Origin of the sequence: Parabacteroides distasonis ATCC 8503, assembly GCF_000012845.1 — a bacterium.
GTDB classification, from domain to species: domain Bacteria; phylum Bacteroidota; class Bacteroidia; order Bacteroidales; family Tannerellaceae; genus Parabacteroides; species Parabacteroides distasonis.
This window is the reverse complement of record NC_009615.1, coordinates 3412501-3470171: the sequence shown is the minus strand read 5'-3', so window position 1 is coordinate 3470171 and position 57671 is coordinate 3412501. Positions and strand designations below refer to the sequence as shown.

Sequence of the window (57671 nt, the reverse complement as noted above, 5' to 3'; positions counted from 1 at the left end):
TCATCGCCACGGCCGGAACGTCTACCGCCACGGTCTCCACGGTCGCTTTCCCGACGGCTATCTCTGCCTTTTCTACCGCTATCCCGTCGGTCTCTGAAACCGTTTCCGCTACGGCTACCTCCACGGCTACCACGACTGCCTTTACCACCTTCGCCTTTCGCTTGCGCCGGTTCTACGGAGATACGTCGTCCGTCTACCTCGAAGCCGTTCATCGAGTCCATGACACGGTTGGCTTCTCCCTCTTCTACCTCGAAGAATGAGAAATTATCACGTAAGTCGATACGACCGATACGAACCTTACCCGGTACACACTTATTAACCAACTCTATAAGTTGAGGAGGTGTAAGCTCGTCTGTCTTTCCAAAGTTGATAAAGAAACGGGTGTAGCCTTCTTCCGCTTCGCCTCTACCACCACGTTTGCCTCTTTCTCTTGGGGCGCTCTCGTCTACAACCTCGATATCATCGTTATCTTTATAATAGTCGATCATCCGGTTGAACTCCAAGGATACGACACGCTTGATGATATCTTCCTTATCCAGCCATTCCAATTTACGGTAGATAGAAGGCATCAAACTAGCGATTTCCTCCTCGTTCACTTTCACTTTCTCGATCTGGTCCACCAAGTTGAACAATTGCTTCTCACAGATTTGCTCACCGGTAGGCATCTTGCCTTTATCGAATTTCTTGTTAATGATTCGTTCGATCTCGCGGATCTTGCCTTTTTCCCTTACGTGGCAGATAGAGATAGCGATACCCGTTTTTCCCGCACGGCCCGTACGTCCGCGGCGGTGGGTATAAGATTCTACCTCATCCGGCAGACCGTAATTGATTACATGGGTTAAGTCATCCACGTCCAAACCACGTGCGGCTACGTCCGTAGCGACCAATAACTGGATATTCTTGATACGGAACTTCTGCATCACGTAATCACGTTGCGCTTGGCTCAGCTCGCCGTGCAAGGAGTCGGCGTTATAGCCGTCTTGAATCAATTTATCGGCGATCTCCTGTGTCTCCTTACGGGTACGGCAGAAGATGATACCGTAGATGTTCGGGTAATAATCGGCTAGACGTTTCAACGCGAGATATTTATCCTGCGCACGAACCATGTAATAGATATCGCGGATATTCTTGTTTCCCTCGTTCTTCCTGCCAATGACGATCTCTTTCGGGTCCTTCATGTATTTCTTGGTGATAGAGGCAATCTCTTTCGGCATGGTAGCGGAGAAGAGCAGCATATTGCGGTTTTCCGGTATAGCCGCCAAGATCTCGTTGATACTGTCGGTGAAACCCATGTTCAACATCTCGTCCGCCTCATCAAGAATGACGTTCTTTACGTTGCTTAAGTCAACCGTCTTGCGGTTCATCAAGTCGATCAAACGTCCCGGGGTAGCCACTACCACGTGTACGCCTCTCTTCAGTGTCTTGATCTGGCTCTCTATACTGGAACCTCCGTATACAGGGAGAACCTTCAGGTTATCGATGTATTTAGAATAATCGTTCAAATCGTCCGCTATCTGTAGGCAAAGCTCGCGTGTCGGACAAAGGATAAGCGCTTGAGGCTGATATTGAGAGACATTGATCTTTTGCAGGATCGGCAGGCCGTAAGCGGCTGTCTTGCCGGTTCCTGTTTGTGCCAATGCGATTACGTCGTTATCTTCTCCCAGTAAGAAAGGAATCACTTCTTCCTGTACGGGCATGGGCGATTCGTAGCCCATCTCTTGGATTGCCTTTAATATCGGTGCGGCAACTCCTAATTCTTCAAATGTTTTCAAAATGCGATTGTGTATATATGATAATATTCAGTGGCCGCAAAGGTACGTAAATAATTCGGATTCTATAGGATTGTTATGCTAAATTCGCTAAAAATCAGCGAACCACGGATGGTTTTTACCTATTGGGAGAGGGTGGGCACCTCGGTCGCATGCGAACCGTGTCGTTTATTTGTTAGCGAAACAGCTCTTGTCTGATCTTTCTGATAGAAATAGGGCGTATATCGTGACATGTCCTTTTTCTTGATACTATGATATAGCCGGAGGGTAAGGGGATAAAGTGGTGCTTTGGGGGAAAATAGTGCCTTTTCCAAGTGTGATAGGTGGCGAAAGACCGTTTTTCGGTATCTTGTTAATCAATAGCTGATTGCGAAATATTTCTTCCTTATTTGCGAGCGAGCCGTACTAAGTCCCGGAATATTCGATTCTCTGAGGCTTTAGATTACAATGTGTCAAAAAGTGACAGTTTGTTAGAAACGGTCTGAACGGAGATTTTCTATGGATTAAGATAAATGAAAAGTTAAAAGACTTTTTGTTGTATATATTAAGGCCGTCTTGAGCCTGTCTTGCCCGATGAACCTGCTTGTTGCCATGATGGAGGAATCAAGCACTGTGATTTGTTACCGTTTATAAATCTAAAATAGAGAGCTTATGAAAAAAGAAAGAATGATTATTGCTTTTTTGAGTTTACTTTTCCTGTTGCCGGGATGCAAGGAAGAGAAAACACAAAGTGTCTTTGATGCAGATGAGTTTGATTGTGTTGGTTGGCCACACATTAGAAAGGTTACTATTACAAATGTAAATTGTGAGGCAGAGGGAATATTCCTTATTCTAGAGGATTCTTTAGTTTATTGTGATGATGAGATAGTTATACCTTATAAAAATCACTACGGAAAACGTTTAGAAGTAGGCTTTTGTTTTGGGGATAGAAAGAGATATCCATTGTGTAAATCGGATTCCTCAGTAATTGATATTTCTGTACTTTCTGTTCGAGAATTGAATGAATAAACTTTTTAATATGATTGTATTATGAAAAAACTTTTTTAATTATTAGTGTTTTATTGGGTATATTGTTTTATCCTGTAAATGCTCAACAGCGAATAGTGGAGGGATCTAATATCAATATATCAGAGGTTCCTTGGCAGGTTGCGATTCAAACGAAAGGTGTTTTTAACGGAGGAGGGTCTATATTGGCTCCAAACTTGATTTTAACAGCTGCTCATGTGGTGGAAAAATATACTGCAAAAGAGGTTAAAGTGGGAGTTGGTAGTTCTAAATATTCAAATATTGGTGCGAATTGGTATTCTGTTTCAAATATTGTTTATCACCCTTCTTTGGATATTGCTTTATTAATATTGTCTAGGCCTTTGTCTTATTCTACAAATGTAAAAGCTATAGATATTCTTTCAGCTAATAAGGCTTCTTATTATAATGTAGGAAATATACTTCGAGTTACAGGTTGGGGGATTACTTTTCTTGTGATTGATGATCCTTTTAAAGAATGGAAAATGTCAGATGATTTAAAAAAGGTAGATCTTCCTATTGTTTCAAATTCTACTATAGGAGCTGCTAATAGTTTTGTTATTACATATGATGGTAAGCATAGTCCTTCTAAAGGTGATAGTGGTGGAGCATTGACAATTTGGGATTCTTCTTTACAGAGACATGTTGTAATTGGAACTGTACATGGAAATCCTAGTACTCAGAGAGCTTATTGTGCGTATGTTCGATCTTCCTCCTTCCTCGACTTCCTCCTTCCTTACTATCCCATATCCATCACCGGTGGTTCAGACCAAGTCTGTTCTTCTTCAACATTCTCTGTAAGTTATCCAAACTCCACAGTTACTTGGTCATGCACGGGGCCTTTGCGAATAACCTCGCAAAGCAATACTTCTTGTACGGTCTCTTCTACCGGTAACGGACCTGCCGTATTGAAAGCCACAATCAAGAGCGGAAAGTAATTAGTGGAGGCTATACCTCTTGTATGATCACCTATCGGAACACTGTGAATGGAAACGATACATGGTGTACGAGCCATTCCGGAAATATCTTCACCATCGAGTCTGATTATAATTTGAGTTCTTATGAGGTTCGGTTGCTGAGATATCCGGGGTTGAATGTGGTTATGACGAGGACCGCCTCGAAAGGTGATAATGATCTGACTAATATGCTCTCTCCGGGTTGGTATACAATGGAAGCTCGTTTGTTGGGATGCAAGAATGGAGATTGGGTAACTACTGGTGAGGTAGAGGCTGTGGATTGCTCCTCAAATTATAGCTTTTCTTTGACACCGAACCCTGCCACCAGCCTAGTAACGTTAACTCTAAATGATGTAAATACGCCTAGTCCACGTATGGAACCTATGTTTACGACAGAAAATGGAGGTGAGTATGAAGTACAAATCTGGTCGGAAACAAGCTTGTTGAAACAATTTACTTTCGATCGTCCTATAGTTGAAATCCCTGTATCGGAATTGAGAAGTGGAAGGTATTTTGTGCTGGTTTTTGTGAACGGCAAGAAGCTGACTCAACAATTAATTATCAAATAGAACAGGCATAAACGTGGAGAATTACCGAGAGCCATCGGGTAAGTGAATCTTTTCCGGGTGGCTCTTTTTCTTAATAAAGTAATATGTCCTTGAGCCTTTCACGTTTCTTATCAGTAAGACGTAATCCTTTCGACAAATATTTCTCGGTGGAACCGTACTCTTTCTTGATTTTATGGAAAGCTAGGTCCATGAGCCCCTCGTTGGCCGTAAGGAAGACCGTAATGCTTTCTTGGGCGTCTGTGGAGAGATGTTTCACGATATCAGCTAAATGACTCGTATCGATATATTGATTGGATGTCAAGTAGTCTTCCATGATGGCGTCCCGGGGAATATCCAAGGCGGCGAGTAACATGGCGGTGAGAAACCCGGTACGATCCTTTCCGTAGGAACAACTGATGAGAATGGGGTAATTATCCTCGTTCTGGAACTGTTCCAGTACCTTGGCGAACTGATCGGTATTATCTGTCACGAATTGCAGGTACTCGTCTTCCATATATACCCCGGCGTCTCCTTTCCGCATTCGTCCCTCGATAACACGTTGGGGGGCATCGGCGATCTTGCCGACCGAGATGGGGATTTGCAGGATATTTGCTTTCGTATATTTGATAGGGGCGGTGAGGGTTTCTTGGTTCGTACGGAGGTCGATGATGGTCTTGATCCCTAGATTATCCAATCGGATGGAGTCCCATTCGCTCAAGCTGCTTAACTCGCCGGAGCGAAATACCTTGCCCCATTTCACCGTCTTCCCGTTTGTAGAGGTATAACCGCCTAGATCCCGGAAATTCTGTACGCTATCCATAACCGCCGAGCGTGCCCCGATGATCCGTGGGTATTTATCATTAAAAGAAAGGCGGAAATACTTACGTGATATATTATCGTTCGTGATGTAAGTAGCTACGCCATCCTTGATGTTGGCGTAAATGATCGGGGACTCGTTGGTGAAAAGATCCGGGTTGTCGGACACGGTCATCTTGACAATCCCCTCCATTACCGGATCGGTTTCCCATTTTATCACGTAATTTCCGATGTCATCACGTAGGCAAATAGCTCGTATGTCGGGTGCGTTAGAGGAACAACCCACTAACAGGATCACACTGGCGAATAGAGAGAGAATCTTTCCTAACATTGTCTTCTATGATAATAAGCTTTCCTTACAAAGATAGTAAAACAAGTTTTTCCCGCTTCTTCATTAATGATATTTAAGACTGACTAACATACTTCGCCGCGAACTCCTTGGATATATAATTATCATAGCTTTGGCAAACCTCGGAGGCGAGGTCCATTCCGCAGCGGATGATTTTTCCCCAAGTATCCTGATCCAGAGAGGGAAGGTCGGCATGGCGTACGTCATACTTTAGAAGTCCGTAGATAATACCCGCGTTAAAATTGTCGCCGGCGCCGATGGTACTAAGCGGCTGGATTTGCGGGGAATCGAAATGTCGTGTGAAATTACGGGTGTGGAGATTGACTCCGTTTGCCCCGTGAGTTGTTAAGAAACGATCACAATAAAACTGAATATGCTCTTTGTAAACCTCCTGTGCGTCGCTCTTGCCATAAAGGTTCTGGAAGTCCTCGTCCGAGCCCCGGACGATGTCGGCGAATTCCAGATTTTCCAGTACGGTAGGCATGAGGCGGATCGCCTCATGAGCGTGTGCCTTGCGGAAATTGGGATCGTAATAGATGATCGCTTTCCGTTCTTGGGCGTATTGCAGAAATTCTACCATACGAGTCCGCAAGACCGGGTTCAGGGAATAATAAGAGCCAAACACGAAAATATCGTCTTTCTCGATCTTAGGCAGGGGCACCTCCAGCCGTTGCGCCGGGTAATCCTTGTAGAAGATATAATTAGCGTTCTTATCGTCGTCCAGAAAAGCGAGTGATATAGGACTTTTCCCATCGGGGAAACGGTCTACGAACTCGGTCGTGATGTGGTTATCTTCCATGAAATCCCGAATCATGTCGCCAACCCGGTCGTTGCCCAGCTCGCTGATAAAGGATACGGGGACATTCAATCGACCTAATGATATCAATCCGTTGAAGACGGAGCCACCGGGAACGGCCTTCTGTGGTTGGTCGTTCCTGAAAATGATATCGAGGATGGTTTCTCCTATACCAAAGACTTTTCTCATGACTATATACTGGTTTGTTATTCGTTCTTGCTTAGCTCACGGCTCTTGGAGCCTAAGTAGCCCCCGTGATGGCGCTTGGCGTAATCCTTGTTGGTGAAATGGATACGCTTCATGGTTCCGACCACGAGGATATCGCCTATTACCGTCATGACGGTCGTGGAGGTAGTCGGCGTAAGGCCTAACGGGCAAACTTCCTTGGGAGCGCCGGTCAACAGGCATACGTTCGCCTCGGCGGCTAGAGGACTATCCGGGTTACTGGTGATAACGATAAATTTCATGTCTGGCACCAAACCCCTCGTGAGATCTACCAATTCCACCAGTTCACGTGTCTTTCCTGAGTTGGAGATCAATAACATGATATCGTTCTTGCATACGATTCCCAGATCTCCGTGTTGTGCCTCGCTGGGATGTAAGAAAAAAGCAGGTGTACCGGTCGAGCTAAAGGTGGTAGCGATATTCAAGGCGATTTGCCCGGCTTTACCCATTCCACTCATGATCAGTTTTCCACCTAGGTCGTGTACATGTTTCACTATAAGCGATACCGCTTCCTCATATCCGGGTGTAACGGGTATGTTGCGAACCGCTTCCGCTTCCTGCTCCAATAAAGAGGTGATATTTTCGTTTACCATATTGTTGATTGATTGTTTTACGGCATTCCTGCCTGAATAACGATCGCGAAAGTATTTATATTTACTGATATTGGCATCATCTATTTCAGACAATTTATCTTTTTAAGACGTTTGCGAATTCGGACTTCGGCTTCCATTTCGGGTATCCGGTATCTTGTGCCAGTTTATAACCGAGGTCGAAGAATAATTGTACTTCTTGTAACAGACCACTGTAATCATCCGTGTCGGGATGGGTCTGGTCGGTCGGTTTGTGGTAAGTTTCCGCCCAATAATGTGCGATATGCTCTTTGGCCCACTCCTTACCCTGTTTGCGGTTGTCGTTCCAACCTTTGGCGAACATGGCCGGGATGCCTTTTTGTACGAAAGGGAAATGGTCGGAGCGATAGAACATCCCGTTATAAGCGTCGGGGTCGGGCATGATGTAACGGTTGTATTTCTTCGCTAGCTCGGCTAGGGTATCATCCAGCTCGGAGTTGCCGTATCCGGTGATCGTGACATCGTTGTTCTCGCCCCATAGCGGGAAGACATCCAGATTGATTACGGCGGCTATCTTATCAATCGGGAACAACGGGTGCTCCACATAGTATTTCGTACCGAGGAATCCGGTCTCCTCGCAAGTAGGGGAGAGGAAGACGATATTCCGGCGGGGTTTCTCTTTCAAGACATTGAAACAACGTGCCATCTCGAGCATCCATGCGATGGCTACGGCGTTATCGGTAGCGCCGTTGATGATACTGTCGCCGTTGATCGGTGCTCCATAGCCTAGATGGTCCCAATGGCCTAGATAAATAACACTCTCATCCGTGTTCCCGCTACCGGGAATATAACCGATTACGTTGGGGCTTTGCTGGCGGTCGAAGGTGTTCCTCATCGAGACGGTTACCGTAGATTTCAAGGAGATGGGCTTGAAGTCTGGCGATTTAGATTGCTCGATTAGTTGGTCAATGTCGTAGCCATTATCGGCCAGCAATTGCTTGGCGGCATTGAATTGGATCCAGCCGTTTAGCGGGCAATGATAGGCATCGCTATCGCTGTCCACATACATCTTAGATTGGGCGGAAGCTCGTACGACCGACCAAGGATAGCCCGCTCCCCGGTCTTCATGGATGATCAAAACTCCTTTTAATCCCTGTCGGGCGCCCTCCTCGAATTTATACATCCAACGACCGTAATAGGTCATGATATCACCGTTAAAATAATCCGTGTTGTCGCTTCCGAGTCCCGGGTCATTTACGATAACGACCGCTACTTTATCCTGCGGGTTCTCGATTCCCTCGAAATCATTTTTCCCATACTCGGGGGCTACGATCCCATAGCCGGCGAATACCAGTTCCGCGTTGTCTATATCGATCTCCGGCTCGATCCGTGCGGAGAAAGCGGTGTAACCTTCCAACCAATCTAAGGGGATTTTCCCTTTCGGGGTCTTTAGGACCATCGGGTCCGGGCATCGTGTGCGTGAGGATATGATATTAACCTGTTGGAAATAAGAATCGCCGTTGATGGGTTTCAGCCCAACCTCTTTCATTTGGTGAGCGATATAGTTCACCGCACGGTCGGCCCCTTCCGAGAATGGTTTACGGCCTTGGCAGGAGTCATGCGAGATGGCCTCGGTGTATCGCTTTAAATGTTCCGTGGTCGCTACGCTTTTCGCTTTCTCTATATCATTACTTCCTCCTCCACAAGCGGTAAAAACCAAGGAAGTGATTGTTAGTAAACAGGTTATTATTTTCATGTTTCTCATAGAATTACAATGTTTTTTCAATCAGCCATTCACCTAAGTTGCGAGTGGCTGCGTCGAAAGCGACCCCCACTTTGACTACTTCCCGTTCGTCGGCCGTATAAGGAATCAGATAGCCTCGATCGTCGATTTGCCGAATCGCCTCTTCCGCCGTACCTCTCAGCTTAAACTCGAATACGTAGATGTAGCGAGGAGTTTTTACAATGGCATCGGCACGTCCTTGGGCCGAACGTACCTCGGCCTCGGTGAATTGCCCTAGTAGCTTGAATACGATGTAGAAAACCACTTGGTAATGACGCTCGGTCCGGTCATTCAGCTCGTAGGGTATGTCGGCGAAGAAAGCCTTTAGGCGGGTGAGGAAAGCCTCGGTGTTTCCGCTTTCCAGCTCTTGAATGAACTTTCCGATATAAAAGGGAGTCTCGGTTTCCGGTAAATGCGCATACATGGAGGCAACAAAATTCAAAAATCCATATTTAACTTCCTCATTCGGGTATCCTAACGTATATAACCGAAAACGTTCATCGTAGCTTTTGATTGTCAAATATCCGCTTTGATAAATCATGGGCACGGGATTATTGATGTTCGCCCGATCGTCCGAAAGGGATACCTCGGATACCTCTATCCCGTCCAGCTCCCGTATATCGTAATTCGTTTTCCGTAACATCTCCGCCAAGAATGTCGGGGTACCGGAAGCAAACCAATAGTCGTAAAAGACCTGTTTACTCAACACGTTCAATACGCTAAACGGGTTATAAAGGGCGATACCGCTGCGGAAATCAAAATGGTAGCCGTCGTATCGGCGTGTAATTTTCTCGATGGTATCTTCGTATGAAAGCTTATTCGCCTCGGCCAAGGCATAAAGCTCCGGCTGGAAAGTCGCCTCGATCTCGGGCAATGTCATGCCACAAAGGGCCGCGTATTGCGGGGCTAGGCTGATGTCGTTCAAATGATTTAGGTTGCTGAAAATACCGACTTGCGCGAACTTGGTGACACCGGTTATGAATACGAAGCGCAGCCAAGGATCGGCATCTTTGAGGACCGTATAGAAAGCGGTCAATAATTCCCGGAACTCGTTCTGTAGCTCTTCGTTGTGCAGGTTCCTAAGTAATGGCTTATCGTACTCGTCGATCAGTACGACCACCTTCCTTCCGGTTATCTCCGCCGCCCTTCGTATGATGGTCATGAACCGTCCGGAATAGGTGATACCCTCACCTCCGGTATCATATATTTTTTCCCATTCCCTCAACTGGCGTTCCAGCATATTCTCCAATGCCTTGCGGCTATCGTACAACTCGGCGTTGAGGCTGAAATGAAGTACCGGATGCTCTTTCCACTCGGTCTCTAGTTTCTCTATGGCTAATCCCCGGAACAATTCTTTCTTCCCCTCGAAATAAGCCTTGAATGTCGATAGCAGCAAGCTTTTCCCGAATCGCCGGGGGCGGCTTAGGAAATAAGGGACACCTTGGTATGCCATTTGATAAATGAACTCGGTCTTGTCAACATACAAATAGTTCTCTGTACGTAGTTTGTCAAAACTCTGTATGCCTATCGGTAATTTTCGGACGATATTTCCCATAGCCTTATCTGTTTAATTTACACAAATGTAGGTATTTTTTCCAAGGAGGCAAATAGATCGAAAAAAACACGTACGTCTTTTTCCGGAAACACGTACATGTTTTTTGAAAAAGACGTACATGTTTTTCCGGAAAGTCTTTCGTACCTTTGCGGGCTGATACAAACAAGAAGGAAAATGGATTATATCGCTCATACATTGCCGAATGGACTTCGCATGGTACATCTCCCGGTTAATTCCCCGGTTTCTTACTGCGGTTTCGCCGTGAACGCCGGTACACGGGATGAGAACGAGGATGAATTTGGCTTGGCGCATTTCGTTGAACACATGATCTTCAAAGGTACGGAGAAACGGAAAGCGTGGCATATCCTGAATCGTATGGAGAACGTAGGAGGGGAGTTGAATGCCTATACTACGAAGGAAGAGACCTTTGTTTATTCCATTTTTATGGAGGAGGATTTTGGCCGGGCGTTTGAGCTATTGACCGATCTGGTTTTCCATTCCCAATTCCCCAAACAGGAGATCGAGAAGGAGGTAGATGTCATCTTGGATGAGATCAATTCGTATGAGGATAGTCCTTCGGAACTTATATTCGACGAGTTTGAGAACTTGCTTTATAAGGGTCATGCCCTCGGGCATAATATCTTAGGGGATGAGGGATCTCTTCTTCGCTTTGACTCCGAGTCCGGTCGTTCTTTCATGCGTCGTTTCTACGCCCCGGAGAATATGGTGTTCTTCTCGATGGGACGAAAAGACTTCAAGAATATCTTGAAATCAGCGGAATCCGCTTTAAGCGATATCTCTTTCCCGATGGCTGAACGGATCCGGAAAGCTCCGGACCCCATCGAGGCTTGCGTACGCCAGATCCATAAAGATACCCATCAAGCCCATGTACTGATCGGTGGCCGGGCTTTCAGTATGCACGACAAAAAACGTATCCCTTTGTTCTTGTTGAACAATATCTTAGGTGGTCCGGGCATGAATAACCGCTTGAATGTCTCCTTGCGGGAAAAGCATGGCTTGGTCTATAACGTAGAATCCAATATAACCTCTTATACCGATACCGGACTAGCCAGTATCTATTTCGGGACAGACCCGAAGAACCGTGAGAAAGCGATGCGTTTGGTGCATAAGGAATTGGCCCGTTTACGTGACGTAAAGCTGTCCGCCACTCAATTAGCCGCCGCCAAGAAGCAGGTAATCGGTCAACTGGGCGTGTCGGGCGATAACCGGGAGGGTCTTTTCCTTGGCTTAGGAAAAAGCTACCTCCATTACAACCGTTACGACACCCTCCCTGAAGTATTCGCCCAGATCGAGAAAATAACCGCCGGGCAAATCCTAGACGTGGCGAATGAGGTGTTCGCTCCGGAACGGTTGTTTTGCTTGATTTATGAGTGAGGCTAATTATGGAACCTATACCCAACCCCCAACATCAAGTTATTCGGATTATGAAATTTGTGCAGTTGGTATCCGACATGCAGGAATAAATTTCGTGTAACCGATACCTTGAGGGCTAGGATCTGGTATAATCCTTTCAGGTCGCCCTTGTTGTAAAATAAATTATGTCCGACTCCTATATTGATCGAGAAGAATGGCATGGTGAATTCGCCACGGGCAGAGAGGCCGATACCGATTTGCTCATGGAGGGGCGGGCGGTAGAATCGGGGTTCTTCGCCGACTTGGATGATCTCGTCGGAATAAATATTTGCGCTTTCGTCATATTGGCCGTCTAGGGAGATACCTGCTTTTAGGAACCGGTTGAATTTGTACATCGGGTTGAGGTTGAATCCGAGGATGCCGAACTGACCTGGAAAAATATGGGCCTCATCACCTAGCATAACCCCCTTAGCACGGGTCGCACCATATAGGATGACATCGTAACTGACACGTTGCCAAAAGCTGGAGAGGTATAATTGATTTGCCGGTAAGGAACGTGCGGTACCTATCTCATGATGGCTTTCCTCGATAGGATTGAGCGTGTAGACGAGTCCGATCCGGCCACCAATCGTATTCAATCCCGCATTCGGAAGATGAGTATTTCCGTTTGAGTAGTGCGTTAAATCCGCCCCGACAAGCAGGTTGCAATAACGGGATAGTTTCGCGTTGAGGAAAAAGCCCAGATTGATATAGGCATTGATCTTAGAACCGATGATCTTATTGCGGTAATTATTGTTATCATCATACGGATGCCAACCAAATGAGGCTCCGAAATTCCACTCATAATCGAAGGATAGCCGGGAAGAAATTTTGGCGATGCGGGAGCTTTGGAAAACATACGCCGCCCAAGGATTACCAACTTCCTGCCGGTTTCCAAAGGTATTATAAGAGACGCCTATTCCTTGGTAAGTGTGCGGATAAAGCTGGCCCTCCTTAGAGTTAGGATTCAGTTGGAATCCGTATTTCAAATGGAATGAAGCCGCCTTACGTAAAGTAAGCCCGTTTCCATAGCCGTCATCTTTGAGGAATTTACTAGTAGGGGCGACATACGAGGGACGTACGTCGAATCCTATTTTGTGGATAATGGATTTATCATCATCTTGAGCTTTTACCGTACAGGTCCATATCATCATGACCGCTATGTAAAAGCTTATCATCTTGCTTTTTATCATACTTCAATACGTTTGTCTGATCACCAACACTGCGCTTTGTCTTTCAACTCGGGTATCTTGTTCTTATCGAATACAGGGCTTTTAATACCCGCTTTCTTTTGGGCTACGTAATCCTGTAATAATAGGAACGCTTGACGGCTCAACAATGAGATCGCGATCAAATTGCAGATCGTCATCAGTCCCATGGTCACGTCCGCTAGGCTCCAAGCCAAGTCTAAACTAGCCAACGCACCGAACATGACCATTCCACCGACTAATATACGATAAATAAATAAGACACTTCTCTTGGACGTGATAAAACGAATATTCGCTTCTCCGTAATAGTAATTACCGATAATACTACTGAACGCGAATAAAAGGATCGCTAAAGCGACAAACGTACTACCGATGCTACCCACCTCGTTACTCAAAGCTTGTTGCGTGAGCTGGACTCCATTGATGGAGCCGTCTAATGGCGCTCCGCTAAACAAGATGATGAACGCCGTGCAGGTACAGATAATCAGCGTGTCGGTAAATACGCCTAATGCTTGGATCAATCCTTGTTTGACTGGATGGGAGACATGCGCCGTAGCCGCTACATTCGGTGCCGATCCCATACCGGCCTCATTACTGAATAGACCTCGTTTAATCCCTTGCATCAACGCCGCTCCGACACTACCGCCTATCGCCTGTTCCCAACCAAAAGCGTTTGACAGAATGGTTTCTATAACAGCGGGTAGGCGGGTAATATTAAACAGTACGATTCCCAACGCCAATGCTATATATCCTAATGCCATGACCGGTACGACAATACTGCTTACTCTTGCGATGCGCTGAATACCTCCGAATATGACGATTAACGTAAGTACCGTAAGAATCGCTCCGATCCAAGCATGATCGATGCCAAAAGCGCCTTCCCAAGCTGCGCAGATCGTATTGCTTTGTACGGAATTAAAGGCAAAGCCAAAGGTTATCGAAATCAATACGGCAAATAATACCCCCATCCATCGTAACCCCAAACCATGTAGCATATAGTAAGCGGGACCGCCAATGAACGAGTCTTTCCCTTTTTCTTTATATAATTGAGCTAACGTAGACTCCACGAATGCGCTGGAAGAACCAAGTAAAGCGATCAGCCACATCCAGAATACGGATCCGGGTCCGCCGATCGCTACGGCTGTCGCTACACCGGCTAGGTTTCCGGTCCCTACACGGCTGGCTAAAGATACGGCGAAGGCTTGGAAAGAGGAGATATGCTTTTCCCCTTTTTCTCCTTTCCCGGCAGAATCGCCTAATAATCGGATCATCTCGCCAATCATGCGGAATTGCACGAACCTACTTTTTATCGTAAACCATACGGCGCATCCCAATAACATGATAATAAGGATGTATGACCATAATATATCGTTGACTCCGTTGATCCAATTATTCAATAGCTCCATGATTTATAATCTGTTGTTTGGTTACAAAGATACGTATCTACGAAGCAAATTCATCGAAATATTATTTTTTTATCATTTTCTTGTAACGTTTTCCAAACGGCTGTCGTCTTATAGTTAGAAACAAATGATAAGCGGGAAAGGCCACCCTGCTATATTCGGAAAAAATACGATAAAAATGAAACGGATGATGATTTGGATCATACTGCTAGGCGGTATGGTACAGGGAGCTTTTGCTCAGAACTTGGAGATAAAGGGAATGGTGCGGGACGCTCGCAACAAAGAAATCTTGGAATTTGCAAATGTGGTATTGCAAACAATGGACTCTTCTTTTGTAGCGGGTACGACTACGGATATGAAGGGGCATTTTTTATTAAATAAGATTAAAAAAGGGAGTTATATTCTATCTGTCTCTAGTCTAGGCTTTAAGACGGAGTATATTTCCTTGGAAGGCTTGTCCAAGAATATTTCTTTGGGAGAAATATCCTTAAATGATGATGCGGTATCCTTAGACGGGGTGACGGTTAGCGCCTCTGCCCAGACGAGCCATGCCGATAAAAAAGTGGTCTTCCCATCGGATCGCCAGATGAAGGCTTCGGGAAACGGTATGGATTTGTTGCAGCAGATGATGCTACCGAGAGTGCAGGTGGATTTGTTGAACAACGAGATCAAGGCCACGGGAAATGGGGTAGTCCAAGTGCGTATCAATGGCGTGAAGGTGGAACAGGATGAGATCAAGGCCTTGAATCCCTCGGATATCATCCGTATAGAATATCATGATAACCCGGGCTTACGTTACGGCAATGCCGATATCGTGCTGGATTATATTGTTCGCCGGCCGGATACGGGAGGTAGTTTTGGTCTGGACATGGCGCAAGGTATCAATTCCATGTGGGGTGAACATAATGCTTGGGGAAAGATCAATCATAAGAACTCGGAATGGGGCGCTTCTTATCGGATCGGTCCTCGTGATTTCTATGGAATGAAACGGAATAACGAGGAAGAGTTCCATTTAGCGAATGGAACGACCTTGAACCGTGTGGAAATAGGCGAACCTTCGCGCGCTCGTTTGTTCATGCATAACCTGAATGTGAACTATAGCTATCAAAAGCCGGATAAGTATATGTTTAACGCCACGTTCCGCTACCGGAATAATCATCAACCGCATTGGGATTATCAAGGAGTCTTGATGAATAAGGCGAATCCGGAGGATAAAGTGGATATGATCGATCTATCGGGATCAGCCTATCAAGCTCCTGCGCTGGATTTATATTACCAACGGGATTTGAAGCATAACCAGACCTTGGTGTTTAACGTGGTAGGGACTTATAACCAAACGAAATCGACCCGTATCTATCAAGAGAGTAAACATGAACAATTGTTGACTGATGTAAATAATGTGGTGGATGGTGATAAATACTCGATTATCGGCGAGGCTATCTATGAGAAGAAATTAACGAATGGTAATCGGTTGAGCGGCGGTTTACGCCATAACCAATCTTTCTCGGATAACAGTTATATCAATGGGCATAACTATAAGACGCATATGGAACAGATGGAGAGTTCCGTATATGCGGAGTTCAAGGGAAAGGTGAAAAAACTGGATTACTCGTTGGGTGTGACCGTGAATCGCTCGTCTTATAGTCAACGGGGTGAGGATGCGGATTATGAACGTTATACGGTGAGTCCCCGGTTGACCTTGTTTTATGCTTTGCCCGGGGAGTCTTCCATCCGTTTGAAATCAACGATGGGGAATGTGACTCCTTCTTTGGGTGAGTTGAGTGCGATTGACCAAGTGATCGATTCCTTGCAAATACAGCGGGGTAATCCCAACCTGAAGTCTTATATGAGTTATTATACGGAATTGAATTACGAGTTTCGCAAAGGTCTGTTTTACGTGAATGCCTTGGGCGCTTATGAGTATCAGCCGGACGCTATCATGGACGAGAAATATCTGGAAGGAAATAAGATCATCCAGACTTGGGATAATCAGAAAAACTGGCAACGGGTTGTCGCGTCTGCCAATTTGCGGGTCGGTCCGATCAAGGACATCTTGCAATTTTCTGTCAATGGTGGTATGAACCATTATATGAGTAACGGTAATACCTACACGCATCGATATACGAACTGGTGGTGCGAGGCGAATGTTTCCGCTACATGGAAGAAATGGTCGCTTTGGTATATGGTAATGACAAATTGGAACTGGTTTAAGGGCGAGACGATGAGTGGGGGTGAGAATATCCAAGGAATTCAACTCGGTTATCGGCATAAGGACTTGATGGTTGGCCTGCGTGTCATCAATCCGTTTACGGATAATTATAAGCAGGAGACGGAGAACTGGAACCAATACGCCTCTTTCCGCCGTTCAAATTATATCAAGGAAAGTTCTCGCTTATTCATCGCGACGATCTCCTATAATTTCTCCTTCGGCCGTAAGTTCAGCGCCGGCCAGAAGAAGGTGAATAACGCTGATAATGACTCCGGTGTGATGAGTACCGGTAAGTAAGGGAATATTTTATATCTTTGAGGAAAAATAAAATGAGATATGAAAGCGATTAATCCGAATGAGATCAAAGACAACTTTATCGAGTTGATTGGTAAGGAGTGGATGCTGGTAAGCGCCGGTGATAAGGAGAAGTTTAATATGATGACTGCCAGTTGGGGCGGCGTGGGAGTGTTATGGAACCGTCCGGTGGTGTTTGCCTTTATTCGTCCGGAGCGTTATACCCGTGAGTTTATCGATGCTAGGAATGAATTCACGATTACTTTCCTAGGACCGGAGCACCGGAAAGCCCATAGCATTTGTGGCTCTAAATCCGGACGGGAGATTGATAAAGTGGCCGCTACGGGGTTGACGCCGCTCTTTACGGAGGCCGGCAACCCGGTATTCGAGGAAGCTCGCCTTACGTTGGAATGCAAAGTGGTCTATAAGTCCGAGATCGAGGAGGCCAAGTTTTTAGATCCTACCGTTTTCCCTCGTTGGTATGATGAGAAGAACGGTAATGCGCATATCGTTTACATTGCCGAGATCTTGAATGCTTGGGAGAAATAATATCACCCAAGCAGTTCTTTCATCATTTGCTCCGTATGCGTGAGGAAATATTTAGTGAGTTGGTAATGCTCGGTTTCCTCATACGGGGTGACATGCGCTCCGGTATCATCGATGGCATAAATGTCCGCATTCGGATAAGCCATCAGGATCGGGGAATGCGTGGAGATAATCAGTTGGCAACCGTTATTCACCAGTTCGTGGATACGCACTAAAAGGGCCAGCTGCCGTTGTGGGGAGAGTGCGGCTTCCGGTTCGTCTAATATAAATAATGTATTGCGGCTGGCATAATTCAGAAAAGCGCTGAGAAAGCTCTCGCCGTGCGATTGCTCCAATAAACTCCTGCCACCGTAAGCTTTATAGGCGTAGATCCGGCTGTACTTACGTAATTCCAGTTGGGCTTGCCTATCCAATTCGGCCGCATGGTTAAAAAAGGATTCTGCCCGGAAGAAGAAATGCTTTTCCGGTTTTTGGGTCTCGATCAGTTTAATATGCTCGGGTAAGACATTGGCGTAAATCTTGTATGCCTCGGTTCCGTCATATAGCATACCCGGTTCTTCCTCATCCCTTTCCTCGTATTTACTCATCATCGCTTCCAGCAGGGTGGATTTTCCCGCCCCGTTCTCCCCGACAAGGAAAGTGACCGGCTTGCGGAAAATGAATGATTCCGTGAAACGTACTGCCGGAGCTTTATAAGGATACTTTAGCTCCTCGGGATCGCCGGCTACCAAGTCCGGGTCCAGTAATTTTACTTGCTTCAGATAGATCATACAGAATATGTTTTGTTACAAACATAGTGAAAATATCAATGGAATGAAAGATAATATCGTAATCGTTGTTGTTCGTGCTCCGGAAACTCTTCCAATAGGGATAAATCCTCCCAACCTTGTAATTTCCCTTTTTTCCGGATCATTTTTTCGATGATCCTAGCTTGTTTATAACTGACATATGGGTGACTGGCTAGTTTTTTAGCTGACAGTTGGTTGACAAATAGATGACTAATAACTGACGGGTCCACGGAAAACCACGATTTCATCGCTTCATAACGATCCTCGTCAATACCATATACTTCTCCTAGTTGTTCTACGGAATAAAATCCTCCTAATAAGTCCCTGTATTTAATGATCCGCTTGGCAAAAACGCTACCAATTCCCGGAACCATTTTAAGGGCGGTGGTATCAGCCGAGTTTAATTCGACAACCGTTCCTTGCGGCCATTTTTCTGCTTTGGGATAAGAGGGAAAATGGGGCTTTGATTCCCTTCGGATGCGTTTGGATTTCCCTTCGGAAGGGATTTTAGTTTCGTTCGAATGGGATTCTTTTTCTTTCCGAATGGAATTTGAAGGTGTTTTATTCGAATAGATCTGTGAGGAATCTTGTTTGATTCCGGTGTTTACCAATGGAACTGTTTGAAATTGGGAACGGTAGAAATCCGTCCCGATAATTGCGATCCATGCCATCGCTATTAAGGAAAGGAGTAGGGTAAGAGCCTGCCTTTCCCCCTTGGAGAAATAAAGTAAATCATGCCATTTCATAGTCTTATGTTTTGATTTGTGGAACTTCCACCGACAAAGGTAGAAGTTCCGTTTCTATTGACAAGGAATTCTCGGTATTATTTACCGGTGATCCATTTCAAGATACCTAATTCGTTCAAGAATACGATACCGATGGCGATTGGGGCCACGTATTTCATAAAGAATACGTAAGCGCCGAAAAGACGGAACTTAAGAGTCCCCTCATTGGTCAACTCGGCTTTCAATACTTTTTTATCGACACGTGTACCTACGAAAATACAAGTGAGCATACCTCCCAGCGGTAGCATGATCTTGGCGGTCAAGTAATCCAGCGCATCGAAAAAGGCCAAGCCTCCAACCGTGAATCCTTTCATCACCCCGAATGAGAGAGAACTGAAAATACCTAAGAAAAATACCCCTAAGGAAACGATCAAAGCCGCTTTCTTGCGTGTCATGTGGAACTCCTCAAGAACGTAGGCCGTAGCTACCTCATGTAAAGAGATCGTGGAAGTCAGTGCTGCCATCGCTAGCAAGATATAAAAAATACAGGACCACAAGCCACTCAGCGGTAATTGCCCAAATACGTTCGGTAACGTGATAAACACGAGTTCCGCACCAGCGGAAGGGGTGATGCCGAAACTGAATACCGCCGGGAATATCATGATACCTGCCAATACGGCGACAAGCGTATTAATGATTGTCACCTGCCAAGCGGTGGCCTGCATATTCGTATCTTTCCCGAAGTAAGAGGAGTAAGTGATCAGGCAGCCCATACCCAAACTCAAAGAGAAGAAAGCCTGTCCTAGTGCGCTCAAGACCACTGAGGAAGTCAATTTGCTAAAGTCTGGCTTGAAAAGGAAAAGCAATCCGGCCTCAGCGTTCGGTAAGGTCACGGAACGTACGCACATGATCAGCAAGATCAAGAATAAAAGCGGCATCATGATCTTAGAGGCCCGTTCGATACCTTTTTCTACACCCGAGACAATCACGAAGTGAGTTAACCCGATAAAAGCGCCCATCCAAAAGATCGGACGGAAGACATTGGAAGCGAAATCCTGAAAATCGGCCGTATAGTCTATATCCGGCTGTCCATACAAACGGCCACTTAGCGTTTGCCAAACATATTCAAGCGTCCAACCGGAGACGACCGAGTAATAACTTAAGATCAAAAACGCGGCCAAGATACCGTTGTACCCAATCCAGCACCATTTTGTACCGGGAGCCATTTTCTTGAAAGAACCCACCGTATTGCTGCGGGAATGCCGGCCGATGAAAAACTCGGTTATCATTACCGGAATGCCTAGAAATATCATGAAAAGTATGTAGACCAGTAGGAATGCCGCACCTCCGTTCGCTCCTAGCATATAAGGAAAGCGCCATACGCTTCCCAATCCGACGGCGCATCCTACGGTAGCTAGTACTACGCCCAATTTACTACCGAATGTGACTCGATTGTTTGCCATATTATTTATTGTTGCTTTTATGCTTTTAATTGTTACCTATTTTCTTATTTTCGGGAACAAAAGTAATAATTTGAATTAATTTGTTCGTGTAAAGTATAAATAATTTAGTGAAAGGAGTATGAAACGAGGACGTAAGAAAAAGTTAGCAATCTCATTGATGGATTATATGGGAAAACGAAGAGACATGAAACGGCAGTTAAAGAAAGAAGGGACAGCTGAGTTGTATGAGGTGGCCGTAAGGCATTTTTTAAGATTCGTGAAGAACCCGGGGTTCTGTTTGGCCGATTTGAATCGTGCGTTGGTGATAGATTTCATCACGTATCTTCAGGGAAAAGGATTAGCTACTAATACGGTAAATACGTATATCAGTAGTTTGCGGGCGCTTTATAATACGGCTTGCCAAGAGTCGTTGGTTCCTGCGTCATATTATCCGTTTGAGAATTTGAAACTCCGGCGTGCGATGACGGCGAGGCGTGCGATTCCCGCATCTTTGTTCCAGCAAATCGCTCAGATCAAGGTGGCGGATGACCCGCAAGTGGAATTATCGATAGATCTTTCCCTATTCAGTTTTATGGCTTGCGGGATGCCTTTTGTGGATATAGCGTACTTGACGAGGCAGAATATCCGGGGGAATGAGTTGGTATATCACCGTCATAAGACAGGACGTATGATCCGGTTGGAGATAACCAGTAGTATGTTGCAATTGATCCGGAAATATGCGGATCGGCAGCGAGCGACCGGATCGTCGTATTTGTTCCCGATTCTTCCGCCCGGGAATCCGGACCATTTGAGGTATAAGCGTAGCTTGGCTCAGCATAATGCCCGGCTGAAACGGATTGGGCAAACTTTACGGTTACCGAATCCGTTTACGTCGTATGTTGTTCGCCATAGCTGGGCATCAGAAGCTTTACGTTGCGATATGCCGATGGCCTTGATCAGCCAGGCGTTGGGGCACTCGTCGGAGAAAACGACTCGTTTTTATCTGGAAGAATTGGATATATCACGTTTGGCTCATGCGAACATGAAGGTGATAGGCTCTGTAAATCGGATTTTAGAGAAAAGGATGGATGGTTTGTGAACTTATTTATGGAATAAGGAGTTTTAGCGTTAAAATAGTAACTTTCTCCCTATTAGTTCACAAAAATACATAATAAATATTTTATTATCACAACTTTTCTGCATTAAAATTGTCAAGTTCTTTTCACCAAATAAGGAATTTAGGGGAAGCTATGTCTTTAAAATGAACCATATTCACCTTTATTGATTCACTCTCTCAACTAAAGAGGAATTTCTATACTCTACAAATTCCTCCTGAATATCAAAAACAAATAATACAATAAGCTCGTTTGGATAGGCCTATATGTAAGCCATTGATTGGCAGCTGTATAGAAACACCATAATATTTATTGGATTTCATGTACGTGTTTTCCAAAAAACATGTACGTCTTTTCAGGAAAACATGTACATGTTTTTCTGAAACGTTCCGTGTGGTCTATTGATATACTATATAAACGACAATAAAATGTTGTTTAACGTTTATTCTCCGCTGACGTTTTTGAAACGCTAAACCTTATTCCATAAATAAGTCCACGGGCCATTCTTGCCGTTAGTTGATTTTAGGAAGTTGGGTCTTGAGGGGGCAGAAGGGTGAGAAGATATAAGATTAACAACCATAATGAATAAGAAAGAATGAAGAAGACGATTTTCATGCTATTCTTGTTGGCAGTCCCGTTTCTTTCGAGAGCGCAGGGGGTACCGGCCGAAGGGAAAGGCTCCATGATTGGGATCAAGAGTAATATTTCTTATTGGGCTACTGCCACGTTTAATTTGGGGGCTGAAGTTTATCTCGCCCGTCATTGGACGCTTGAGTTGGAGGCAGGCTTGAATCCGTTCAGCGGCAAGAACGATGATGGGAGTTATGGCCGTTCACTGAAGCATTTGCGTCTGCACCCGGAGTTGAGGTATTGGTTTTGCGAGACGTTTAACGGCCATTTCCTCGGCGTGCATACTCCGTACCTATTATATAATGTAGCCGATATCAAATGGCTGGGTACAGAGGGCGAGCGTCACCAGGGATGGGGCGCGGGAGCCGGTATCAGTTATGGATACTCGTGGCTGCTGTCTCGCCATTGGAACTTGGAGGCCACGGTGGGCGTGGGCTATCTGTACTTGAAGTCGGACAAGTATCCCTGCGCAAATTGCGGCCGCAAGCAAGAAGGGATCAAGAAGCATTACTTCGGGCCTACGCAGGCGGCGATCAATCTCATTTACCAATTTTAATCGATGGAGGACTGAAAAATGAAGAATCTACAAGGATGGATGATACTTGGGATCGCCTGTTTGGCCGGTTGTGTGGGTACTACGATTCCCGTACAGGCGCAGCAGACGGCTACCGCCATCGTCGTGAAGGAGCGGTTGGTGGAGCATGTGGGCGATCGCTTGATAATTGATATGAAACTAGCGTTGGACGAGTTGTCGCTACCTGCCAACCGGAGTTTGGTCTGTACGCCGCTGATCGAGCGGGGCGATAGCGTAAGGGCTTTGCCTCCCGTGATCGTGAACGGGCGCAACCGCCAGATCCAGTACGAGCGATCCAAGCGTGATGCGACGGCGAACGGGGAGTTTGTCTTACGCCGTCACAATGGGAAGGAGCAGACGTTCGATTACCATGCCTCCATTCCTTTCGTTAAGTGGATGGAGCGTTCGGAGGTGTCGCTGGTAGCCGATTTTTGCGGTTGCGGCTGGGAGGCGTTGAGTAATGATAAGTCACCGCTTTTCCCGATCCGAATCGCAGAGCCTGTGGTATTGCGGCCGCTTTTGGCCTACGTCACGCCGGAGGCAGAGCGTGTGAAAGAGCGTGTGAAGGAAGGAAGCGCCTTCCTCGACTTCCCGGTAAACCGCACGGAGATATATCCCGAGTATCGCGACAATCCCTCGGAGTTGCGCAAGATCCTCGAGACCGTCTCGTCGGTGAAGGATGATCCTTACGCTACCATCACGGAGGTATATATCAAGGGTTTCGCATCGCCGGAAGGTACCTATAAGCATAACACTTATCTGGCCGAGCACCGCGCCAAGGCGTTGATCGAATATGTGAAGGGCCTTTACCACTTTGAGCAGGCCCGTTTCACGGTGGATTTCGAGCCGGAGGACTGGGCCGGATTGGAGAAACGGGTGGAGAACTCCTCGCTTGCGGACAAGGAGGAGCTGCTGGCCATTATCCGAGCGGACGAACCGAAGGATTACGACCGCCGCGAGGCGAAGCTGAAGGCGTTGAACGGGGGGGCCTCGTATCGGGTACTCTTGCGTGATATTTATCCCGCCTTGCGCCATTCGGATTACGCGGTGCGCTACACGATCCGTTCGTTTACGGTAGAGGAGGCCCGTGAGTTGATCTATTCGGACCCCAGGCAGTTGAGTCTAAACGAGATGTTTCAGGTGGCGCAGACGATGGAACCGGGTAGCGACGCTTACCGCGAGGTCTTCGAGATTGCCGTGCGTATGTATCCGGAGGATCCGGTGTCGAATCTGAACGCCGCCCTTACGGCGATCGACGCGGGTCGCTTGGAATCGGCCCGCCGTTATTTGGCGAAGACTTCCAATTCTGCGGAGCGTACCTTGGCGGAGGCGGCCATCGCCATGCTGGAGAACCGCTTGGACGAGGCGGAGGCCCTGCTGGGTAAGTTGTCGGACAATCCTTCCATGGCCTCGCAGGTGGAGGAGAACTTGAGGCAGATCGCAGAGAAACGGCAAGAGTAAAAATAGGATAAGATAACAGACAAAAATTTTAATATTATGAAAAAGAAAAAATGGTACATAGCGATGGCAACGGCACTTTTATTGGCGGCCGGTTGTTCCGATGATCTCGACAACGGAAAAAATAACACCGGGGCGGAAGAGGATGGCGAGAAGGTCTATATGACGGTGAACGTCTCTACGGTTTCGCAAGGAACGCTAACGAAAGCAGATCCTACTCCTTCTAATCCTAATTCGGGGGGAGCCGGTTGGGGCGAAGATGGTAATGGTTCTCTAGGTGAGCTTTCCGGCTCTAAGGAGGGTATGGTATATGATGTTAATATATTCTTGATGCCAACAGATGAAGAGTCTTTGGGGGATGGCAATCAGCTAGAGTTACTAAATACTGACAATGGTAGTAGTATACAGATCGCAGGCCAAGGTTATTATTCGAATCTGGAAGGTATTGATGCGAGTTTAGGTGGAACTGAGCCTGGTCATGGTGACGGAAAGGTTACGATGAAAGTAACCATGAAGAATCCTCTGACACAAGATAAGAGCAATTATCAGGTATTTGCCGTTATTAATGCGGGAGGAAGGTTGACCGGTATTAGTACGTTGGCAGACTTGCGCGATAGAGTTGCCGCAAACGATAGGGCATTGTGGACTCCTGCTAGTAATATGGCGGAGTACCATCATTTTGTAATGTCTACACATAAGATGATAAGTGGTGCTATTCCTTCTAACGGCAGTTCTATCGTTGAACTTTCTGCTGCGAATATGGATGAGACAAATCCGGCTCAGACAACGGTGTTCGTAGAACGTTTAGCCGCTCGTATTGATTTGGCATACTCCTCGAATTTAGATCTGACTAATATACCGGGAACTTCTCCTGTAAAGAATAAGGGTACGTTCACGTTGAAGAGGTATAAGGTAGTGAATCAGTGGAAGGGCGAGAGTTATCTTTTTAAGCAAGTTTCTCCTACGGTACAGTATAACTATGGTGCTAATGCGGTATTGCCGGCAGATGGTACCAACGATCCTGTTCGATATTTAGGTGATGAGAAATGGATATGGAGGAATAATGACACTGGTGCCGGATCGTACAATTATGTGTTAGATCCGAAGATCCGGGAAAAGAAATTGCCGGAAGGGGAAAGTTCTTCTTGGGATCAATTTAAAGATTCATATGTTAATTATTTTAATCCGAGCAATTCAACTGATTTGAATAACTTGGATAAGATGGTGTCTATGCCTACTTCTGGATTAAGCTATACACAGGAAGTAAGTGGTGATAGTCGGACATATTACCCGGTTGTTTATACCAAGGAAAATACGTTGGATCTGAACTCGCAGGTACATGGCTATACTACTGGTGTAATCTTCGAGTCTGAATTTACTCCGAGTAACGACTTTAAGGTGAGTTCCTATGAAAATGGGGAGATCAAGTCTGTGAATTTGCCTAATGGTGATAAAACGTTTCTTTCCGCGGCTCATTATAATAGTAATGGTTCTGTGTCACGTCTTGTTTATAAAGATGTGAAGAGCGTTGCCGCCCGTGCGTTCAATTTGGAAAACGACAAGAAAAATTTATTGAAAGGCTTTATGGATGGTTGGGACGATATAACTGCGGATGTCAATGCTGTGAAGAAGGCGGTTCAAGATATGTCTTCTCAAAATGGATTAGAAAGCGCGTTTAAGGAATATTTGGATGGGATTTTGACTGGTAAAGCAACTCTTGATGAGGATCTTAAACAGAAATTGACTTATGCGGCTTTTAGGAGACAAGCTTCGCATCTTCCTTCTAATATTACCCCTGTATCTCAATTCAGCTCAGAGCAGATCGGCAATTTATACCAATACTATAATGTTTCCCTATACAAAAGCGGAAGAAGCTATCACAAGTTTTGGATCCGTCATAACGATAACGGAAACGATGGTCTGATGGGCGTGATGGAATTCTGTATCGTACGCAATAACGTGTACCAGTTGTATGTGAAAGGTATTCGTGGCTTGGGCGATCCGTTACCTTATACCCCGGGTAAGGATGATCCCGGTACGCCGGATGAGAGTGATGATGTCACTATCGACGTGACTATCTACGTGAAGGATTGGGTAAAACGTACGAACAAAGACATTATCCTATAACTTTACCCTTCGGGGGATTCTTACGATGGGCATTGTAAGCACTTTATGCTGCCCATCCAAGCAACCTTACGATGCCCATCATAAGAACCTTATAATGGGCATCATGGTTTACCTCCATTTCCGGTAGTACGGGCGGAGGATTACTGTGTATCTTAATAAAATGATTATGAACCGTTTATTTCATACCTGCAAACAGTTGATTGGCATAGCTGCCTTGTCCGTGGGGCTATACACTTGCGATTGGATACACGACGGCTCGCTGCCGCTTTGCGAGTTCCGCCTGTATTTCAAGTACGACTATAATATGAAATTCGCCGACGCTTTCCAGCATGAGGTAGACTTCGTTACGCTCTTCTTCTGCGACCAAGAAGGAAACTTCCTCTTCCAGCGGCGGATCGAGAAGAGCGAGCTGGACGAGCGGAACTCCATCGCCCTCGACATGGAGCCGGGTACCTATCAGGTAGTCACTTGGGCCGGGCTGGACAAGGGCAGTTACGCATGGAACGACCCTGCCGAGACGTCGCAGGCTGTCGAGAGGGCGCAAGACGTCAAGGTACGTACCTTGCGCGAGGCCAATACGACACAGCCCAACGAGCTGCACCCGCTTTGGCATAGCCTCGATACCTTCACCGTGACGCGCGACATGCCCGAGGAGAAGGTGATCAGCCTCGCCAAGAATACCAACAAGCTGCGGGTCGTGCTGCAAAACGTGATGGGTGAGGACATGGATGTGAACAACTTCTCCTTCCGGATCGTGGCCGACAACGGGTATATGGATTACGACAATTCCCTGCTGCAAGATCCCACCATCCACTACCTGCCTTATTATACGGAGAACGTGGAGTTGGGAGCCGACCCGCCCCCCGGCGCTACCGTGGGCGGGCAATACGTGGCCGTGGCCGAGATGAACACCATGCGCCTGATGGCGGGCCGCAACTACCGTCTCATCATCCGTCACCACGGATGGGAGAAGGATGTGCTGAACGTGAACCTCAACGATTACCTCCTGCTCACCAAGATGGAGGGGCACCGTATCTCCTCGCAGGAGTATCTGGACCGGCAGGACGAGTATTCTATCATCTTCTTCCTTACACCGAAGGTATGCCCCGATTGTCCGGATAAGCCTACGCCTCCGGATCCTCCGGGACCTGATAATCCTGACAATCCTGACAATCCGGATAACCCGGATGGTCCCGATCCGGAAGACCCTACGATCGTGGGGTACGCCTGCTTCAAGATACAGGTGAAGGATTGGGTGATTCGTATCAACGATGGCATATTGTAAACAGAGATTTATTAAATATCGCTAATGATGAGACGCTATACCATATATAACCGATTGACGGCGGTCGCCGCTGGTCTTTGCCTCTGTTGGCTTTTTATGGCTTGTGGTGAAGACCGGGGGGGCGATCTCCCGGATGACGACCCGAACCATTGTGTTGTAACTATCACTTTGCGGACATCCCGTTCGGTACGCCCGCCGCAGACGAAGGCCGGAGGGATGATGACGAAGGCGGATGAAACTACTGAGACGGATTTCTGGGCAAAAGATGAAGAATACGAGCGAGACATCACGAACTGGCTGGTGGTGGCCTATGATGAGAATGCGGATTTGGCCGGATATATATCCGGCAAAGATGGAACATGGACTCCGGATATCAGTAATGAGGATTCTCGTACTACGGTGGAGATGAAACTACCCTTTGGCACATACCATTTTTATGCGTTCGCCAATTTACAATCGTTGGAAGACGGTACATCGTTGTATCAAAAAATTACCGAAGCCCATTCCTTGGCGGAACTGTCGGAGGTGAAGATATTGGACTCGGGAACGAGTATTGATACAAGGAATGAGGAGAAAAAAGGTAAATTCGGAGGCGAGGAAGCGTCTCGAAAGCGTATTCCTATGAGCAGCTACGCCCAAAAGCATACGGTATTGCCCGCTCCGGCAGAGAACAAATTCGAGATTCCCTTGATCCGCATGATCGGCAAGGTGCAAGTGGAGATAACCAATAACTTAGATAAATCCATAACCGTAAACCAATTGGACATCATGAACCTCCGCAAGGGAAGCCTGCCGATCTGGCTCTTGCCTTGGGGAAATGAGAATTATTTGGAGTTTAAGGATAACAAGGACTTGGAAGAGCCTTTGGCTCCATCTTTTCCGAAAGATGCGAATCCTCCTGTAGTAAGTCTAGAGGATCTTTATACTGAATCTATCAAACCCGGTGATAATGAAAAAGAAATACAAGCCAAACCTGTGGACGGCGAGAACGGTAGTAAACGAGCTTATATTCGCTACATTCCTGAGACCAATGCAGCCGTCGGAGAGAACGGCGGTGGCATCCACCTCGGTGTAGAGATCGAAGGCCGCCCTCGTACGGAGCACCTCACGGGCTTCGACTTCGTACGCCGCAATGACCTGCTGGTCATCCCTGTCTTGATAACCAACATCACGACGAATTTGGAAGTAGCCGAGCAACGCCTCCCCATCGGGGTCTACCCGACCGCCTTGGTCTATGGTGAGAAGACGGGCGTGCAAATACTGACGCCTGTTGAGCATACCTTGCAAGCCGCCGGCGACTTGTCGATCCGTTTCGAGATATCTAGCATAGAAGGCGTGACAGGAGATTTCACGATCAAAGGTCTCCCGCAGGAGGGAACGGTTACGGAAACAGCGAAAATCAGTTCGATCCAAGTAAAAAGCGACGAGAAACGTCTCATTACGGCCGTAAACGGAGAGGATTGTGACAAGAAACAGCGTTTCTACCTTCCCGAGGCTTCGATCAAGGAAGGAAAGAAAGGTTCCTTCACGATCCGCACTCGGGAACTGGGTGGAAACGTGGATGCTACAGTCATCCTCACGCTCATTATAAACTATTATGTGGGTCAGGAGAAGCAAGAGATGCAAATCCCCTACACCATCAAGATCAGAAACTACAAATAACAACCATAATATAACAACAATAAACTAAAAAAGGAGGACCTGACGGATGAAACCATCAATCAACCTACGATATAAATCCTTGTTATTAACTTGCTTGTTAATTTTTTCCGCTGGTGTGGCTGTGCCGGCGTGGGGGCAGACGTACACGATCAATTATAAGAATGGTTCACCCCAAACCGGTATTACCGAACGTGTGGATACGGTGTATGTGGCAGATGGGGAAGAGAGGGAGTTGTTTATTCCTGAGTTGAGGAATAATGATGGTGTATCGGATCCATATTATAGATGGTATGTGCGTTGGTATCGAGAGGATGGGAATAAAAACATGCTGTCTATAGAGGGCAAGATCGCAGGGACAGATATTACTTTTGACGAGGATCATCCACCAGTATTAGGAGGTACGGTTCTTAGTGCTGCTACTTATCAAAAGACATTGAAATCAACCAGTGATGGCAAATCTCTTTTTGCATATGATTTTTTTTATAATCCAAGTGGAAGCAATGAGGAATTGCGGAAGTCTGCTAGTGCCACGGGAGCTTCTACTGTCAAATATAAGGTCAATACTGTAGAAAATGACGTAGTGGTTTGTGATGTGAGTCTGAATACAGACCTTGTGGGATCTGGAACAAATGAAATTATAGAACCGACACTCTCTATACGTTATAAGTTTGTTATTCGTCCAGCAAGTGTTATTGCTGGACAAATAAGAAGTTCTGGTGCGGATCAATCCAATGCATTTATAAAAGAGGATATATTTACGTCGCAGAGTAATGAAATTTTTAATGTACAACTAGGTTCGATCGCAAATAATTATGCGTGGTATGAGGGTGAAAATATAATAAAAGGAAAGACCTATGCGTACAAATATGTTTGTGGTAATAGTACTAAGACTGGTAAATTAAAACCATTAGAGCAAATAGTTGATTCTTTAAATATTACAGAACAATCTATATTGGAGGTTTGGGCTGTTGATGAAACAGGAGGAAAGAGGAGTCCTTTACTTTATAAATACACGTTGATACCGATCAGCGGCGCAGGATTTGTATTAGAGGATAATTTGAATACAATAACAGATCCAAAGCGGAAACCGGATGAACATCCAGATATTTATGAAATGATTGGTTATATAAATTTTGACCGGGGAGATTCAATTACACTTGAACAATTAAAGAATAATTATACTTTAAATATGGTTAAACCTCAATTTCCTATGGCAGATACTGATAAGGGAATGTGGTTGGAGCCAGATGTTACGGGCTATGCGCCATTGGATTATCATCGTACACGTGGACGTTTGACTCCATTGCAAAATCAATATGGATTATATCGTACTGCCAATTTATTAGAGGTTTCTGAAACAAGAGCAGAGAAGGCTACAACTATTGTTTCATATGAAAATTTTAGCTCAAAGAAAACTACGAATTTGCAGTATTACTGGTTTCCGACTTTAAGAGAGAATGCTCCTAATAATGATAGATCTAAAAGAAGTTCTGTTGCGCAAAGGACAATATATGACCGAACATATTATAATACAAATCACCAAAAATTGGGATTTTTCTATTATGTAGATGCTGCGAATCTGCCGGGACGTTTGGTGAAGATTAAATTAGACGGAATAGTTTGTAGTCATACGGGTATTTTGGTGAATTTTTGGGTAAATGATATGACTACAAGAGCGAATGAAACTTCTACAGGTTCGAAAGCCGGCAAACCTATTCCTCCTAATATTAATATAAATTTTATAGGTAGGAAAAATGGAGCCGATGTGATTCTTCATCGGTTTACTTCTGGAGATGCTTTGACAAATTATACAATGCGCGAAGCATATCAAGGGTATGAAACTAATGAATACATTGGTAAATGGCAGCAATTAATGTATTCATTTTCATTCTCTGAAAGATCTAATGACTTTGATGAATATTATTTGGAGGTGCAAAATAACGCCATCCATTCATATGGTGCGGACTACGCCATCGATGGTCTGCGTATTTATCGCTCCATACCGAAAATTGACGTAAAGCGAGTGGACGTGTGTTCCTCTGCCAGTCTAACCGTTGCCACGGATTACGAACTTCTACTCAAGAATATGGGTTGGAGCATTAATCCGGATGTATTGTCCGATCTGAATATGGGGGATGGAATAACGGAAGATTCAAAGCATATATGGAAATACCGCTATGGTTTGATGGGTGGAGATCCAACGAAAAGAAATGATAATCTTAATGAAACGATCGGAAACGTTTATATTGGAGCTACCGATAAAAAGGAAAATGGGGATATAACGAAGCCTGAAGATTGGATTACATTGAATACGGATTTGAAGGACTATAAGAATGAGAACTATAACAACCGAAGCAAGGTGTATCGTATTATCGTTCCGACTAAAGATGGGTTAAAGCATCAAGGATTTGAGGATCTGACAAATTATGAAACTGCGATGCGACGACAAATTGTCGTAAACCTGCGTATGATCAATGATTTCTTATATGATGTAGCTGAGCAAGGAGTTTGGGATGAAGACATAGACGCGCATGCCCAAAAAACAAATGGGGATCCGTTCCCGAAAGAAGAGTATATCGCATATTTGAAACAAAATTTGGGAGATCTTTGTGACAAATCAGGATCAGAGTGGAACTATAAGATTCCTGATCCGAAAGACATGGAGAGTCAGATAGATCAAATAATGGATGGATATGACAATAAATATGAAGAACTGATACGAGCCGTATGTTCCGTGATGGGTATTTCTCGTCCTCGTGTGCCTTGGTGGGATGAAGGAAATAGCAATACCATCCATTTGAGTGCCATTGATGTGGACAAGACTGAGTTGAGATATAAAGGTGAGAGACCTTACGGAAGCGGGACGAAGGTAGAGCCTGCCTCCGGTAAGTATGATGTGGTAATCTTTAGTGCGGCCGCGACAGTTACTAGCGATAAAGTCGTGGATTTCCCGAATGCCTATGCGGGAAGTAGTTTCCAAGATCCTTGCTTGCTGACTACCCCTTTCACCGTACTCCCTTCCTTCACGGTCGTAGCGAATACCAAAAGTGATTTGCCGGAGGGCATGATCGCTTGCGAGGGACGGATCAGTCAGATCGAGGAAGCGACCGTATGGGTTGAAGAGGTGGATGATGACCAAAATCTGACAGGGGAACTGAATAAGTTTGAAGAGATAGAAGCTTTCAAGAATTATTCATATACGTTCGATTGGTTCTTGGGCGACTCGCTGGAATTTGCGGCGTTCCATGAGAGGCATGGGGTATCATTAGAAGATATATTGAGGTCTTATAGAAATCAACTTCCTGATGAAAAGAATGCCTTGTCTTTCCAGGCAGAAGCTTTGATTGAGTATTGTAAAGACAAATATAAAGATAAGCCTGATTTAATTGAGGAATTGAAGACACTGCTCTTAGGTGATGTGGACACAGAGCCAAAATTAGTGATTGGCGGGAAGTTTGGATATGCGGAATTCCGTTGGGTAAAAAAAGTGGTAGCGATTCCTTATCTGCCAGAGAGTATTACTGAGAGTGATCGACGCAAATGGCTCTTTTGCGAAAGACCTCAGGAAAAAACATTGGAAGCCGCTCCCGCCCCGACACTGTTAGTCGGTTTTCCGGATGTGGAATACCCGGAAGAAATGGCTCATTATCCCAATGTGCCCCTGCGTATCGGCTTGCCGAATATCATAGAAGGAAGCATAAACGATATTCCTATTCAAGGAGAAGGCTTGACAATGGGTATGAAAAAATCTAACCAATTGGGTAAGCCTAACGGTAACGCTACGACTATATTCTTGCGGCAAGGGCAGACTTATATAGAGGTAGGTGATTTGACGGCTTTGTCTGCGAAAGCTGAAACTGAAACAGATAATGGCGGCGGGTTATTCTCGATGACCTTTAAGGAGGGTGCCTATGAAAAATTCGCCGAAGGCCAAATCTATTCACTTTATATTCCATTCGGTGAATATAAGGATGGAACTTTCGTAGAAGGCTCTTGCGAGGGATATGCGACCTTACTTATCAAGATCGTACCGGAATACTTGACTTGGACGGGTAAGAACATCGGTGAGGATGCTGAGGCATGGTATAATGATGCGAACTGGCAGCAATCCACGGAAGGGGATTTGTATATAGATCAAACGGGAGAAAGCAAAAAGGATGCCAACGGTAATGATCTTGTGACTGCCGCCTTCGCCCCGCTTCATTTCACCCGTATCACGATCCCGGGAGGGCAGACACTGGAATTGGAAGACTTGAAAGAGGATAAGAATTTACTGCAAGGAATTGATACGACATCTAAAACAAAGGCTACCCAATATATCCAATACGATATGGCGGTAAATAAGAATGATAAAGGACTTATCGTAGCTCCGTACTATATAAATAAGGTAAAGGCTATCTATTTCAAACCCGAGGCGCAGTTACGCCGTCAGCAATTCCTGACGTACGACACTGCCCGTGTGGAATTCGAGATGACACCTGACGCGAAATATTGGATGGCATCGCCCCTGCAAAGCGTATTCGCCGGCGATATGTACACCGTGAAGAACACGGGCCGTCAGAACACCTATGCTTTCGCCGATATCACCTACAGCACGGCTGACAACGACCGCCAAGCCCCAGCCTTCTACCAGAAAGCTTGGGACAAGGCGATCACGATGTACGTGCCGAAGAGCGAAGCAGATCAAATAGTTTCTTTTCCGGAGAATGGTTTGGATACAACTCATTACGAGGTAGTCCAATCCAACTGGAGCCGTGAATATAACGATGTGAATGTGCCCTACGCTTTAGGAAAGGGATTCTATGCCAGCGTAGAAAAGAAGAATGCGACCGGCTTAGGTGAGAAAGTATTGGTACGCCTGCCGAAAGCGGATGACTCCTACAAATATGAACCGTGGAAACCGGATGCGAAAAGCGCTACATTGAGAGCCGCCATGACCAAAGCCCCGACTTTAGCAAATCGGATCAATGCTGGTAAACTGGCAGATAACAAGTCGATCAAGGTGGTATTGACAGATGTGAATGGAACGGAAGATTGGTGGAATACGGATAATGGAACCGTCCGTGTTATTGCTGATGGTGACGGCAAGCACTTCCTGTTGGGTAATCCTTATATGTATCCGTTGGATATCGTTCGTTTCTTGAAAGAGAATGAGGCTATCTTAGAGCAAAAATATTGGACATTGGATGTGAAGGAGGGGCTTGTTGTCGGTACACCTGATGTGGCATGGGAAGGTGGAAATGTTACTGATGCTACATCCGGAGCCGTTATCGCCTCCATGCAAGCCTTCTTCGTAGAGCTGAAAGATGCGGCTCAAACGAAAGCGGAAGGTACGGCAACCGGTGCCGATCTGAAGGTGGTTCATTTCGATCCCTCCATGATGCAAGGAGAGTCGGAGAAGGTCTCTTCTTCCTTACGTACCGCTACGGCCAAAAACCCGGTATTGAGGCTGACAGCGGAGCGGGATGCATATCGTAGCACGGCCTTGCTGATGCGGCAGGATGATGCTACGAATAGCTATGAGGCAGATAAGGATGCCGTGATCTTGCTGGATACGGAGCTGGAGGAGATCCCGCAGGTGTACACCATCGCCGGGACTCGTGCCGTAGGCGTGAACGTGGCGCGACAGATCGACTTGGTGCCCCTCGGCGTATATGCCGGCAAGGGAAAAGGAGAGGTCACGCTGACGATAGAGGGTATCGGCGATTGGGTGGAGACGCTTTACCTGTACGATGCCGTGACCCGCAAGAGTACGGAGCTGACGGGCGACAGCCATACCCTCCGCTTGGATGGCGGCAGCCACGGACGTTACTTCTTGCGTTCCGGTCTGCCTACCGGCAATGAGCGGATAGCCGATGCCGCGTCTATCTCCGTCTATTCGGCCGTGCCGGGCAAGGTGGTGGCCGGTGCCGGTGAGGCGTTGAAGCGGATACAGGTGTTTACGCCGATGGGTCGTTTGGTACGTACCTTATATCCCGCCCGTCCGACTTATACGTTCGATCTCCCGGCAGGCATCTACATTATCCGTGCGGAAATCGCCCACGACCAAAAGACGGTGAAACTACGGGTATTGTAAATAAACCCGCTATAATAGACAAGGGGGTGCGGTTCACTTAGAACCGCACCCCCTTGTTGTTAGTTCGTTTCTACCACTCCATCCTTGATATGGATCACCCGATCCGTGTTTGTGGCCAGCTGTTCGTCATGCGTCACGATGACGAACGTCTGGTTCATCTGGTCTCTTAACTCGAAAAAGAGGGCGTGCAATTCTTCCTTGTTCTTGGTATCGAGGCTTCCCGAAGGTTCGTCGGCGAGGATAACCGCCGGGTTATTGATAAGCGCACGGGCTACCGCTACCCGTTGCTTTTCTCCGCCGGATAGCTCGGCGGGCTTGTGTGCCATACGATCGGAGAGTTTCAAGAAGTCCAGCATCTCTTTCGCCCGCTTCTCGGCTATGGCCGATTTCTCCTTGGCGATCAGGGCTGGGATCATCACGTTTTCCAAGGCCGTGAACTCCGGCAATAATTGATGGAACTGGAAGACGAAGCCGATATTCCGGTTGCGGAAAGCCGCCAATTCCTTATCGCCCAATCGTCTTGTCTCCGTGCCATTGATAACCAGCCGCCCGCTATCCGGTGCGTCGAGCGTGCCGATGATTTGCAACAAGGTTGTCTTACCCGCCCCGCTAGGGCCTACGATAGCGACAACCTCGCCCTTGTTTATCGTGAGGTCGATGCCTTTCAATACTTGTAAGGCTCCGAAACTTTTCGTTATTCCTTCGGTTTGTATCATATCAAGTTTCTTAGAACGTGCGAGGCAAGGAAACAACCGAACGTTGCCGGCATATAAGAGACCGTTCCCGTGGTCGTACGTTTACATGTTTCGTTTTCAACTTCGATCACGGCGTCCGGATCGGCGAACTCGGTGGAAAATACGACGGGAATCCCCTTGCTTACGCCTAGAGGACGCAACCGTTTCCGCACCGCTTTCGCTAGGGCGCAATTGGTTGTCTTGGAGATATCCGCAATCCGTACCAAGGACGGGTCTACCTTAGCGCCCGCCCCCATGGAGGACACGATGGGGATCTTATGGATATATGCTTGGTACATCAGGTATACCTTGGGACTTAGGGAATCGATGGCATCTACCACGAAATCGAGAGGGGCCGATAGGAGTACCTCCTCCGTCCGCTCGTCTCGCAGGAATTCATTCAGGACGGTTAGTTGCAACTGGGGATTGATATCGAGCAAACGCTTGGCCACGACCTCGGCTTTCGGCATCCCTAGGGTGGAATGAAGGGCGGGCAATTGGCGGTTGATATTACTCTCGTTTACCGTATCGGCGTCTATGATCGTCATCTTTCCTACTCCGGCCCGACAAATCTGCTCGGCGGCATAAGCTCCCACACCTCCTAGGCCAACTACCAATACATGGCTACGGGATAAGCGCTCCATACGCTCCGCTCCGAACAAAAGTTCCGTCCGTGTATTCCAATTGTAACTCATTTATCTATTTTTGAGCACAAAAGTAATCAATTGTTCCGGTTCCTCCAATACTTGCTTTTATCCGAAAGCTTTGTGTCTTGTTACTGCACGGGCGTTGCAGCGTTACTGTATGGGCGTTGCAGTATTACTGCATCAGCCTTGCAGTACCACTGCAACCCGGGTTGCAGTGGGTGGATTGTGTCAGATGGGTTGAATATGAAAGACCGATCCTCCGTCGGAGGCCAGCGGAAGGGTGATTTTATCCCTGTAGGTGATCTCCTTAACCTCTTTTACGAGTTTGTTCGAGTCTATATTCGTATCTTCAGCATCTTTATAGATCGTTATCTTATATTTCTTGTCCTTATCCAAGAACTTGAGGTCTACATCGATACTGCGTGCGTGGCTGTTATTGATCGTACCGACAAACCAATCCTCTCCCTTTTTGCGGGCGATCGTTACGTATTCATTGACGGAAGCGTTCGGAACGACTGTTTGGTCCCAAGTCGTAGGCACGGCTTTCAGGAACTCGAATCCCGGTTGTCCCTCGTAAGCCTCCGGCGTATCGCAAATCATGCCGAGATAGCTCTCTAATACCACGTACATCGCTAACATATGGCAGCGGGTACTCATTACGTAAGGGTTACGTTCTTGGTTCTTGAACTTATCCCTTGGCAAAGAGCGGAAACCTCCTAAATGATAATCAGTCGCTCCCGCTAATAAACGGGTAAAAGGCATATGGATGTCATGATCTGCGTCGGTATCCTTATCCCATTTGCAATGCTCGTAATTAAGCGTACCCTCGCGGGTGAACTCGTTGGGATAGGTACGGCTCAATCCAGACGGCTTGCAAGCTCCGTGGAATTGCACGAATAGATGATGCTTAGCCGCCTTCGCCAAGAACTCTTCTTGGATGCGGATCATCTCCTGATCGTCTCGATCCATGAAATCGATCATCATGCCGGCGATTCCCCATTTCTCGAATTGGGCGAAAGCCTCGTCTATCTTTGCGTACAGAGGTTTCCAGTTGGTCCATAAATGGATACGTACGCCTTGACTCTTGGCGTAATCGCAAATCTCCTGCATATTGAGGCTCGGAACGACTTTCAAGATGTCCGCTTTAGGACCCGGAGAACCGAATCCGGCTCCATCCTCGTCATACCAAGCTTGCTCGGCGTTCCCGTAGATCGAGTGATAATCCAATCCGTTACGGGCTACGAAATCAATGTAATATTTATTCGTGGGGAAATTGTTTCCGCCAAGGAAAGTCGTATCCGGAACGACATTTCCGTTCCACCACGTAAAAGTAGTCTTACCCGGCTTAATCCAAGACGTATCCTCTATCTTACAAGGCTCATTGAGATTCGTAAGGATATTGGACGCTATCAAGGAACCGATTTGATCACTGATCATCAAGACCCGCCAAGGAGATTGATGGGGTAGGGATGCCTCTACCTTGATACGCTCTTGTCCCAGTTTAGGTGATAGTTTCCCGAGAAGAGTCCCGTTTTCTTTCCATAGGTACATACCGGCGTAATCACGAACCGCCGCCTCGGTAATCGCCATATAAACATGGTTCGGGAAAGAGAATAGGGCGGGCATATCCATCAATCGTTTATTATCCATGTCGGCATAATCTGTGACCGTATATTTACCTTCGTGGGAACTTTGGTAGTTGGGGAGGAATAAAGTGGTTACGTTCGGATTCCCTTGTAGGTTGAAGGTGGTTCCCTCGTCATACATGATATACGAATCCCATCCTTTTTGCTTCGGAAACTCATAGCGGAAGGCGATACCGTCATCGAAAGCCCTCAAGACCAGATTAATCTTGCGAAAAGGCTGAACGGTTTCCTCTAGCGGGATGATTACCTCTTTGGAAAGGCTATGTATATGTTTCGCCTTACCAACGATCAATTCGTAGGTCTCTTCCTTCGTACTGAACACGGGTTTGTTGATCTTTACATTTTCCCCGAACGCCCCATTATCGAAAGTCAGCGTCAATGGGGAGTCTTGGATCAAGGTCTGCTTATTAAATGTTACGCTGTATACCGGGCTATTCTTATCCAAAGCCAAGGAAAACTTGATCTTTCCGTTTGGAGAAGCCAACCGCACGCTTTTATTCGCATATAAAGAGTGAGCGCAAAGTATAAAAAATGCCAGAACGAGGTAGATTGATTCTTTTTTCATGGATGATAATTTTATAGGCCAAAGATATACATATTTATTTTGTACGGTTTAACTACTTCAACAATTCCTTAAGACTGACGGTCTCATTCTTGACCAATGGTTTTGCCCAATAGGAAATACTCAAGATATAGCCCAGCGTGATAAATAGGAAAAACATGGAATAGCGCAACCCGATCAGATCTCCAAGTCCACCAATGATGAACGGAATCAATGCCCCACCGAAAATACCCGTACACAAGATACCGGAAAAAGCCCCATGATGCTTATCCACGGAGTTAAGGGCTAAGGCGAATATCACCGAAAACATGATCGAGATCGAGAAGCCGCAACAAGCGAAAGCGATAATCGCTACTTGCGTAGGACCGAAGAGCGCTATCGATAAATTAAGGATCGCTATCATCGAGAAAATACGTAACATCAGCTTTGAGTCGATTAACTTTACGATCACCAATCCCAACAAGCAGCCGATGGACATCAATCCCCAGAACCAAGCAACCGTAGTAGCCCCGGCTCCTTCCGGGCTGACCCCATGATACATATTCAGGAAAAGACTCATCCAATTCGCCAATCCTTGCTCGGTTCCCACATAAGCGATAATCCCCAAGAAATAGAATATAACTTGTTTTTGCTTGAGTAATTCTTTATAATTCTGTACCGTTCCCGCCTTCTCATCTTCCTTTAATTCTACTTTCGGGAATTTGACATAAGAGATAACCACTAACATGATGACAAAAACAATCGTAAAGATAAAATAGAGCGAGCTCCAAGGTAAGCTCTCCGGCGTTATCCCTTTGAGGAAACGGATGAAGAAGTCGTTCGCCGGATCCTCACCGGTTAATTTCCGCATAAGCCCGGCCAAGACGAACGGGCTCATGAAAGAAGCGGCCCCGAATACGATCTGGGCCAATACCTGATTAAAGGCATATTTTTTCTCTCCGCCCGCCTCACGCATCAAGGGCAATATAATCACCTGTAGCATCGCCATGCCCAGACCGATAGCGAAAAGGGAGGTCAATACGATAGGGTAGGTCGGGAACATGACGAAAAGCCCCGCACCCAAAAACGTCAGACTGAAAGCGACCAATAAGGAAATCTTTCCCCCGAAACGCTCGATGATCATTCCTGCCGGGATGGACATGATGCCATATGCCAAGAAAAACGAGAACGGCAAGAATGCGGCCAATGTCAGGCTCAGCCCAAAACTATCGATAATCATCGGTAGCATAGGGCCTAATATATTGGTAACAAAAGAAATGACAAACCAAATACACAAGATGAGGAGTACGATCCAATTATTCTTATTCATGATAGATAGATTCAATGATTAAACACCAATGCCGCCGCCCCGAGGCATCCGGCCTTATTTCCTAATCGGGCAAGTTCGATAGTCGTGAAGTACGAGGTTTCCTTCATCACGAATTTCCAGACCTGTTCCCGTATATTATTAATGTAGAAATCTCCGGATTCCGAAATGCCTCCGCCGATAATCACCTTTTGCGGAGCGAAAATGTTGATAAGGCTCGCTACGCCTAGGGACAGATTCCGGAAATGATCCTCCATAGCGAGTACGGCCTCTTTCTCTTGAGCTTTATAGCGCTCTACTATATATTTTCCATCGATACGGGAAGGTATCTCCCGTCCGTTCTTCTCCAATAATTGCCGATATAAGGCGATCAACGCACTTACGGAAGCGTGTGCCTCTAGGCAACCGGACGCTCCGCAAGTACATTGATTCCCATTCAGACCATGAATAATTAAGTGCCCAAGTTCGGTGCCCCGGTTCCGGTAGCCGCCATAAAGCCGGCCGTTCAAGAACAAGGCGCCCCCTATGCCGGTACCCACCGTCAAGAAAACGATATCGGAGAGGCCCTTAGCCGCCCCATATATCACCTCGCCCAACCCCATAAGGTTTGCGTCGTTGTCGATGAATACCGGTAGATTAAATTCCGCTAACGCAAGATCCAATTGTTGGTTGTCCAGTTCAGGAAGATTATTGGCAAAGAGAACCACCCCCTTATCTACTACGGAAGGTACACCTATGCCAATTCCGTAAATCCCCCAGTCCCGGGAACGGGCGTAGTCTGTCATTTTCCGTACGATACTTTTTATGGTATCGGATAATGGGCGTGGATTCTCTTTTGATTGTGTGGTTTCCGACGATTCGTAAAGAATGTCGCCATTCTGGTTCACAAGAGTATATTTTATGCTTGTTCCTCCAATGTCTAATGCGATAGCGTATTTCATGATAATTGTAAAAGCTTAATTAGAACTATGCGCCGCTTCCCTGTCGATCAGGCAAATCACGTTCGGGTGCAGCCACAATAAGGAGGCCGGCAACTCCGTCGAGATCTTCTGTTCAAGGAAAGCTTGAGTAATCTCCCTTTTCTTTATCCCGTTGATAAGAAGGATAATCAGGCGTGACTGAAAGATATTCGCCATGCCCAATGTCAGTCCGTATCCCGGTTTCTCCATATCCCCGGCGATCATGGGATGTTGCAAGGATTTCTGGGACAGATGAGCCACATGGCAATTCGTATGTAAGGAAGGAGCCGGCTCGTTCAAGGCGATATGGCCGTTCATCCCTATTCCTAATATACAAATGTCGATAGGGCCTTTTTGGTCCAGTATCTGTTGGATCCGCTCACATTCCGCCTCAGGGTTCTCCGGATCGCTTTGGAACGCTATATACCGGTCTTCCGGGATTTGAAGCGGACCTACGAAATAGTTCCGTAGATACGACTCGCACGTACCCGGGTGATCCATCGGGATTCCTCCCCATTCATCGAGCTTTAGTACCGTGAATTGGGAGAATAATTCCGGTTGGCGACCGGCTTCCTCTACCAGTAACTCATACATCCGGGTAGGAGAGCCCCCAGTGGCGGCACAAAGCGTAAGTGCCTTGTGCTGCCCTAACTCTGAGGTAACAATCTCTTTTGCCTTAAGGCTTAATGCCTCATAAGATTGACAAATCTCTATTCTCATACGATTTTAGAGCTCTTTGATTCGGATATTGCGGAAGCAAACACCATAACCGTGGTCTTGCATACCGATGTAACCCGGTTGTTTTCCGCATTGTAGCATCAAGTCGTAAGCTTCCGGGCATTTCTCCGGACTCGTGCTGAACTTGCTGAACTTACTATGATCCACTAACGCGCGCCATACCGGGGTACCAAATTGGAACTCCAGAATTTTCACGTCGTTCATGTAATGGATCACGCGTTGGTTATAGACAACGATTCTCGTCTTGTTCCAGTTTCCGTACGGTTTTACGGGTTGTGGATCCGGCATAATCATGTCATATACGGCACCGGCCTGACGGTTACCGTCGCAACCTTCCCATGCGTCCGGCATATTCTCGTTGTCGAGTAACTGATATTCTGGGCTGGAGTAATAAATAGGTGTACCCTCAATTTCTTGCGCAGTATAGAAGATACCGCTATTACCGGCCTTGTCGATCTTCCATTCGATCTCGAAAACGAAATTTTTGAACTTCTTGTCGTAGATCAAGTCGCCGAAGCCCGTGTCTGCCTTATTGTCGCTACCTTTATAGGTGATCGATCCGTCTTCAACCACCCAACCTAGGGGTACATCCTGACGGCAATAGCCGCGCCATCCGTTCAAGGTTTTCCCGTCGAACATGGTGATCCACTCGCCTCCCGTAGGGATACCATCGCTATCGAGGGCTTGGGTTTGGGCGGTTTGCGTTCCGGCATTGTTCGTATTGTTATTGTTGCCAGAGGTACATGATAGAGCCGATGCGAATAAGGCTACGGCCATAATACTGCTATAAATCTTTTTCATCTTTGTATAGTTATTTAAGTAAATTATCTAGTTGTAGAGACGGGGTGTGCCCCGTCTCATCCCATTGTTGTTCGCTTTTATAACTTGAGATCTTCCCATCCATCGCGGTATTTCCGCTTGATGAATTGGTTCGCTTGCTCGAAGTTGGTGATACGCATGTTCGCTCCGTCCCACTGGAAAGTTTTGTTTCTTCCCGGATAGATAAAGCCCTCGCGTTCTCCGTAGATCGAGTCGTTATGTTTCACTTGTTCCCGGATATTATAGCTGCGTAAGATCAGGTTACCCATCAATACGGTCTCCGTCAACGGACCGGCGTAACCTTCGAATGGTGATTCTACGTCCGCCTTGTCGTATCCTGCGATACAAGAGTCGATCCACGCCCAGTAATGACCGTTCGTGCCGCCTTCGATACGTTTGTATTTATGAGGAATGTTCACGTCCTTGTCGAACAGCGGTTTCTTGTTCGCCTTCTGTCCCTTTGGCCAGAATCTCGGGTCGGAACCGCCCCAGCCGCAAGAAGCCATACCTTTCGTACCTACGAATACGGTTGCGCCTTCTACGTCCATCATATCCAAGTCTCCCATCGTGCAGGTCATGTCTGCATCCGGATCGATCTCCTCGAAACGCTCCGGCATGATACCACCGTCCATCCAATAGAGATTCAGGTCGCTTCCGTCTTTCTTCTTGAATTTATAACGGATCGAGCTGGCTACCGGGCAACTCTCAGGATAATAAGCCTCCTCGAAGATACCGGAGTAGACATTGGTCGTGCTGCAAGAAACCTCAGTCGGATAACCTAATTGAAGCAATTTGAATGGAGGGCCGATGATGTGGCAACCCATATCTCCAAGAGCGCCTGTACCGAAACGCCACCAACCACGCCAGTTGAACGGAACAAGATTATCGATATAATCCACATACTCGGCGGTACCTACCCATAAGTCCCAATTTAATCCCTTGGGAACCTCAGGCTTCTGGCTCGGCCAAGGAATACCTTGCGGCCATACAGGACGGTTGGTCCAGCAATATACCTTCTGGATGTCACCTAACAGATCTGCCTCGAACCATTCACGAAGGGTACGCATACCGTCGCAAGAGTTACCTTGGTCGCCCATTTGGGTCACGACCTTGTATTTCTTGGCGGCCTCGGTAAGGATACGTGCCTCGTAAATATCGTGCGCGATCGGTTTTTGCAGATATACGTGCTTACCCATCCGCATAGCGCCGAAAGCTTGGATCGCATGGTTATGATCCGGGGTGGAGATACATACGGCATCGAAGTTCTTGCCTTCCTTGTCGTACATCTCACGGAAGTCGTTGAAATACTTCGCCTTCGGGTATTTCTTACGAGCGTCGGCAGACTGACGGTCGTCTACGTCGCACAGACAGGTGATCGCTGCGTTTTTGTGCGGCGTATTCATCAAGCTACCCAAATCGGCGGCTCCCATACCGCCACAGCCTATTTTCGCGATATAAAGCTTATCGCTGGGAGCTACGTGTCCTAATCCCGCTACGGTAAAACTGGGCAGGATCGTAAGGGCGGCAGCACCTGTGGCTGCCATCCCAAGGAATTCCCTTCTCGAGATTCCAGTCGGACAGGATTGTTTATTTACCTCTTTCATAAATTTGTTCATATTATGATTAATAATTGAATTGGGGTCTAAAGAATTGATATTAAAAACAGACTGATATGATTAGAATGCCGGATATCCCGGGTTCTGAACCAAATTATTATTCTTCTGCCAAGCCTTGAACGGGATCGGGAAGATCTTACGATATTCCGGAGTCTGTTTCGGCTTCATATATCTCGGTTTCAGATAAGTCCCGAAGCGGATCATATCTTGGCGGCGGACAAATTCGAATGCCAACTCATAACCACGCTCGTTATAGATATCGTCCAATGTCACGCTCGTGTAATTATGATCGGAATTGCCGTAAGCCCTTTCCCGGATAGCGTTTACCAGACGAGTAGCTTCACCGAGATCCCCGCCCATACGAACCAAGGCTTCCGCTTTCATCAGGTATACATCGGCCAGACGGAAGATAGCGATATCGTTCTCCATATTGGTATTTTGCATGCCTTTCTCATATACCCACTTATTGATACGTGCGCCGTCTTCTTGGTGAACCTCGCCCCACGGGGTTAAGTTACCATCCGCATCGGTTTTCTCAGTTCCCGGTACCACATTTAAGTCGATCGTATGGATCAAGTCATGTCCTAGGGTCGTTTTCAAAATCTCTCCCGTGCTAGGGTCGATCATCGGGCCAATCAAGAACGAACCTTCGTAACGAGGATCTTCCGTATCAAATGTGCGGACAAAATCCGGCTGGGCGTTGATACCATTCCACATACCGCCGGTGAAACCTAATACATCGGGATCCAGATAATGCAATGTCCAAAGATGAATGGAGTTACCCCAAGCATCAGATGCCTTGTAGCAGATCGGGAAAATAATCTCTCGTGATACCTCGTTATGAACCTCGAAATTGGTTTTCCAATTCGGCTCGATGATATATTCGAGTTTCATGATCTCGTCGCACTGCTCCACTACACCTTTCCAGTTCGGCTCGCCGATCCATTCCTCGGCGTTGAGGTACATCTTTGCCAATACCATACGGGCAGCCCCTTGCGTGAACTTACCGTAGCTGGCGTCTGATACATCGGAGCGCAGGTTCGGGATGATCTCGGTTAATTCCTTCACCACGTATTTATACAGATCCGCACGGCTCGTGATGGAGGGCAAGGAGGTATCCTCAAAATCTGTCACTAATGGAGCGTTACCGAAAATATCTACGATTACATAATACCAGAAAGCGCGTAATCCTCTTAGCTCAGACAAGTATTGAAGCTTAAGTTCATCGCTCATCGCCTCGCTTTTCTCTATAATATTATATACGGAATTAACTGTGGTTAAACCTTCCGTACAATATGTCCAGCAATTCTCTACGGAGTAAGAGTTCGGTTTCCAACTGTGCATACATTGTTCCATGTATTGTCCGCCGTCCCACCAGTCGCCACCTACACGTGTAGGTGCTATCAAGATATCGGCTGTCATATCGGCCGCTCCCCAAGGACCGTCATAAGCCAGCATGTTCTTTAGGGATTGGTATGCCGGAGCCATGATCGCATTAATCTGCTTTTCTGTTGTCCCGAATTCGTCGGTAGGAAGCTTGTCGTATACGTTCTCGTCCAAATCCATGCAAGAGACAAGTGCTACCGGAGCGAGTACGGCACATATTATATTTTTGAATAATCTTTTCATGATCGTTACTGTTTGTGTATTAGAAATTCAAGTTTAATCCAACAGAGAATGTGCGTGCCTTCGGATAAAATTCACGAGGTTCTACACCCGGGGTTAAACCGTCTCCTGAATCCATAGGAACTTCGGGATCAAGACCTTTATATTTCGTGATAACGAATAGGTTTTGCGCCGTGAAATAAACACGGATACCATTCAATGCTTTGATCTTATAACCTAAAGTCAAGTTGTCGAGACGCATAAAAGAACCTTTCTCTAAGTAATAGTTGGAGAATCTTGGAGTTTCGCTTAACGTATAGGTCAATGGATCATCCAATGCGTTTGTTCCCGGCAAGAATCCGGATTGAGCGTATGCCATGCGGGTCGCGTTCAATATATCATTACCGATCGTTCCACGCAAGAAGAATGACAAATCAAAATTCTTGTAGCGGAAAGTATTGGTGATACCATATGTCAGTTTCGGTTGAGCGGATCCGATGTAGTCATAATCCGCCGGATCGGAAATCTCGCCGTCACCGTCTTTATCTACCATGATATATCTGCCGTTCTCATCGATACCGTTGCAAACCAAGCCATAGAATTGTCCGATAGGGCGTCCCTCTTCCAATACGTGTGTACCGCTGGAGCTTCCACCCCGGATGAATACGTCACCTAATAAGATCTTATCCATTGTAAATACGTCGTTGGATAGACGAGTCACTTCATTCTCATTATGAGCCAAGTTTAAGGAGATGTTCCAATCGAAATCCTTCGTGCGGATAGCGTCTGCGTTCAAACTCAACTCGATACCCGTATTACGCATATCGCCCACGTTAGCCATGATCTCGCTATATAGGTAAGGAGGGGTTGGCACCGGATAGGTATAAAGCATGTCAGAGGTCTTTTTGTTATACCATTCGATACGACCACCTAGGCGGCTATCCAATACGGAGAAATCAAGTCCGATGTTCAACATCGCTGTCTGTTCCCATTTTAAGTCTGGGTTTGCGTTTTGGCTGATTTTATAAGAAGGTAGCCAAGAACCGGTATCATAATATACACCATCTGTGCCGTAAAGCTCGAGGGTTTTGTAGGGGTCCAATCCTGTTTGATTACCAGTGATACCATAACCGACACTTAACTTTAAGTCGTTAAGCCAGTTTACTTTTTCCATGAATGACTCTTGGGTGATATTCCAACCCACGGAAACGGAAGGGAAGGTACCCCATTTGTTATTCGTTCCAAATTTAGAAGAACCATCCCGGCGTACGGTAGCTGTCAACATATATTTCTCATTGAAGCTATAATTGGCTCTTGCGTATAAAGAGATCAGGCGACTTTGCCATTTTTGAGACTCTGCGTCTCCCGGATTCAGATTTTGTCCCGCGGCTAAATTGTTAGCACCTAATAAATCAGTGACGAAACCACGGGTCTGTACGTGAGTCTCCTCATAATTCTCTTCTTCCCAAGAGTAACCGATCAAGGCATTGATCTTATGCTTATTGAACTCAGCTGAATAATTGGCGGTCCATTCCATCAAGTCTTTATCACGTAGTCTGGACCAACGTTCGGCCTTACCGCCATCGTTGTAACCGGCTTGAGACTCGATACTGTTGTATTTGCTCTCATCTTCCGTATTCCGGCTTTTAGCTAAAAGAACTTTAGCCTCTAAGCCATCGATAATCGTATAACCGACATCAGCGGTTCCATAGAAATTATTGATGCGGTTCTTATGTGTATTCTCTTTCTGGTTACGTACCGGGTTTCCTTGGTCGTATTCACGTGTGTCGAACCAAGATCCATCCTCTAGCTTAACCGGGCGAACGGGAATCATATTGTAGGCAAGTAAGAAATTGGTCGCATTGGTCGGCGCGTTATCTGTAACGGTAGCCACGCCGGTGATGCTTACTTTCAAACGATCCTCCAGAGCACGTTGGGAGAATTGGAAACGGGCGTTGTAACGGTTCATGGAGTTATCGCGTGCGATACCTTCACGTTGCATATAAGAAAGGGAACCTCTATAGTTATGGTGTGAACCACCTCCTGATAAAGACACGGCATGATCCTGTTGGAAACCGATTCTCGTGATCTCGTCGAACCAATCCGTGTTCGCTCCCATGTCAAAATCCTTACCGTCCTTACCCGGGGTAGAGGAAGTATAGCTACGCCATTGGTCCGCTGTTAGCAGATTCGGCTTGTTAGCCAAGGTAGATACACCGAACGCTCCATTATAAGCGATGGTCGGTTTGCTGGCGTAACCTTTCTTAGTCGTGATAAGGATAACACCACCCGCTGAACGGGAACCGTAGATAGCGGCTGAAGAGGCATCTTTCAAGATAGAGATAGATTCGATGTCCTGCGGATTAACCGTAGACATGTCCATGCCCGGCACGTTATCGATAACGATTAACGGGCCTTGGTCGTTTTGCAAAGTGGATAGACCTCTTAATTGAATCGTCGAGTTGCCCGTTACGTCGCCGGAACCTGTATTGATCGTTAAACCGGCCACCTTACCTTGCAACAAATCCGCTGCGTTACGAGTCAGACCTTGGTTGAAATCCTCAGCGGTCACGTTGGTGATAGAACCGGTAATCTCACGTTTCGTCTGCGTACCGTAACCCACTACGACTACCTCATCCAGTTTTTGAGTGTCCTCTTTCAAGTTTACATTGATCTCGTTTTTGCCGCCTACCGGTTGCAACTGTGTCATGTAACCGATATAAGAGAACTCGAGAGTTGCGTTTGAGGATACTTCCATAACGTATTTACCATCCAGATCTGTAATCGTGCCGTTGGTCGTGCCTTTCTCGACTACGTTAGCACCGATAATAGCGTTTCCTTCCGGGTCTTTAACGACACCGGTGATGCGTTTCTTAGTCTGTTGGGCAACAATGTTTTTATTAAATACATTGATATTTCGTCCTTCGATCGAATATTTCAAACTCGTGTTGCGTAGTGCTTGCGATAAGATATTTTCTATGGACTTATCGGTTGCGTTCACGCTCACTTTTACGTTCTTTACGTCAGAATCCACATAGAAGAATAAGAAATCGCTTTGTTTTTCTATAATAGCGAATAGATCGGTTAGCGGGGCTTGATCCGTCTTCACGGAAATCGTTACAGATTGTGAATAGGAATTAGTCGCTACCGCTTGGAACAGTGTCAAGAAAAGTAAAATAAAGGACATTTTTAGGACCGAGAGCATTTTTTTTAAGTCTTTGGACCTAAAAGACCTATAATACGAAACATTTTCCATATTTTTGTACTGATAAAAGGTTGATAATATGCGTCTGCCACAAAATTTGGTCGTGGAGTAGCAGAAGCAGGAATTAATTCTTTTTAATGGGGCCGGCTGTATTTTTGCAGCCGGTTTTGTTTTTTTGAAAGATAGGATCCGTGTTATCTCATAGGCATTGCTTGTTTTTTAAGATGTGTTGATATTTTTATTTTATTGAATATAGTAAGTTCCATCTCTTTGTGACCATTTGATCGGCAAACTACGAGAGATCACTTGTAAAATCTCCTTTAAAGATTGATCCTCACTGAATGTTCCGGATACAGTGACATTCGGGTCCAGCAATCTCTTGTTTTCTATATGGATCGGAATCTCGTATCTTTTCTCAAGCTCATTCAGCAAGGTACAAAGCGCTATTGATTTATACTTTAGCAAGCCGTCTTTCCATGCCAGATTTTCTTTTGCGTTGACGGATTGGATATCAATCTTGTTCGTTGAACGGATGAATGTAAGTTGCTGGTCGGGAGCGAGTAAGACTTGTTGTGTCGGGCTTTCGAAACGGATAGACCCTTCCAGCAGGACGGCCGTGATCTGATCCTTCCCTTTATCGGCTTTTACACTAAAGGTCGTACCTAATACCCGTATGGAGGCATTTCCCATATCGACGATGAAAGGTCTTTCCGGATTTTTCGCCACCTCGAAATAGGCTTCTCCTTCCAAATTAATCTTTCGCTGATCCGTACCGTATGCGTCAGAGTAGGTAAAGCGACTATTCCGGTTCAAAATGATCTTCGTACCATCATCTAGCGTAAAATGAGATTTATTTTTATCGGTTATATAGGTATAGAATTGCTGAACCTTAGCTTCCCGGGTATTTAAGTGTATTGTCGCGAAAAACAGAACAAGAAAGGCGATTGCCGCCGCAATGGGAGTAGCGATGAAACGGATCAGCCTCAATCTCTTTTGCCTGCTTTGATCGTCGATCTTCTTTCTCAAATTATCGAGGGACACATTAGGCATTAAGGAATGGCTGAACGAGACTTCCGCATCCCAATAACTCTTTAGCAACCGAAATTCTTTTTTGTTCTTTTCGTCTGCGTTCAGCCATTCGCTCAGCGAAAGAAAATCTTCCGAGGAGCTGTTGCCACTTAATATCCTTGTGATAATATGATCTATGCTATTCTCCATTTTAAGTTGTTTCTATACTAATAGTCGCAACCAAATTTGAAAACCCTTAGTGGGAGCATGGATTTTTTACTTATTTTTTTCGTAGCTCATACACGAGTTCTTTGTATTCGGAGATTGCGTTGAATGAGGGGCATTGTTTGATCCATTCATCCGGCGAGATCGTCCCGTCTCCGTTTAAGTCCTCCGAGAGATCCCGGTGCCCACAGACCCATGAGCCGGGAAAGCAGATTAAGAGATGCCGGATCAAACGTAACAACGAGGTCTTTTGAGCCTGTGTGCGGGTATCCCGTGACTGTCCGGTGATGTCCAGTCCACCCTCGTAGCAAATCCCGATGCTGTGTTTGTTGTGTCCTCTCGCATGAGCCGGAATTTGCTCTAGCGGGCGCAGGTTCACCACTTCTCCCGATTTACGGATGTAGAAGTTGTAACCGGCACGGAGGAATCCCCGTGCCTTGTGGTCACTCTCCAGTTGCTCCGGGCTATAATCCGTATTCTCACGGGTTGCCGAGCAATGAATCACGATCAGGTCAATTTTTCTCATATCTCGTCCGGGCTTTCGCTATCAGAACCTGCGCTCTTTTTCGTAACCTCCAGAGGCTCGAAATTCACCTCATTGCGGGTAGTCCGCAGGGCCGAGCCCGGGAAAAAGATAATACGTGCCCCCTTTATCTTGGTGGCGTTGAAGTCCTCGGGCGTATTCGTTCCTTCGGAGTTAATAGACATACGGAAGTTTCCAAATTCTCCCAATTGCACCACGTTGCCGGAGGACAGTTCCAGATCCATCGCCCAGTTTAATGAATCGAGCACCGCTTTCACGTCCGCCGACGAAAGCGTGGAGCGAGAGCAAATCAGTTTACATAATTTGTTGAGGTCCGAAGTCCCCGATGTTTTAGCGATCGCGTAGTTCTTTACTGAGTCTTTCTCTGCGCCGTTCAATACCTTACGCTTTACTACTTTAAATTTCACTGCCATAATTTTGAATTTTAAAAGGTTAATTACTAATGACAATGCAAAGATAGACCCTCTGAAAAACGGGAATCGGCGAGTGTCGGTGAGTGTCGGGATATGTAAGTAGTAGTCGGTTTACTTGTTATTCTGGTTTTTTATTACGTAATTTGCGTTACGTGAATTGCGTAACGCAGATAAGATGCTGAATATGAATAATCCTTTTTTAATAGTTGGTTATCAAGGTCCAGAATATTTTTGTGATCGGGAGAAAGAGACAGAAGTGATTTTATCCGCTCTTCATAATGGGAGAAATATCACGTTGGTAAGCCGGATAACCTCTCGCAATCTACGTTGAAGGAGATTTTCGACTACTTGCGGCAGTCTGGAAGAGAATGTTATCTGGCTATTGACGAGTTCCAGCAAATCATGGAATATCCTGAGAAAGGGGTGGAAGGCCTATTGCGTTCTTATATTCAATTTTTGCCGAATGTTCATTTTATCTTTTCGGGGAGTAAAAAGCACTTGATGGAATATATATTCTTCTCAATCAAGCGCCCCTTCTATCAATCCACCCCAAAATTATTTTTAGACAAGATCAGCAAGGAGGTGTATTTTTCCTTTGCCCATTCTTTCTTCGAGAAGGAAGGGAAGGAGCTTCCGGAAGAAATATTTGATAAGGTGTACACATGGGTAGATGGGCATACTTGGTATGTGCAATATCTTTTGAACCGTCTCTTCGCTTTACCGGAAAAAACACTTTCTCCGGAGCTTCTTGATTCTCTCATGATGGAGATCCTACAGGAAGAAGAATATACCTACCAGACTTATTTCCAATTGTTGACATTTAATCAAATCCAGCTATTGAAAGCGATCGCCAAGGAAGGGATCGTCCGGGAGGTCAATGCTGCCGCCTTCATCAAAAAGTATGATTTGAAGGCGGTGAGTAACGTGAATACTTCCTTAAGGATATTAATAGATAAGGAGTTTATATTGAGGCAACCGGATGGGTATATCGTGTATGATAGGTTCATGTCTATTTGGCTCAGCCGGATATGACAACGGATGAAAAATATTTAGTTGACACAGTTCGCTCGTACCACCAAAAATTATTCCATTAATATTATGATGGGATTATCTTCTTCTGCCAATTTCTGGAGATCTTCCCTATAAAGACGATACAATTATCATCATCGGTAATTCGATTATTCAACTCTTTTACTTTTCTCAATACCTCCGGAGATAGTTTTTGAGTGGAAGTCAAAACCTTTTCCAATTGCTCTTTTAATGCGTAAGGTTCCATGATCGCAGTGAAATAACCTCGGTTGAAGGACGGATTGGTAGGTCCGTCTATATTCCCTAGCATATTCCATTTCAAATTCACGAAACAACCTTTAAGGCTTTGTTTGTCTACTAGGATTTTCGGGAAACGGGGTAACTCATTATTCCATGAGGTCTGTGTATACCAAGTGACTAGAAAGTGATTGGGCAGCTCCGTGAAATAATGGCAGATCGGCTCATGACCCGTATGCATCGTAAAAACAGGGTGTAGCGTATTCGAGTCTATGTCATAATGATAAAGTGTGTCTTGCGAGGCTATACAATTATGAAGATAGAAGTCGGAAGCGGTGGTATTCAAGGATTCCCGTACCTCATAATCGTAAGTGCTTGGGATCAACATGAATTGGTCGGAGACCGGATATTCTTGGATGATATTGCCTTCGAAATCCTGCGTCCAGATCAATGCGGTGGGAGTTCCCTGAAAAGGTATGCACATGACGGTTACTGTTTTTTTCTCGGTATTGATGACAAACCGTCCTTTATGGGTTATATAGGCCAGAGGAATGTGTTTTTGTGGCTGCCCGTCGAAGTCAAACACTAATATCTTAGAGGCACGAATCTCCATTAGATAGATTTTATTATTACTTTCATCTAAATACTGATCATAAATAAATAGGTTATATTCATCCGGCCCTTGTCCTTGGGAGGAGATCTTTCTGATGAAATCCCCATTACGGTTATAGAGCTTACATGAAGAGCCTGCCCTAAAAGATTTCACTAAAATATAATGGTCACTCACGGCTATATGGGTATCTTGTCCTGCGGCGGTCAATGCGTCTTCCGAGTTTTCTAGGCGAATAACTTGAAAGGAAGATAGCAAGGTGCTTAGCGATAAATTGAATGTATCCTTTACGGAAGAAAAGTCTAAATTAGTCACAGGATCTCCTTGCAGATTAATAACCTGTGCTATGACCGGGCAATTATCCAAGGTCAACTTTCTGGATACATTTGTCTCTTTATTTCCGCATGAGGAAACAACCGTTAGTAACGTGATCGATACGTGATATATGATTTTATTCATGCGTTTTATTATTTAAACAATGAATATTACACAAGTTGAATCATTCCATGATAATGGAATGATGATTTGTATTTACAGAGTCCTCACAACAAACATATACTTCTTCCTGTATATAAGCAAATAATATCTCCGGTATTTTCGTAATAGTGTTGTTTAGCATTTCGAAATTCTATTTTTTTCTTAATAGTTCCTTTTCTCCTTATATTTATAATCCACCCCGAATAGGGCGCCGGCGAAAGTGGAGACTTCACCGAAGCCGATTAATACGGAATTATGGATCTCTCCCGTGGGGCTACACCAGAATCCCATGAACAGCAGCGAGAGGCCGGCTAGGCATAACATCACGGCTACTGTTAATTGTATATTTATTCTTTTCTGATACTTATTTCTTTTATGGTTCATAGATGAGTTTTTATTTTGTTGAGGTCGTTTTTTTTAAAATCACGATGAGGGCAAGGCCCGGTGCTAGCCATAACCACCAAGGAACCGCCTGTCTTTTTCGCTCCTTGCTCTTTTGCGATACGTGTGTGGCGGTGCCGGTTTGTACGGATCGTTGGGCGCTGGACCGGGAAGAGGTATCCGTAGCCGATCGCCGGGATCGCTGCCGCAGGGTGGCGGTAGTCACGGATAGTGGGTATTGCCGTCCGGTGCTGTCGGGGATGGAGAGGGTCACTTGGCGCAAGGTTGCCGATAGGTGATTCTGGCTGTCGCTTCCGGCTTTATGAAAGAGATGGTCGATACGGATCGCCGAGATGGAGCCTTTCTCTTGTTTATACAGTCTTTGCTTACTATCTCGTGAAACGGAGCAAGATAATACGGATAGGGTGATTAGCCCGATACATGCGAGTTTATTCATATGCTTCTTTTTTCCGCAAAGGTAAGAGGCCGAAAAAAGGGCAGTCGGCCAGTGTCGGTCAATGTCGGGATTTGTACCCGAAAAAAAGACGTACGTGTTTTCGGAAAAAGTCGTACGTGTTTTTCGCAAAACATGTACGTGTTTTTTTGAGAACATCTACGGCCGTGATTCGCTCGAGAAAAAGAGTTGGATTACGGGAGAAATCACCGTCATGCCGTTAATACTGGAAAGTTAATAATTGAGGCTTGGAAATTAAAGGTTCCAATTCTCAGGGTCGCCCATATGATCGACGATGGTCCGCACTTGCAAGGGCGTGTAGAGGCGGAGGCCTTTACGATAGCCGATGGCTTCGAGGGCAGACAGTAGCTCCGGGTCCCGGCGGATGAAACGGGTCAATTGCGTGGAGGCCGAGGAGGGGAGTACGTTCGGGAAATATAAAAGGGCCAACTCTTGATGGCCATAGATTCTATTCGTGTTCATGATGTTGCTGTTTTTGTTCTTTTAATCTTAAATACTCTTCATACGTGATACCACTCGAGGAGGGGGTGGTAATGGCGGGAGCTGCCGTGTCCGGTTGCCGGTAGCGGACGCTCTCCTTCCGTCGCTCATCCATGAATTGCAGGAGCGAGGTGGTGATGGTCAAGGCATCCACCGATCCGTAGAAGCGTCCGTACCGCCCGCATTTCAGCCGGTGGAAGAACAAGAGCATCTCGGAAGCTTTTAAAAATGGGTACTCTGTGAGAATCAAGACCGATAGCTCTTTTTGGCGGCTGACGGGCATTTTTTCTTTTACCCCCGCGAACAGGTTTACGTTCTCCAGCTGGATGCAGATCCATACGATAGCTACCGGTTCGCCGTAGCCGACGGCTATCGTGGCCAACGTAGGGGCCGTGCCCGTATAGGTCCGCTCCGGGTGACGGGCGGCGGCGATCTGTAGATCGGGGGTGAATATCGATAGGAAACCTTGGGCGTCTCCGTATCGTTTACGCATGTCGGCTAGCGCTTGTGGCGTTGGCTGCCATTTGGAGTAGCTCGGCTCTGCGGCCTGCCTCTCCGTTATCGTTTGAGGTCGAATGTTCATTTCTAGCTTGAATTTTTGTTACCGTGTTTGTTTTATTTTCTTTTCCTTTTCCTTTTGGGGTTGTTTCTGTCGCTAAAACCGGGGTTTCTGTAACAGGAACCGATATTTCTACCGTAGAAATAGGGGCGGTCTCTTCCCGGAGTTCCCATTCGGGGGAGATACGGGATATGCTCCGCTTGTTGATTACCCGATAGCGGGATTGGATTCCGAAAGATGTGAGGATTCCTTGCAGGGCGAATAGTTCTTGATTAAATAATCGGATCTCAACACAAAATCCGATGATCTCACGGATCTGTTCTTCCTTCAGATTGAGCGTAAATCCGATATCAAAACAGAAATCGTCCGTGTATCGGACGTAATAGCCCGTGGTTCCATACGCTTCACACAGGATCGCCATGTAGGTGGAGAAACCTTCGCATCCATAATTTTGAAATAAGCGACGTATTTTTCGATCGGACAGTATATCGGTATCCAGCGGAAAATAGCTTAATCCCTTTTTGATTGGTCTCGACATAATTTTAAAAATTTTGTGTGGCATTCCGGTTCGTTCTCCCGTACGAGGGATGAAGAAGTAGGTTTAAGGTTCGGCTAACAAACTCGAAAACGAAATTCGACTCTCTCTTCCATCTCTATTTGGATGCGAACTTAATTATTTTAGATGAATTTAGACTTTAAATAGGGTATCCTATACTATAATGTACCCGATCCCCATCGGCGTAAAAAAGTTCAAAAAAAGTCGTTATAAAATTTGGATGTTATAATAAAAGCGTATACTTTTGCACCCGCTTTCGAGAGAGAACGGCGCTTCAGAAATGATGAAAACGTGGAGGTATCCTTGGGTAGGGGATGAGGTTGGCTGGGCCAAGCGATAATTTCCAACCGCCCGGAGATCGGCTTGAGAAAAAAACTTGAAAATTTTTCACCGAAAAATTTGGAGGTTAAGAAAAAGTCCTTACCTTTGCAGCCGCAATCGAGAAACGATAGCGACAAGAGTTCTTTGAGAGATTTACATAATTCAACAAGTAGTACAAGTATTAGGAAAAGAAATTTTCCGGATCGATACCGTCAAAAGAAGTATGACTTTGGACTACGATAAACGGATTCCGGAGCGAGGATATTAAGAAACAATTTAAACAACGAAGAGTTTGATCCTGGCTCAGGATGAACGCTAGCGACAGGCTTAACACATGCAAGTCGAGGGGCAGCGGGGTGTAGCAATACACCGCCGGCGACCGGCGCACGGGTGAGTAACGCGTATGCAACTTGCCTATCAGAGGGGGATAACCCGGCGAAAGTCGGACTAATACCGCATGAAGCAGGGATCCCGCATGGGAATATTTGCTAAAGATTCATCGCTGATAGATAGGCATGCGTTCCATTAGGCAGTTGGCGGGGTAACGGCCCACCAAACCGACGATGGATAGGGGTTCTGAGAGGAAGGTCCCCCACATTGGTACTGAGACACGGACCAAACTCCTACGGGAGGCAGCAGTGAGGAATATTGGTCAATGGGCGTAAGCCTGAACCAGCCAAGTCGCGTGAGGGATGAAGGTTCTATGGATCGTAAACCTCTTTTATAAGGGAATAAAGTGCGGGACGTGTCCCGTTTTGTATGTACCTTATGAATAAGGATCGGCTAACTCCGTGCCAGCAGCCGCGGTAATACGGAGGATCCGAGCGTTATCCGGATTTATTGGGTTTAAAGGGTGCGTAGGCGGCCTTTTAAGTCAGCGGTGAAAGTCTGTGGCTCAACCATAGAATTGCCGTTGAAACTGGGGGGCTTGAGTATGTTTGAGGCAGGCGGAATGCGTGGTGTAGCGGTGAAATGCATAGATATCACGCAGAACCCCGATTGCGAAGGCAGCCTGCCAAGCCATTACTGACGCTGATGCACGAAAGCGTGGGGATCAAACAGGATTAGATACCCTGGTAGTCCACGCAGTAAACGATGATCACTAGCTGTTTGCGATACACTGTAAGCGGCACAGCGAAAGCGTTAAGTGATCCACCTGGGGAGTACGCCGGCAA

General features: G+C 46.1%; 43 protein-coding genes, 1 rRNA gene and 1 pseudogene (2 of these 45 only partly in view). 15 read left to right on the top strand and 30 right to left on the bottom strand.

What is annotated here, in order from left to right; translation table 11 throughout:
• On the bottom strand, positions 1-1715 hold the 5' portion of the coding sequence (locus tag BDI_RS14520) for a DEAD/DEAH box helicase (protein ID WP_022191843.1). Its footprint begins 61 nt before the window's first position; 1715 of the gene's 1776 nt are visible here — the first part of the coding sequence; the start codon lies at positions 1713-1715; the stop codon falls past the left edge of the window.
• A 705-nt stretch (positions 1716-2420) separates the two neighbouring features.
• On the opposite strand from BDI_RS14520, the gene BDI_RS14515 reads away from it, so the two are divergent.
• From BDI_RS14515 to BDI_RS14505, 3 genes are read left to right on the top strand one after another with little or no spacing between them, the layout of a single operon-like run.
• The gene (locus BDI_RS14515) at positions 2421-2777 is read left to right on the top strand and encodes a hypothetical protein (RefSeq protein WP_005860571.1); all 357 of its coding nucleotides are present in this window, start codon (positions 2421-2423) and stop codon (positions 2775-2777) included.
• A 14-nt stretch (positions 2778-2791) separates the two neighbouring features.
• Positions 2792-3730 (top strand): S1 family peptidase, encoded by a 939-nt coding sequence (locus BDI_RS14510; RefSeq protein WP_005860573.1) that lies wholly within the window; start codon positions 2792-2794, stop codon positions 3728-3730.
• A 23-nt stretch (positions 3731-3753) separates the two neighbouring features.
• Positions 3754-4317 carry a T9SS type A sorting domain-containing protein gene (locus tag BDI_RS14505; RefSeq protein ID WP_005860575.1) on the top strand — a complete coding sequence of 188 codons (564 nt, stop codon included), beginning with the start codon at positions 3754-3756 and terminating at the stop codon, positions 4315-4317.
• A gap of 70 nt (positions 4318-4387) precedes the next feature.
• On the opposite strand, the gene BDI_RS14500 is transcribed toward BDI_RS14505, so the two are convergent.
• The 5 genes from BDI_RS14500 to BDI_RS14480 all read right to left on the bottom strand — a co-directional run bounded on the left by BDI_RS14500 (position 4388) and on the right by BDI_RS14480 (position 10389).
• On the bottom strand, positions 4388-5443 hold the full coding sequence (locus BDI_RS14500) for a tyrosine-protein phosphatase (RefSeq protein WP_005860577.1): 1056 nt from the start codon (positions 5441-5443) through the stop codon (positions 4388-4390).
• 73 nt (positions 5444-5516) lie between these two features.
• A complete protein-coding gene (locus BDI_RS14495; protein WP_005860579.1) occupies positions 5517-6446 on the bottom strand; it encodes a carbohydrate kinase family protein in 930 nt (309 codons plus the stop codon).
• 17 nt (positions 6447-6463) lie between these two features.
• Positions 6464-7075 carry an SIS domain-containing protein gene (locus tag BDI_RS14490; RefSeq protein ID WP_005860581.1) on the bottom strand — a complete coding sequence of 204 codons (612 nt, stop codon included), beginning with the start codon at positions 7073-7075 and terminating at the stop codon, positions 6464-6466.
• A 94-nt stretch (positions 7076-7169) separates the two neighbouring features.
• A complete protein-coding gene (locus BDI_RS14485) occupies positions 7170-8816 on the bottom strand; it encodes a M28 family peptidase (protein ID WP_011967060.1) in 1647 nt (548 codons plus the stop codon).
• A 4-nt stretch (positions 8817-8820) separates the two neighbouring features.
• Entirely contained in the window at positions 8821-10389 is a 1569-nt protein-coding gene (locus BDI_RS14480; protein ID WP_011967059.1) for an ATP-binding protein, read from the bottom strand.
• Positions 10390-10563: 174 nt separating this feature from the next.
• On the opposite strand from BDI_RS14480, the gene BDI_RS14475 reads away from it, so the two are divergent.
• Complete coding sequence (locus BDI_RS14475; RefSeq protein ID WP_009275529.1) at positions 10564-11784, top strand: M16 family metallopeptidase; 1221 nt, start codon at positions 10564-10566, stop codon at positions 11782-11784.
• Positions 11785-11786: 2 nt separating this feature from the next.
• On the opposite strand, the gene BDI_RS14470 is transcribed toward BDI_RS14475, so the two are convergent.
• Both BDI_RS14470 and BDI_RS14465 read right to left on the bottom strand, forming a co-directional pair.
• Positions 11787-12995 carry an acyloxyacyl hydrolase gene (locus BDI_RS14470; RefSeq protein ID WP_011967058.1) on the bottom strand — a complete coding sequence of 403 codons (1209 nt, stop codon included), beginning with the start codon at positions 12993-12995 and terminating at the stop codon, positions 11787-11789.
• A 20-nt stretch (positions 12996-13015) separates the two neighbouring features.
• Positions 13016-14416, bottom strand: a complete 1401-nt coding sequence (locus BDI_RS14465) for an alanine/glycine:cation symporter family protein (protein ID WP_005863901.1) — start codon at positions 14414-14416, stop codon at positions 13016-13018.
• Between the two features lie 175 nt (positions 14417-14591).
• Here BDI_RS14465 and BDI_RS14460 point away from each other — a divergent pair, with 175 nt between their 5' ends.
• Together BDI_RS14460 and BDI_RS14455 are read left to right on the top strand one after the other, a co-directional pair.
• Positions 14592-16919, top strand: a complete 2328-nt coding sequence (locus BDI_RS14460; RefSeq protein ID WP_009016485.1) for a TonB-dependent receptor — start codon at positions 14592-14594, stop codon at positions 16917-16919.
• 39 nt (positions 16920-16958) lie between these two features.
• Positions 16959-17465 carry a flavin reductase family protein gene (locus tag BDI_RS14455; RefSeq protein WP_009016484.1) on the top strand — a complete coding sequence of 169 codons (507 nt, stop codon included), beginning with the start codon at positions 16959-16961 and terminating at the stop codon, positions 17463-17465.
• A 2-nt stretch (positions 17466-17467) separates the two neighbouring features.
• On the opposite strand, the gene BDI_RS14450 is transcribed toward BDI_RS14455, so the two are convergent.
• The 3 genes from BDI_RS14450 to BDI_RS14440 form a co-directional block, all read right to left on the bottom strand.
• Positions 17468-18232 carry an AAA family ATPase gene (locus tag BDI_RS14450; protein WP_011967057.1) on the bottom strand — a complete coding sequence of 255 codons (765 nt, stop codon included), beginning with the start codon at positions 18230-18232 and terminating at the stop codon, positions 17468-17470.
• A gap of 35 nt (positions 18233-18267) precedes the next feature.
• A complete protein-coding gene (locus BDI_RS14445; RefSeq protein WP_005860598.1) occupies positions 18268-18996 on the bottom strand; it encodes a ComEA family DNA-binding protein in 729 nt (242 codons plus the stop codon).
• A gap of 77 nt (positions 18997-19073) precedes the next feature.
• Entirely contained in the window at positions 19074-20438 is a 1365-nt protein-coding gene (locus tag BDI_RS14440) for a sodium-dependent transporter (RefSeq protein ID WP_011967056.1), read from the bottom strand.
• Positions 20439-20556: 118 nt separating this feature from the next.
• Between BDI_RS14440 and BDI_RS14435 the strand changes: the two genes are divergently transcribed.
• The 7 genes from BDI_RS14435 (at position 20557) to BDI_RS14405 (ending at position 35344) form a co-directional block, all read left to right on the top strand.
• Positions 20557-21516: a tyrosine-type recombinase/integrase gene (locus BDI_RS14435; protein WP_011967055.1), complete on the top strand. Its 960-nt coding sequence runs from the start codon at positions 20557-20559 to the stop codon at positions 21514-21516.
• 611 nt (positions 21517-22127) lie between these two features.
• Positions 22128-22718: a DUF3575 domain-containing protein gene (locus tag BDI_RS14430; protein ID WP_011967054.1), complete on the top strand. Its 591-nt coding sequence runs from the start codon at positions 22128-22130 to the stop codon at positions 22716-22718.
• An 18-nt stretch (positions 22719-22736) separates the two neighbouring features.
• Positions 22737-24197 (top strand): DUF3868 domain-containing protein, encoded by a 1461-nt coding sequence (locus BDI_RS14425; RefSeq protein WP_011967053.1) that lies wholly within the window; start codon positions 22737-22739, stop codon positions 24195-24197.
• Between the two features lie 36 nt (positions 24198-24233).
• Entirely contained in the window at positions 24234-26321 is a 2088-nt protein-coding gene (locus BDI_RS14420) for an Mfa1 family fimbria major subunit (protein ID WP_011967052.1), read from the top strand.
• 166 nt (positions 26322-26487) lie between these two features.
• Positions 26488-27606 carry a FimB/Mfa2 family fimbrial subunit gene (locus BDI_RS14415; RefSeq protein WP_011967051.1) on the top strand — a complete coding sequence of 373 codons (1119 nt, stop codon included), beginning with the start codon at positions 26488-26490 and terminating at the stop codon, positions 27604-27606.
• Between the two features lie 24 nt (positions 27607-27630).
• The gene (locus BDI_RS14410) at positions 27631-29268 is read left to right on the top strand and encodes a hypothetical protein (RefSeq protein ID WP_172580094.1); all 1638 of its coding nucleotides are present in this window, start codon (positions 27631-27633) and stop codon (positions 29266-29268) included.
• A 46-nt stretch (positions 29269-29314) separates the two neighbouring features.
• Entirely contained in the window at positions 29315-35344 is a 6030-nt protein-coding gene (locus BDI_RS14405; protein WP_011967049.1) for a hypothetical protein, read from the top strand.
• Between the two features lie 59 nt (positions 35345-35403).
• Here the strand turns inward: BDI_RS14405 and BDI_RS14400 are convergent, their stop codons facing one another.
• The 13 genes from BDI_RS14400 to BDI_RS14340 all read right to left on the bottom strand — a co-directional run bounded on the left by BDI_RS14400 (position 35404) and on the right by BDI_RS14340 (position 51371).
• Positions 35404-36060 carry an ABC transporter ATP-binding protein gene (locus tag BDI_RS14400; RefSeq protein WP_008778861.1) on the bottom strand — a complete coding sequence of 219 codons (657 nt, stop codon included), beginning with the start codon at positions 36058-36060 and terminating at the stop codon, positions 35404-35406.
• Entirely contained in the window at positions 36057-36773 is a 717-nt protein-coding gene (locus tag BDI_RS14395; protein WP_011967048.1) for a tRNA threonylcarbamoyladenosine dehydratase, read from the bottom strand. Before BDI_RS14395 ends, BDI_RS14400 begins: the two co-directional genes overlap by 4 nt.
• Before the next feature lie 180 nt (positions 36774-36953).
• Complete coding sequence (locus tag BDI_RS14390) at positions 36954-38936, bottom strand: glycoside hydrolase family 97 protein (protein ID WP_011967047.1); 1983 nt, start codon at positions 38934-38936, stop codon at positions 36954-36956.
• A 52-nt stretch (positions 38937-38988) separates the two neighbouring features.
• Entirely contained in the window at positions 38989-40242 is a 1254-nt protein-coding gene (locus BDI_RS14385) for an MFS transporter (RefSeq protein WP_011967046.1), read from the bottom strand.
• 11 nt (positions 40243-40253) lie between these two features.
• The gene (locus tag BDI_RS14380) at positions 40254-41180 is read right to left on the bottom strand and encodes an ROK family protein (protein WP_011967045.1); all 927 of its coding nucleotides are present in this window, start codon (positions 41178-41180) and stop codon (positions 40254-40256) included.
• Between the two features lie 15 nt (positions 41181-41195).
• Positions 41196-41918: a galactosamine-6-phosphate isomerase gene (locus BDI_RS14375; RefSeq protein WP_011967044.1), complete on the bottom strand. Its 723-nt coding sequence runs from the start codon at positions 41916-41918 to the stop codon at positions 41196-41198.
• A 6-nt stretch (positions 41919-41924) separates the two neighbouring features.
• A complete protein-coding gene (locus BDI_RS14370) occupies positions 41925-42737 on the bottom strand; it encodes a 3-keto-disaccharide hydrolase (RefSeq protein ID WP_011967043.1) in 813 nt (270 codons plus the stop codon).
• 77 nt (positions 42738-42814) lie between these two features.
• Positions 42815-44359 (bottom strand): Gfo/Idh/MocA family protein, encoded by a 1545-nt coding sequence (locus tag BDI_RS14365; RefSeq protein WP_041525599.1) that lies wholly within the window; start codon positions 44357-44359, stop codon positions 42815-42817.
• A gap of 72 nt (positions 44360-44431) precedes the next feature.
• Positions 44432-46000, bottom strand: a complete 1569-nt coding sequence (locus BDI_RS14360; protein WP_005860631.1) for a RagB/SusD family nutrient uptake outer membrane protein — start codon at positions 45998-46000, stop codon at positions 44432-44434.
• 19 nt (positions 46001-46019) lie between these two features.
• Positions 46020-49163, bottom strand: coding sequence for a SusC/RagA family TonB-linked outer membrane protein (locus BDI_RS14355; protein ID WP_036629111.1), 3144 nt, complete (start codon positions 49161-49163; stop codon positions 46020-46022).
• 261 nt (positions 49164-49424) lie between these two features.
• A complete protein-coding gene (locus BDI_RS14350) occupies positions 49425-50399 on the bottom strand; it encodes a FecR family protein (protein WP_011967040.1) in 975 nt (324 codons plus the stop codon).
• 70 nt (positions 50400-50469) lie between these two features.
• Positions 50470-50940, bottom strand: coding sequence for an N-acetylmuramoyl-L-alanine amidase (locus BDI_RS14345; RefSeq protein WP_008778853.1), 471 nt, complete (start codon positions 50938-50940; stop codon positions 50470-50472).
• Complete coding sequence (locus BDI_RS14340) at positions 50937-51371, bottom strand: HU family DNA-binding protein (RefSeq protein ID WP_011967039.1); 435 nt, start codon at positions 51369-51371, stop codon at positions 50937-50939. The genes BDI_RS14345 and BDI_RS14340 overlap by 4 nt, the downstream gene beginning before the upstream one ends.
• Positions 51372-51555: 184 nt before the next feature.
• Between BDI_RS14340 and BDI_RS14335 the strand changes: the two are divergent.
• A pseudogene (locus BDI_RS14335) lies at positions 51556-52403 on the top strand (AAA family ATPase).
• Between the two features lie 64 nt (positions 52404-52467).
• Here the strand turns inward: BDI_RS14335 and BDI_RS14330 are convergent.
• The 6 genes from BDI_RS14330 to BDI_RS14305 all read right to left on the bottom strand — a co-directional run bounded on the left by BDI_RS14330 (position 52468) and on the right by BDI_RS14305 (position 56157).
• Positions 52468-53706: a 6-bladed beta-propeller gene (locus tag BDI_RS14330; RefSeq protein ID WP_011967037.1), complete on the bottom strand. Its 1239-nt coding sequence runs from the start codon at positions 53704-53706 to the stop codon at positions 52468-52470.
• 180 nt (positions 53707-53886) lie between these two features.
• Positions 53887-54108, bottom strand: a complete 222-nt coding sequence (locus BDI_RS14325) for a hypothetical protein (RefSeq protein WP_005863967.1) — start codon at positions 54106-54108, stop codon at positions 53887-53889.
• A gap of 10 nt (positions 54109-54118) precedes the next feature.
• A complete protein-coding gene (locus tag BDI_RS14320; RefSeq protein WP_041525598.1) occupies positions 54119-54562 on the bottom strand; it encodes a hypothetical protein in 444 nt (147 codons plus the stop codon).
• A 252-nt stretch (positions 54563-54814) separates the two neighbouring features.
• Positions 54815-55042, bottom strand: a complete 228-nt coding sequence (locus BDI_RS14315) for a DUF4248 domain-containing protein (RefSeq protein ID WP_008773303.1) — start codon at positions 55040-55042, stop codon at positions 54815-54817.
• The gene (locus BDI_RS14310; protein ID WP_011967035.1) at positions 55029-55643 is read right to left on the bottom strand and encodes a DUF6633 family protein; all 615 of its coding nucleotides are present in this window, start codon (positions 55641-55643) and stop codon (positions 55029-55031) included. Before BDI_RS14310 ends, BDI_RS14315 begins: the two co-directional genes overlap by 14 nt.
• Entirely contained in the window at positions 55546-56157 is a 612-nt protein-coding gene (locus tag BDI_RS14305; protein ID WP_011967034.1) for a DUF4373 domain-containing protein, read from the bottom strand. Before BDI_RS14305 ends, BDI_RS14310 begins: the two co-directional genes overlap by 98 nt.
• A gap of 619 nt (positions 56158-56776) precedes the next feature.
• Between BDI_RS14305 and BDI_RS14300 the strand changes: the two genes are divergently transcribed.
• Positions 56777-57671: ribosomal RNA gene (locus BDI_RS14300) — 16S ribosomal RNA — on the top strand; it runs 632 nt beyond the window's last position.

What these genes read in the sequence shown, in the direction of transcription:
- BDI_RS14390 (WP_011967047.1), bottom strand. Translation starts at nt 38,936, where the DNA reads ATGAAAAAAGAATCAATCTACCTCGTTCTGGCATTTTTTATACTTTGC.
- BDI_RS14410 (WP_172580094.1), top strand. Translation starts at nt 27,631, where the DNA reads ATGATGAGACGCTATACCATATATAACCGATTGACGGCGGTCGCCGCT.
- BDI_RS14505 (WP_005860575.1), top strand. Translation starts at nt 3,754, where the DNA reads ATGATCACCTATCGGAACACTGTGAATGGAAACGATACATGGTGTACG.
- BDI_RS14475 (WP_009275529.1), top strand. Translation starts at nt 10,564, where the DNA reads ATGGATTATATCGCTCATACATTGCCGAATGGACTTCGCATGGTACAT.
- BDI_RS14460 (WP_009016485.1), top strand. Translation starts at nt 14,592, where the DNA reads ATGAAACGGATGATGATTTGGATCATACTGCTAGGCGGTATGGTACAG.
- BDI_RS14515 (WP_005860571.1), top strand. Translation starts at nt 2,421, where the DNA reads ATGAAAAAAGAAAGAATGATTATTGCTTTTTTGAGTTTACTTTTCCTG.
- BDI_RS14430 (WP_011967054.1), top strand. Translation starts at nt 22,128, where the DNA reads ATGAAGAAGACGATTTTCATGCTATTCTTGTTGGCAGTCCCGTTTCTT.
- BDI_RS14435 (WP_011967055.1), top strand. Translation starts at nt 20,557, where the DNA reads ATGAAACGAGGACGTAAGAAAAAGTTAGCAATCTCATTGATGGATTAT.
- BDI_RS14365 (WP_041525599.1), bottom strand. Translation starts at nt 44,359, where the DNA reads ATGAAAGAGGTAAATAAACAATCCTGTCCGACTGGAATCTCGAGAAGG.
- BDI_RS14495 (WP_005860579.1), bottom strand. Translation starts at nt 6,446, where the DNA reads ATGAGAAAAGTCTTTGGTATAGGAGAAACCATCCTCGATATCATTTTC.
- BDI_RS14440 (WP_011967056.1), bottom strand. Translation starts at nt 20,438, where the DNA reads ATGGCAAACAATCGAGTCACATTCGGTAGTAAATTGGGCGTAGTACTA.
- BDI_RS14455 (WP_009016484.1), top strand. Translation starts at nt 16,959, where the DNA reads ATGAAAGCGATTAATCCGAATGAGATCAAAGACAACTTTATCGAGTTG.
- BDI_RS14355 (WP_036629111.1), bottom strand. Translation starts at nt 49,163, where the DNA reads ATGTCCTTTATTTTACTTTTCTTGACACTGTTCCAAGCGGTAGCGACT.
- BDI_RS14465 (WP_005863901.1), bottom strand. Translation starts at nt 14,416, where the DNA reads ATGGAGCTATTGAATAATTGGATCAACGGAGTCAACGATATATTATGG.
- BDI_RS14340 (WP_011967039.1), bottom strand. Translation starts at nt 51,371, where the DNA reads ATGGCAGTGAAATTTAAAGTAGTAAAGCGTAAGGTATTGAACGGCGCA.
- BDI_RS14380 (WP_011967045.1), bottom strand. Translation starts at nt 41,180, where the DNA reads ATGAAATACGCTATCGCATTAGACATTGGAGGAACAAGCATAAAATAT.
- BDI_RS14425 (WP_011967053.1), top strand. Translation starts at nt 22,737, where the DNA reads ATGAAGAATCTACAAGGATGGATGATACTTGGGATCGCCTGTTTGGCC.
- BDI_RS14345 (WP_008778853.1), bottom strand. Translation starts at nt 50,940, where the DNA reads ATGAGAAAAATTGACCTGATCGTGATTCATTGCTCGGCAACCCGTGAG.
- BDI_RS14415 (WP_011967051.1), top strand. Translation starts at nt 26,488, where the DNA reads ATGAACCGTTTATTTCATACCTGCAAACAGTTGATTGGCATAGCTGCC.
- BDI_RS14315 (WP_008773303.1), bottom strand. Translation starts at nt 55,042, where the DNA reads ATGAACACGAATAGAATCTATGGCCATCAAGAGTTGGCCCTTTTATAT.
- BDI_RS14360 (WP_005860631.1), bottom strand. Translation starts at nt 46,000, where the DNA reads ATGAAAAGATTATTCAAAAATATAATATGTGCCGTACTCGCTCCGGTA.
- BDI_RS14375 (WP_011967044.1), bottom strand. Translation starts at nt 41,918, where the DNA reads ATGAGAATAGAGATTTGTCAATCTTATGAGGCATTAAGCCTTAAGGCA.
- BDI_RS14470 (WP_011967058.1), bottom strand. Translation starts at nt 12,995, where the DNA reads ATGATAAAAAGCAAGATGATAAGCTTTTACATAGCGGTCATGATGATA.
- BDI_RS14305 (WP_011967034.1), bottom strand. Translation starts at nt 56,157, where the DNA reads ATGTCGAGACCAATCAAAAAGGGATTAAGCTATTTTCCGCTGGATACC.
- BDI_RS14385 (WP_011967046.1), bottom strand. Translation starts at nt 40,242, where the DNA reads ATGAATAAGAATAATTGGATCGTACTCCTCATCTTGTGTATTTGGTTT.
- BDI_RS14370 (WP_011967043.1), bottom strand. Translation starts at nt 42,737, where the DNA reads ATGAAAAAGATTTATAGCAGTATTATGGCCGTAGCCTTATTCGCATCG.
- BDI_RS14500 (WP_005860577.1), bottom strand. Translation starts at nt 5,443, where the DNA reads ATGTTAGGAAAGATTCTCTCTCTATTCGCCAGTGTGATCCTGTTAGTG.
- BDI_RS14490 (WP_005860581.1), bottom strand. Translation starts at nt 7,075, where the DNA reads ATGGTAAACGAAAATATCACCTCTTTATTGGAGCAGGAAGCGGAAGCG.
- BDI_RS14350 (WP_011967040.1), bottom strand. Translation starts at nt 50,399, where the DNA reads ATGGAGAATAGCATAGATCATATTATCACAAGGATATTAAGTGGCAAC.
- BDI_RS14330 (WP_011967037.1), bottom strand. Translation starts at nt 53,706, where the DNA reads ATGAATAAAATCATATATCACGTATCGATCACGTTACTAACGGTTGTT.
- BDI_RS14325 (WP_005863967.1), bottom strand. Translation starts at nt 54,108, where the DNA reads ATGAACCATAAAAGAAATAAGTATCAGAAAAGAATAAATATACAATTA.
- BDI_RS14400 (WP_008778861.1), bottom strand. Translation starts at nt 36,060, where the DNA reads ATGATACAAACCGAAGGAATAACGAAAAGTTTCGGAGCCTTACAAGTA.
- BDI_RS14450 (WP_011967057.1), bottom strand. Translation starts at nt 18,232, where the DNA reads ATGATCTATCTGAAGCAAGTAAAATTACTGGACCCGGACTTGGTAGCC.
- BDI_RS14320 (WP_041525598.1), bottom strand. Translation starts at nt 54,562, where the DNA reads ATGAATAAACTCGCATGTATCGGGCTAATCACCCTATCCGTATTATCT.
- BDI_RS14485 (WP_011967060.1), bottom strand. Translation starts at nt 8,816, where the DNA reads ATGAGAAACATGAAAATAATAACCTGTTTACTAACAATCACTTCCTTG.
- BDI_RS14405 (WP_011967049.1), top strand. Translation starts at nt 29,315, where the DNA reads ATGAAACCATCAATCAACCTACGATATAAATCCTTGTTATTAACTTGC.
- BDI_RS14310 (WP_011967035.1), bottom strand. Translation starts at nt 55,643, where the DNA reads ATGAACATTCGACCTCAAACGATAACGGAGAGGCAGGCCGCAGAGCCG.
- BDI_RS14395 (WP_011967048.1), bottom strand. Translation starts at nt 36,773, where the DNA reads ATGAGTTACAATTGGAATACACGGACGGAACTTTTGTTCGGAGCGGAG.
- BDI_RS14480 (WP_011967059.1), bottom strand. Translation starts at nt 10,389, where the DNA reads ATGGGAAATATCGTCCGAAAATTACCGATAGGCATACAGAGTTTTGAC.
- BDI_RS14420 (WP_011967052.1), top strand. Translation starts at nt 24,234, where the DNA reads ATGAAAAAGAAAAAATGGTACATAGCGATGGCAACGGCACTTTTATTG.
- BDI_RS14445 (WP_005860598.1), bottom strand. Translation starts at nt 18,996, where the DNA reads ATGAAATGGCATGATTTACTTTATTTCTCCAAGGGGGAAAGGCAGGCT.